Origin of the sequence: Streptomyces rectiviolaceus (assembly GCF_039533825.1) — a bacterium.
Taxonomy (GTDB): domain Bacteria; phylum Actinomycetota; class Actinomycetes; order Streptomycetales; family Streptomycetaceae; genus Streptomyces; species Streptomyces rectiviolaceus.
This window is the reverse complement of sequence record NZ_BAAAUG010000087.1, coordinates 1-43,638: the sequence shown is the minus strand read 5'-3', so window position 1 is coordinate 43,638 and position 43,638 is coordinate 1. Positions and strand designations below refer to the sequence as shown.

Sequence of the window (43,638 nt, the reverse complement as noted above, 5' to 3'; positions counted from 1 at the left end):
GCGGTCGCCTGCCGCGCGGGCGGTGCCGCGGGCCGGGCGGGCCGGGGCCGCGGGGAGTTGGCCCTTCAGGGGGCCCCATTCGTTCGGGTCGGGTACACCGGGAGGCAGCATCTGGCGGCGCTTGGGCCCGCCGTGCTCCGACTCCCCCGGCTCCTTCGCGCCGGGCCACGCCTTCGCGACCCGGGCCGCCAGGACGAAGTCCTTGCGCAGGGGGTGGCCTTCGAAGGTGTCCGGCAGGAGCAGCGGCACCAGGTGCGGGTGGCCTGCGAAGTCGACGCCGAACATCTCGTGCGTCTCGCGCTCGTGCCACGCCGCGCCCGCGTAGACGTCGACCGCGGTCGGCAGGACCGGGGCGTCGTGCGGGACGGTCGTACGGATGAGGAGGCGACGTACCGGAGAGAGGGCGACGACGTGGGCCGAGACGAAAAAGCCCGTGCCCGGCTCGTCGACAGCGCTCAGCCAGTCGAAGTAGGTGCAGGTCAGGGTCGTGCGCGCGGTTTCGAGCGCCGCGATCCAGGAGCTCGGCGGGACGTCGACCGTCAACAGGTCGTACGACTCGTCGGCCGTGGCCTCCGCGCCGAAGAGCTCCTCGACAGGGCTCGGCAGCCAGCCGGTCATGCCTTCCCCTCCCCCGGCGTCGAGGCACCCGGCACCACCGGCGGCTTCACGAGTCCGCTCTGGAGAGCCGCCGTCGAAGGCCGGTTGCCACCGCCGGCCCCACCGCCGTTGCCCTTGCCATAGCCGTACCGCTCGCCCAGCGACTCCGCCGCGATCTTCTCCTGGAGCTTGAGGATGCCCTGGAGGAGCGCTTCGGGACGGGGCGGGCAGCCGGGTACGTACACATCGACCGGAATGATCTGGTCGACGCCCTTGGTCACCGCGTACGAATCCCAGTACGGGCCGCCGCAGTTGGAGCAGGCGCCGAAGGAGATGACGTACTTCGGCTCGGGCATCTGCTCGTACAGGCGCTTCACGGCAGGGGCCATCTTGTCCGTCACCGTGCCCGACACCACCATCAGGTCGGCCTGGCGCGGGCCGGGCGCGAACGGGATCACGCCGAGCCTGATGAAGTCGTGCCGGGCCATGGAGGCGGCGATGAACTCGATGGCGCAACAGGCGAGGCCGAAGTTGAAGACCCACAACGAGTACCGGCGGCCCCAGTTGAGGACCACCTTCATCGGCTCGGGTGCCAGGCGCGAGAGCACGCCAAGCTTCTGCGGCTCGGGCGTGGGGAGCAGTGTCGGCTCGGGCAGGAGCACGGGCTCCGGGGTCACGTCCATGTCGGGCTCCGGGGTCACGTCCATGTGAGGACGCCCTTCTTGTATGCGTACAGCAGGCCCACGGTCAGGAAACCGAGGAAGATGAACATCTCCACCAGCGTCGTCGCACCGTAGCCGGGCGCGGCGAAAACCGTCGCCCATGGAAAGAGGAAGATCGAGTCGACGGCGAAGATGACGTAGAGGAACGCGTAGACGTAGTAGCGGACCTGGGTGTGGGCCCAGCCCTCGCCGACCGGGTCGACGCCGCACTCGTACGTCAGGAGCTTCTCGGGTGTCGGCACTACGGGGCGCAGCAGCCGCCCCGCGCCGAAGGCGACAGCGACGAACAGCACGCCGACCACGGCGAGCAGTCCGACGACGGAGTACGACTGGTAGTAGCTCGCCGCGACGTTCGTCACGTGCACGTCAGCCCCTCACTCCCTGATACTTCCTGACCGCCCTCTGGCACAGACACGGATCACTGGTCACCGATCACTGGCCACTGATCACTGTTCGACGATCTGTACGCACGGGAGTCTAGGGCCTGCTAAAGGCGAGGTAAGCAGAGCGTCACGCATCGGCAAGGACTGATCGCTCGTGATGTGGCACCGCCGGGGACAGGACGGGTGGGGTTATCCCCCGGGTGTCCGGGCGGTCCTCCTCATGGCATCGCGGCGTCGAGCCGTGCACCCTAGCGCTTATGACCGCACGCGCCATGTCCTCGTCCACGTCCCCGCCGCCGCCCGCGCGCTTCGCCGCGTACGACCGGCAGACCTGGAAGGAGATCGCGCACCTCCTCGCCAACCTCCCGCTCGGCGTGGCCGGTTTCGTCTACGTGGTCGTGACCCTCGCGGCCGGCGGCGGCCTCGCCGTGACGGTCATCGGCCTGCCGCTGCTCGCCGGCGCGCTGCTCGGCGCGCGGCTGATCGGCAAGTCGGAGCGGGCCCGGGCACGGAAGCTGCTCGGGTTGCGGATCGACGAGCCGAGTCCGATGCCGAAGCAGCGCGGGCACGGCTTCTTCAGCTGGCTGTGGTCGAGCCTGAAGGATCCGGTCGGCTGGCGCACGATGCTGTACTCGTTCATGCGGCTGCCCTGGGGCGTGGTGACGTTCACCGTCAGCCTGGTCGGGCTCTTCGTGCTGTGGCCCGTGCTCCCCTACATCGTGCGCGGACTGACCAACGCCGACCGCGCGATGGTGCGCGGGCTGCTCTCGCCCTCCGACGAACTGGAGCGGCGCATCGTCGAGTTGGAGTCGGACCGCGGTGTCGTCGTCGACACGGCTGCGGCCGACCTGCGCCGCATCGAGCGCGACCTGCACGACGGGGCACAGGCCCGCCTGGTCGCGCTCGCCATGGGGCTCGGTCTGGCCAAGGAGAAGCTCCTGGAGGGCCAGGCCGACGACACGGTGGCGGCGATGGTCGACGAGGCGCACGGCGAGGTGAAGCTCGCCCTCCAGGAGCTGCGCGACCTCGCCCGTGGCATCCACCCGGCGGTCCTCACCGACCGCGGTCTGGACGCGGCGCTTTCCTCGCTCGCCGCCCGGTGCACGGTCCCGGTGAAGGTGACCGCCGATCTGCCGTCGCGCCCGGCCGCGGCGATCGAGGGCAGCGCGTACTTCACCGTCTCCGAGCTGCTGCAGAACGTCAGCAAGCACAGCGGGGCGCGTACGGCGTCCGTGGAGGTGTGGCGCACCGACCAGCGGCTGCTCATCCAGGTCTGGGACGACGGCAGGGGCGGCGCGAGCCTGGACGGGGGCACGGGCATGGCGGGGCTCGCGGACCGGCTCGGCGCGGTCGACGGTCTGTTCGTGATCGATTCCCCGGAGGGCGGGCCCACGACGATCACCGCGGAGCTGCCGTGGCGGGACCGGGACCGCGATGCCCGCGGGTGATGCCCGCGCCGCGCAGGGACGACGCCCGGGGTCGGGACAGCCCTCGGGGTAGGGAAAACCCCCGGTCCAAGACACCTACGCACCACATGGTCCCGATCACGCCCGGCCAGCAGTCTTGAGGTACGACGCCGAACCCACACGGCAGGTACGACGCCGAACCCGCACGGCGGGTACGACGCCGACGCAGCCCACGACCGGGCGGACCGAGCAGAAACGGACGACACCGATGGCCACGGAGTACGGACAGGAGTACGGGCGCATGAACCGTTCGGAGTTCCGGGGATCCGACCTCGATGAGCGGCGGCCTCGTATCCCCGCCGGGCTGCGCGCGCCGATCGAGGCCCGCGCCTGGAAGGAATTCGGCTATGTGCTGCTGAGCCTGCCGATCAGCATCGTCACGTTCGTGTTCGCCGTCACGATGCTGTCGCTCGGCGCCGGCCTGCTGATCACGTTCATCGGCATCCCGGTGCTCGCCGCCGGGCTCGCCGCCTGCCGTGGCTTCGGCTCCCTGGAGCGGGTGCGGGCACGCGCGCTGCTCGGCGTGGACGTCGCGAACCCGGAGCCGCTGCGGCCCAAGAACGGCGGCGGCGCGATGGCGTGGATGGGCGCCGTGATCAAGAGCGGTGTCTCCTGGCGGCACGTCCTCTACTCCATCCTCCACATGCCGTGGGCGGTCTTCTCCTTCACCGTGTCGGTGGCCTTCTGGACCTACGGCTGGATGATGCTCACGTACCCGCTGTGGCAGTGGCTCTTCCCGATGTACGGGGGCCAGGGCGGCATCCAGCTCTACGGCGACGACAACCACCGCATCTACCTGGACAACCCCTTCGAGATCGGCGCCACCGCCCTCACCGGCCTGCTGATCACCCTCGCCACCCCCTGGATCATCCGGGCCCTGACCACCGTCGACCGCGTCATGGTCGTCGGCCTGCTCGGCCCGTCGAGCCTGGCGACCCGCGTCGTCGAGCTGGAGTCGGACCGCGGTGTCGTCGTCGACACGGCGGCGGCCGACCTGCGCCGCATCGAGCGCGACCTGCACGACGGGGCACAGGCCCGCCTGGTCGCGCTCGCCATGGACCTGGGCCTGGCCAAGGAGAAGCTGACGGAGGACCCCGAGGCCGCGGCGCGCATGGTGGGCGAGGCGCACGGCGAGGTGAAGGTCGCCCTCCAGGAGCTGCGCGACCTGGCCCGCGGCATCCACCCGGCGGTCCTCACCGACCGCGGCCTGGACGCGGCGCTTTCCTCGCTCGCCGCCCGGTGCACGGTCCCTGTCCAGGTCGATGTGGACCTGCCCGCGCGTCCCGCCGCCGCGATCGAGGGCATCGCGTACTTCACCGTCTCCGAGCTCCTGCAGAACATCAGCAAGCACGCGCGGGCGACCCGTGGCTCGGTCGACGTCTGGCAGGTCGAGGACCGGCTGATGCTGCAGGTCTCCGACGACGGGGCGGGGGGCGCGGATGTGACCAGTGGCTCCGGTCTCGCGGGGCTCGCCGAGCGGCTCGACGCGGTCGACGGGATCCTGGTCGTGGATTCGCCCGTGGGCGGGCCCACGACCGTGACGGCGGAGCTGCCCTGGCGGGCGTAGCCGCGGAACTTGTTCCGCTCACCCACCCGATCGTTGCCCTCACCCACCCGATCGCCCGCAGCACGGGCGGTCGGGTGGGTTCTGCCGTGCCCCGCCATGAGCGAACACGGGCAAGCGGTTGTCCGTGAACGCCGTAACGCCCCTTCGTAGGCGCGATACTGAGGTGCCGGGGGACAGACCAGAACCGAATATGCCGGGGGGCCGTGGACGTGGAGGACAAAGTGCGGGTCGTCATCGCCGAGGATTCAGTGCTGCTGAGGGAGGGCCTGACCCGGTTGCTGACCGACCGCGGGCACGACGTCGTCGCGGGGGTGGGCGACGCGGACGCGCTGATCAAGACGGTCAACGAACTCTCCTCGACGGGCGCGCTGCCCGACGTGGTCGTCGCCGACGTGCGGATGCCGCCGACGCACACCGACGAGGGGGTGCGGGCCGCGGTCCATCTGCGCCACCAGTTCCCGGGCCTCGGGGTGCTCGTCCTCTCCCAGTACGTCGAGGAGCAGTACGCGACCGAGCTGCTCGCCGGATCCAGCCGTGGCGTCGGCTATCTGCTCAAGGACCGCGTCGCCGAGGTGCGCGAGTTCGTGGACGCGGTGGTGCGCGTCGCGCAGGGCGGCACCGCGCTCGACCCGGAGGTCGTGGCGCAGCTGCTCGGCCGCAGCCGCAAGCAGGATGTCCTCGCGGGGCTTACACCGCGCGAGCGCGAGGTACTCGGTCTGATGGCCGAGGGGCGGACGAACTCCGCGGTCGCCCGGCAGCTGGTGGTGAGCGACGGCGCGGTCGAGAAGCACGTCAGCAACATCTTCCTGAAGCTGGGGCTCTCCCAGAGTGACGGGGATCACCGGCGTGTGCTGGCGGTCCTCACCTATCTCAACTCCTAGCAATCTGACACCCTGTCAGGTATTTGGCACCCGCAGGAGCAACGGCAACAGCATGAGCGCGGAGAACAGTCCTAGAACCAAAGGATGAGTGGGGGCGTCTTCCATGACGGGCCGGGGGGCGAGGCAGACCATGACAAAACAGGGCATTGAAGCGTCTCAAAAGCGTGTCCGTCATGCGATCTACCCCAGGAAGGCGACCCTTACAGACGTAGGGTGGGCCTTGGGGAGGCCGGTCGCCCAGCCCTTCCCGCTCAGCCGCCCGAGGGAGGTCCAGTTCAGTGACCAGCCAGGTCAGTAGCCCAGCCGAGCAGGCCGATGGGACAGTCGTCGGAGAGCAGCGCAAGCCTGCTGGTGAGAAGGATGTACGCCGTCTGGACCGGGTGATCATCCGCTTCGCGGGTGACTCCGGTGACGGTATGCAGCTCACCGGTGACCGGTTCACTTCGGAGACGGCGTCCTTCGGGAACGACCTCTCGACACTCCCGAACTTTCCCGCCGAGATCCGTGCTCCTGCCGGGACCCTGCCGGGCGTCTCCTCCTTTCAGCTGCATTTCGCCGACCACGACATCCTCACGCCGGGTGACGCGCCGAACGTGCTGGTGGCGATGAACCCGGCGGCGTTGAAGGCGAACATCGCCGATGTGCCGCGGGGCGCGGAGATCATCGTCAACACGGACGAGTTCTCCAAACGGGCGATGGCCAAGGTCGGCTACGAGGTGTCGCCGCTGGAGGACGGCTCGATGGACGGCTACAGCGTGCATCCGGTGCCGTTGACGACGCTGACGGTCGAGGCGTTGAAGTCGCACGGCCTGTCGCGCAAGGACGCGGGGCGCAGCAAGAACATGTTCGCGCTGGGTCTGCTGTCGTGGATGTATCACCGGCCGACCGAGGGGACGGAGAAGTTCCTGCGGGCGAAGTTCGCGAAGAAGCCGGAGATCGCCGAGGCGAACATCACGGCCTTCCACGCGGGCTGGAATTTCGGGGAGACGACGGAGGACTTCGCGGTCTCCTACGAGGTCGCTCCCGCCTCCCACGCCTTCCCGACCGGCACCTACCGCAACATCTCGGGAAACCTGGCCCTCTCCTACGGCCTGATCGCCGCAGGTCAGCAAGCGGATCTGCCGCTCTACCTGGGTTCGTACCCGATCACTCCGGCCTCCGACATCCTGCACGAACTGTCCAGGCACAAGAACTTCGGGGTGCGCACCTTCCAGGCCGAGGACGAGATCGCGGGCATCGGCGCCGCCCTGGGCGCGGCCTTCGGCGGCTCCCTCGCGGTGACCACGACCTCCGGCCCCGGCGTGGCGCTGAAGTCGGAGACCATCGGGCTTGCGGTCTCGCTGGAACTGCCGCTGCTGGTGGTGGACATCCAGCGCGGCGGGCCCTCCACCGGACTTCCGACCAAGACCGAGCAGGCGGATCTGCTGCAGGCCATGTTCGGGCGCAACGGCGAGGCACCGGTGCCGATCGTGGCACCCAAGACACCGGCCGACTGCTTCGACGCCGCGATCGAGGCGGCCCGGATCGCGGTCACCTACCGCACTCCGGTGTTCCTGCTCTCCGACGGTTATCTGGCCAATGGCTCGGAGCCGTGGCGGATCCCCGACACCGATGAACTCCCGGACCTGCGCGTGCAGTTCGCCTCGGGCACCAACCACACCGAGGACGACGGCACCGAGGTGTTCTGGCCCTACAAGCGCGACCCGCAGACGCTGGCGCGTCCGTGGGCGATCCCCGGCACGCCCGGCCTCGAACACCGCATCGGCGGCATCGAGAAGCAGGACGGCACCGGCAACATCTCCTACGACCCCGCCAACCACGACTTCATGGTCCGCACCCGCCAGGCCAAGATCGACGGCATCCAAGTCCCCGACCTGGACGTCGACGACCCGGACGGCGACGCCAAGTTGCTCGTCCTGGGCTGGGGATCGACCTATGGCCCCATCACCGCTGCGGTACGCCGCCTGCGCGCGGCCGGCGAGAGCGTCGCGCAGGCTCATCTGCGCCACCTCAACCCCTTCCCCCGGAATCTGGGCGAGGCCCTGAAGCGTTACGACAAGGTGGTGATTCCCGAGATGAACCTCGGGCAGCTCGCCACACTGCTCCGCGCCAAGTACCTCGTGGACGCGGTCTCGTACAACCAGGTCAATGGAATGCCGTTCAAGGCCGAGCAGCTCGCCACGGCTCTCAAGGAGGCCATCAATGGCTGACACGAAGACCGAAGGCACCGGGAGCACGATCGAAGCGCTTTCTCTGGTGCCCAAGGCCGAGGCCAAGCAGTCCATGAAGGACTTCAAGTCCGATCAGGAGGTGCGTTGGTGCCCCGGCTGCGGTGACTACGCCGTCCTGGCGGCCGTGCAGGGCTTCATGCCCGAACTCGGCCTGGCCAAGGAGAACATCGTCTTCGTCTCGGGCATCGGCTGCAGCTCCCGCTTCCCGTACTACATGAACACCTACGGCATGCACTCCATCCACGGCCGCGCCCCCGCCATCGCCACCGGACTCGCCTCCAGCCGACGGGACTTGAGCGTCTGGGTCGTCACCGGCGACGGCGACGCCCTGTCCATCGGCGGCAACCACCTCATCCACGCCCTGCGCCGCAACGTCAACCTCAAGATCCTGCTGTTCAACAACCGGATCTACGGCCTCACCAAGGGCCAGTACAGCCCGACTTCGGAAGTCGGCAAGATCACTAAGTCGACGCCGATGGGCTCGCTGGACGCGCCCTTCAACCCGGTGTCGCTGGCGATCGGCGCCGAGGCCTCCTTCGTGGCCCGGACCGTCGACTCCGACCGCAAGCACCTCACCTCGGTGCTGCGCGAAGCCGCTGAGCACCCCGGCACCGCGCTGGTGGAGATCTACCAGAACTGCAACATCTTCAACGACGGCGCCTTCGAGGTGTTGAAGGACAAGCAGCAGGCCGAAGAAGCCGTCATCCGCCTGGAGCACGGACAGCCCATCCGCTTCGGAGCCGACGGCGCCAAGGGCGTCGTCCGCGACCCGCAGACCGGCGATCTCAAGGTTGTCCCGGTCACGCCGGAGACCGAGTCCCAGATCCTGGTCCACGACGCGCACTCGACGTCCCCGACGCTGGCCTTCGCGCTGTCCAGGCTGGCCGATCCCGACACGCTGCACCACACCCCCATCGGCGTCTTCCGCAACGTCGAACGCCCGGTCTACGACACGTTGATGTCCGACCAGCTCGACACCGCCATCGAGCAGAACGGCAAGGGCGACCTGGCCGCGCTGCTCGCGGGCGGCGACACCTGGACCGTCGTCGGCTAGCTCAACCCGCTTGTCCCGAGGCCCGGTTCTGATCCTTCAGGACCGGGCCTCGTCGTACACCTGACGCGCCTTCTGTACGTCCCCCAGGCGCCGCTCGGTCCACTCGGCGAGCGCCCGGACCTGCGCGCCGACCTCGCGCCCGAGATCGGTGAGTGAGTAGTCGACGCGCGGCGGAATGACCGGCTTGGCGTCGCGGTGCACGAGGCCGTCACGCTCCAGGGTCTGCAGGGTCTGCGTCAGCATCTTCTCGCTGACCCGGCCAAGAGCCCGGCGCAGCTCGCTGAAGCGGTACGAGCGCTCGTCCAGGGCGATCAGGACGAGCACGCCCCAGCGGCTCGTGACGTGTTCCAGGACGAGGCGCTGCGGGCACATCCCCTCGTCTCCGAGGTTCCAGTTACTTACTGCCATGCCCGTACCTTACTTCAAAGTGGGTACTTTCCAATAGTTAGCGCTAGACGTAGGCTCATCGTCAGAACCTCACCAAAGGGAGATCTCAGACATGAGCATCGTCGTCACCGGAGCCACCGGACACCTCGGCCGTCTCGTCATCGACGGGCTGCTCGACGCGCGGGTGCCCGCCGGGCAGATAGCCGCCGTCGTCCGCGACAAGGAGAAGGCCGCCGATCTGGCCGCGCGCGGCGTCGAGCTGCGGATCGCGGACTACAGCGCGCCCGAGACCCTCGCCGGCGTCTTCGCCGCGGGCGACAGGGTCCTGCTGATCTCCGGCAGCGAGGTCGGGCAGCGCGTGCCGCAGCACGCGGCGGTGATCGACGCCGCGCGTGCGGCGGGCGTCGCACTGCTCGCGTACACCGGCGTCCTCGGCGGACCCGACGCCGACTTCAGCCTCGCGGCCGAGCACAAGGAGACCGAGCGGCTCATCCTCGAATCCGGCCTGCCGCACACGTTCCTGCGCAACGGCTGGTACCACGAGAACTACACGGCCAACCTCGCGCCCGTCCTGGAGCACGGCGCCGTCGTCGCCTCCGCGGGCGAGGGCCGGATCGCCTCCGCCGCACGCGGCGACTACGCGGCTGCCGCGGTCGCCGTACTGACCGGCGACGGCCACGAGGGCAAGGCGTACGAGCTGAGCGGTGACGTCGCGTGGAGCCTCGCCGAGTACGCCGCCGAGATCGCCCGGCAGACCGGCAAGGACATCTCGTACGCGAACGTCCCCGCCGAGCAGAACCACGCGATCCTGACCGGCGCCGGTCTTCCCGAGCAGTTCGCCACGATCCTGGTCGACGTGGACTCGGCGATCGAGCGGGGTCTGCTCGCCGGTACGAGCGGTGATCTGGCCCGGCTCATCGGGCGGCCGACGACGCCTGTCGCCGACGCGATCTCGGCCGCGCTCAAGGGCTGACGCGGGCGAGACGGAGGTCATGACCGTTTTCGTGAGACGGGCATGACAGAGGGACGTCCGTGCCGATACCTTCTTGAGGGCAGCGTGGGGCTGCCGTGCACCAAGGAGGGGCCGTGGACGCTGCCGCAGCTGCAGCTGAGCAGTCGAAGGGCGAACAGCGCATAGGACTCCTGAACGGCTTCGCGGCCTACGGAATGTGGGGCCTCGTGCCCCTCTTCTGGCCCCTGCTCAAGCCGTCCGGGGCGGGCGAGATCCTCGCGCACCGCATGGCGTGGTCGCTCGTCGTGGTCGGCGTCGCGCTGCTTGCCGTGCGGCGCTGGGCCTGGGCGGGCGAGCTGATCCGGCAGCCGCGCAAGCTGGGTCTCGTGACGATCGCCTCGGCGGTCATCACGATCAACTGGGGCGTCTACATCTGGGCCGTGAACTCCGGCCACGTCGTGGAGGCCTCCCTCGGCTACTTCATCAACCCCCTGGTCACCATCGCGATGGGCGTCCTGCTCCTCGGCGAACGGCTGCGCCCCGTGCAGTGGGCGGCCGTCGCCGTCGGCCTCGCGGCGGTCCTCGTACTCGCCTTCGGGTACGGGCAGCCGCCGTGGATCTCGCTCTGCCTCGCCTTCTCCTTCGCCACGTACGGCCTGGTGAAGAAGAAGGTGGGCCTCAGCGGCCTGGAGTCGCTGGCCGCCGAGACCGCTATCCAGTTCCTGCCCGCGGTCGGGTTCCTGGTGTGGCTGAGTGCGCGGGGCGACGCCACGTTCGGCTCGGAGGGCGTCGGACACGCGGCTCTCCTTGCGGCGACCGGTGTGGTCACCGCCATTCCGCTGGTCTGCTTCGGCGCTGCCGCGATCCGGGTGCCGCTTTCCACCTTGGGGTTGCTGCAGTACCTCGCGCCCGTCTTCCAGTTCGTGCTCGGCATCCTGTACTTCCATGAGGCGATGCCGCCCGAGCGGTGGGCCGGGTTCGGGCTCGTGTGGCTGGCGTTGACGTTGCTGACCTGGGATGCGGTGCGCGGCGCGCGGCGTCATGCGGGTCGGCTAGCCGCTGCGCGGGAGGCTGCGGCGGCGTCGTCCTCCTCCTCCGCCGCGGGGCGGGAGACTGAGCCCGCGGCTTGACGCTGCCGCCTCTGCCGCTCTCGACTGCGGGTACTTCGTGGCTGGTCGCGCCGTTCCCCGCGCCCCTAACGGGGCGCCCTGTTTGCTTGCTTCTGCGGGTGCTTTGTGGCTGGGCGCGCCGTTCCTCGCGCCCCTTACGGGGCGCCCTGTTCGCTTGCTTCAGCGGGTGCCTTGTGGCTGGGCGCGCCGTTCCCCGCGCCCCTTACGGGGCGCCCCCGGTAGGGCACTCAGGCCCAGGCCCCCGCCGACGCCGCTGTCTTCGCGTATGTGCTGAAGTCACGCGGCTCCCGGCCCAGGACATCCCGTACGCCCGTCACCGGCGTCGCGTTGTGGCCTTCGGCCAGCCAGGCGAGGACGTTCGCGAGGGCCCGGGCCGTGTCGGCGGGGACGTCGGCTGCCGTCAGCTCGGCCACGTACGCGTCCGGCGTGATGTCCTCGAACCTCATCGGGCGCCCCGAACGCTCCGCAAGCTCCGCGACCGCGTCGGCGAAGGTCAGCGCGCGCGGCCCGGAGAGTTCGTAGACCCGGCCCGTGTGACCGTCCTCGGTGAGCAGCGCGGCGGCCACGTCCGCGATGTCGTCCACGTCGATGAACGGCTCCGGCACGTCGCCGACGGGCAGCGCGAGGCGGCCTTCGAGGAGGGGCGCGGCGAAGATGTCCTCGTCGAAGTTCTGCGAGAAGTTGTTGGGGCGGATGACCGTCCAGTCCACGCCCGCCTCGCGCACCACGCGCTCCGCCTCCGCCATGGACGGCTCGAAGGAGTCGCCGAACACCTCGACGCCCCGCCCTGACAGGACCACGAAGCGGCGTACGCCCGCCGCCGCGGCTTGGTCAACGAAGTCGGCGATCGGCTCCGGGTCGGGCGGGCCGACCAGGTAGAGGGCCGACACGCCCTCCAGGACCGGGCCCCAGGTGGCGCGGTCGGTCCAGTCGAAGCGGGTCTCGCCGGAGCGGGACGCCGCGCGCACGGTCCGGCCCTGGTCCCGCAGCCGGGCGACCACGCGGCGGCCCGTCTTGCCGGTCGCGCCGAGCACGAGGATGGTCGAATTCACTGTCTGCGCTGCCTGTGCCTTGTTTTCGGTCATGGGCACAGCCAATCGCGTGCGGAGCGAGGGAGACATGGGCGTTCGTCTCGCGCGGATGGGAGTCCGTCTACGGTGGCCACATGGACGCACTGGGGGATCTGCTGCGCGGCGTACGCGCGGACGGCGCGCTGTTCAACCGCGCGGTGCTGAGCGGGCCTTGGGAGTCGGAGCACAGCGAGGGGGCCGCGCTGACGCTGATCGCGGTGGTGGGCGGTGCGGCGCGGATCGCTGCCGGGTCGGGTGAGCCGCGCACCCTGCGGGAGGGGGACGCGGCCGTGGTCTGCACGACGGCCCCGTTCACGCTCCGCGCCACGGGGGGCGGCTCCGACGCGTGCGAACTCGTCACCGGCGCCTACCAGTTGGACAGTGCCGTGGGCCGGCGCCTGGTCAGCATGTTGCCGCCGCTCCTGGTCGTCCCCGCGGGCGAGGACTGCATGCCCATCCTGGAGTTGATCGCCGGGGAGGTGGCCGCGGACCGGCCGGGGCGCCAGTACGTGATGGACCGGATGCTCGACTGGATGCTGGCCTGCACCCTGCGTGAGTGGTTCGACCTGCCGGACGCCTGCCCGCCCGCCTGGTACCGCGCGCTCGGCGACGAGGTGGTCGGCCCTGCCCTGCACGCCATGCACGACGAACCGTCGCGGCCGTGGACGGTGGCATCGCTCGCCGCACGCGCCCAGGTGTCGCGCGCGGCGTTCGCCCGCAACTTCGCCGAGCTGGTCGGCAGGCCCCCGATGGCGTACCTCACCGAGTGGCGGATGACGCTCGCCGCCGAGCTGCTCGCGGAGCCGGGCGCGACGGTGGCGTCCGTGGCCGGGCAGGTCGGATACGCGGACGGGTTCAGCTTCAGCGACGCCTTCAAACGAATCCGAGGCATCGCCCCAACCGGCTACCGCGCCTCACTGACCACCGGTCGACCACCCTCCGCCTCACTCCGGGCGACGGGCTGACCGCCGTGGGACACGTCGGCCCCACCTCCTGCGGTTTCGGCGCAATCATCGCTACCTTCACCCAGAAGCGATCAGATATGCCCGAAAGTGACATGTCGAGCGATATGACGAGCGACATGACCTGACCGAATCCGGCAGGAGGTCGAGACCCCCCGTGGCCGTGACGACGCGTTTGAGTGGCCGCCTCCCGAGCCGTCTCTCCGGCCGCCTTTCCGGCCGTCTCCCGAGCCGTCTCTCCGCCCGCGACGACCTCCCCCTCCTCGCCGCCTGCGCCGCCTTCGCCCTCCTCTCCCTCACTCTCGTCCCGCTCACCCTCACCCTCGGCTGGGACGAGATCGTCTACGCGAGCCGCTTCCCGCCGTACGCGCCCGCCACCCCCTTCAGCGCTCCCCGCACCCGTGGCGTCCCGCTGCTCATCTCTCCGGTCGCGGCCTGGAGCGACTCGACCGTCCTGCTCAGGGTGTGGCTGACGCTGCTCTCGACCGCCGCCCTCTACCTCGGCTTCCGCCCCTGGCTGCGTGTCCTCGCGCACCGTCCCGCCGCCGTCGGCGTGGCCGCCGGGCTCTACGGAAGCCTCTGGTTCGCGCTGTTCTACGCGAACGCCGCGATGCCGAACCACTACACCGCCATGGGAATCACGGCCGCGGTCGGCCTCTTCCTCTCGGCGAGCCCCGGGCGCCTCGCCCACGCGGGGATCGCGGCGGGGCTCGCCGTCGCCGCCCTCATGCGCCCCAATGACGGTGCCGCCGTCGCCCTCCCGCTGCTCGTCGCCGCCCTGCTCGTGCCCGCCTGGCGGACGTGGGGGCGCGTCCTGGCCGTGGTCGGCGGCGTCGTGGCCGGGCTGCTGCCGTGGGTCGTCGAGGCGTACGTCCGTTTCGGCGGCGTACGCGAACGGCTCACCGCCGCGAGCGACGTGCAGGGTGGGCTGCGTCCCCTCGCCGCCATCGAGGCCCAGTTCACCGCGCTGGACGGCCCGTTGCTCTGCCGCCCGTGCGGCGCCGACCAGCTCAGGATCGTGGCCGCCGAGTGGTGGATCCTGCTGCCGCTGCTCGTGGCCGCCGGGCTGTGGGCCACGGGGAGGGCGAGCGGCGCCACAGGGCGGACCGAGCAGACCGAGCAGACCGAGCAGATGAAGCGGACCGAGGACGGGTTGGCCGACACCGCCCGGGAGGTGGCGACCCGCCGCGCGCTCTGGCTCGCCGTGGCCGTCGCGTCGGCCGCCGCCCTCCCCTATCTCCTCCTCGTCCCCTACGGCGCCCCCCGCTTCCTGCTCCCCACCCACGCCCTCCTCGCGATCCCCGCGGCCCTCGGTCTCCTCGCCCTCGCCGACCGGGCGAAGCGCGCCGTCACCGTCGCCATCGCCGCCCTCCTCGTCGCCCACCTGGCGGTCCAGCTCCCGCTCGCCTTCGGCAACGCCCATATCCAGGCGGGCGCCCGCGGCGACTGGGCCCGCATCACCGATGTCCTGTACGAGCACGGGGTCCGCGCCCCGTGTCTCCTGGAGGGCAACGCTTCGGTGATCCCCATCGCGTACGTCTCCGGATGCTCGGCCGCCCACCAGGGTGACCGGCGGCAGCCCGCCGCCCTGGTCCTGCGCGGGAAGGAACCCCCGCGCTGGGCCCGCGACTGGCGGCGCCACCCCGTGCCGGACACCTACGCCCCCGGCTGGACGGTGCTCGTACCGCCGACGACCGCCCTGCGGAACACGTCGACCGATATGCGCTCTTGACGCACGGTCAAGCTCACCCGCACCATCAGGCACGCCAATTCCGTTCGAGGTTCACGGAATTGGCGTACCCCCACGGTACGAACGACCCAAGAGAACGATCCAACAGAACACGGAGCCCCCCACATGAAGCTCTCCGTTCCCGGACGTGCCACGGCAGCCGCCGTCATAGCCGTCGCCAGACTCCTCACCACCAGCGCGATATCCTCCGCGGCCCCCTCCCCCACGGCGGCCGCCCCCGACATCCCCGTGGCCAACGTCCAGGCCCACCTCTCGCAGCTCCAGTCCATCGCCTCGTCCAACGGCGGCAACCGCGCCCACGGCAGCGCGGGCTACAAGGCCTCCGTCGACTACATGAAGGGCAAGCTGGACGAGGCCGGATTCACCACATCGCTCCAGGAGTTCACCTCCAACGGCAAGACCGGCTACAACCTGATCGCCGACTGGCCCGGCGGCGACGCCGACCAGGTCGTCATGGCGGGCTCGCACCTCGACAGCGTCGATTCGGGCCCCGGCATCAACGACAACGGCTCCGGTTCGGCCGCGATCCTGGAGACCGCGCTCACCGTGGCGCGCGAGCAGTACAAGCCCACCAAGCACCTGCGGTTCGCCTGGTGGGGCGCCGAGGAGCTGGGGCTCGTCGGCTCCTCGCACTACGTCGACAAGCTGCCCGCCGACGAGCGCTCGAAGATCAAGGACTACCTGAACTTCGACATGATCGGCTCCCCGAACCCGGGCTACTTCGTCTACGACGACGACCCCACGATCGAGAAGACCTTCAAGGACTTCTACGGCGGCCTCGACCTCGCCACGGAGCCCGACGAGGAGGGCGACGGCCGCTCGGACCACGCCCCGTTCAAGGACGCGGGCATTCCGGTCGGCGGACTGTTCAGCGGCGCCGACTACGAGAAGACCGCCGAGCAGGCCCAGAACTGGGGCGGCACGGCCGGTGAGCCGTTCGACAAGTGCTACCACTCCGCCTGCGACACGGAGTCGAACATCGACGGGGCCGCGCTCAACCACAACAGCGACGCCGTGGCGTACGCGGTGTGGGGGCTCTCCGCCTAGGGCTCGGCTCCAGTAACCCCTGGACGCGATTACCTGCGCGTGCATATAGTGCACACGCAGGTAATCAGCAGCCGCCTTGTGTATCCGGACTTATGTATCCGGCCTTATGTGTCCAGGGGGACCCCATGACCCGCAAGTTCCTTTTCGTGCTCGGCAGCGCCCGCCCCGAGGGCAACACGGAGATCCTGGCCCGCCGGGCCGCCGAACAGCTCCCGTCGGACGTCGAGCAGCGCTGGCTGAACCTCGCCGACCACCCGCTGCCCGACTTCGAGGACCTCCGCCACGACAGCGACTACGTCCGCCCGTCCGGCGACAGCGCCGCGACGCTGCTCGACGCGACCGTCGAGGCGACCGATATCGTGATCGCGTCGCCCCTGTACTGGTACTCGGTCTCGGCCACCACCAAGCGCTACCTCGACTACTGGTCGGGCTGGCTGCGCATTCCCGGCGTCGACTTCAAGGGCACGATGGCCGGGCGCACCCTGTGGGGCGTGACGGCACTGGCCGACGACGAGCCGGCCGTCGCCGATCCGCTCGTCGGCTCTCTGCGCAACTCCGCCGCGTACCTCGGGATGCGCTTCGGCGGCGTACTGCTCGGCAACGGCAGCAAGCCCGGCGACGTACTGAAGGACGAGCCGGCGCTCACCGAGGCCAAGACGTTCTTCGCACAGGAGCCGCAGATGGCGCGCTTCCCCTACGAGAGCTGAGGGAGCTGAGGGAGCTGAGGCCCGTTACGCCGTGATGTCCTTCGCCCCGAACCGCGCCCACGCCGCCGAGCCGAACAGGGCCGCGTACAGGCCCTGCAGGCCGAGGTTCTTGACCAGCTCGTCCCAGTAGACGGGCTCACGCATCAGGTCCGCGAAGGACAGCCAGTAGTGCGAGAAGAAGTACGGCTGGATGGCGTGCAGTTGGGGGATCTGGTCGAGGATCTGGATCGTGATGAGCAGACCGACGGTCGTCGCCATCGCCGCGATGCCGCTGCTGGTCAGCGTCGACACGAAGAGACCGAGCGCCGCCACACCGATCAGTGACGCGGCGACCACGAGGGCGATGAGCAGGGCGCGCAGCAGTCCTTCGCCGAAACCGATCCGGGTGCCGGAGATCGTGGTGACCTCGCCGAACGGGAAGAGCAACGCCCCGACGGCGAGCGCCGAGACGGCCACGACGAGCGTCGCGACCAGGCAGAACGTCATCGTCGTCGCGTACTTGGCGAGCAGCAGGCGCGTCCGTCCCGCCGGGGCGACCAGGAGATAGCGCAGCGTCCCCGCGCTCGACTCGCCCGCGATGGAGTCGCCCGCGACGACGCCGACCGCCATGGGCAGGAAGAAGGGGAGGGTCGCGGCGAGCGCGGTGAAGACCAGGAACAGGCCGTTGTTGGTGATCTGCGCGATGAACGCAGGGCCCCCCGCCTCGCCGCCCCCGCCCACCGTCGAGCCGTCGCTGGTCTCGATCTTGACGGCGACGCCCACGAGGATCGGCACGGCGGCCAGCACACCGAGCAGGGCGAGAGTGCGCCAGCGGCGGAAGGTGATGCCGAGCTCGCTGCGGAAGAGCCCGAAGGTCCAGATCCGCCGCACTTCGCGTACGTCGCCACTCTCTCGTACGTCGCTGACTTCCGTCACGTCGACGACCTCAGCCCGCGACATCGAACCCCTCCCCCGTCAGCGCCACGAACGCGTCCTCGAGCGAGGCCCGTTCAACGCCGAAGCCCCGTACGCGTACGCCCGCCCCGACCAGGGCGGCATTCAGTTCCGCGAGGTCCATGCCGGTCTCCGCGCCCGGTGGCTCGCCCGTCACGCGGTCCTCCGTCACGACGAGATCCGTCACGCCGAGCTCCTTCAGGACGCGGGCCGCGTCCCCCGTGTCCGGGGTCGTCACGACAAGGCGCCCCCGCGCGCCGGCGGCCAGTTCGGCGACCGGGCCCTGGGTGATCAGGCGGCCCTGGGCCATCACCGCGGCATGCGTGCAGACCTGCTCGATCTCGTCCAGGAGGTGCGAGGAGAGGAAGACGGTCGTGCCTTCCGATGCCAACTCCCTTATCAGAGCCCGGATTTCGCGCATTCCTTGCGGATCGAGGCCGTTGGTCGGCTCGTCGAGCACGAGGAGCCTGCGCGGCTGGAGCAGCGCGGCCGCCAGGCCGAGGCGCTGCTTCATGCCGAGCGAGTACGCCTTCGCCTTCTTGCCCGCGGCGGCCGTCAACCCCACGCGGTCCAGGGCCGATTCGGCGCGGGCACGGCGGGTGCGCGGGTCGGCGGTCGGGTCGGCGGCGTCGTACCGCAGGAGGTTGTCACGGCCGGAGAGGAAGCCGTAGAGGGCGGGGCCCTCGATGAGCGCGCCCACGTGCGGAAGCACGGAGCGCGTGTCGCGCGGCATGGGGCGGCCCAGGACCCTGGCCCGGCCGGACGTTGGCTCGATCAGGCCCATCAGCATCCGGATGGTGGTCGTCTTGCCCGAGCCGTTCGGCCCGAGGAACCCGAAGACGCTGCCCGCGGGGACGGTGAGGCTCAGCTGGTCCACGGCGAGCTGTTTGCCGTAGCGCTTGGTGAGCGTGTCGGTCTCGATCACACTCTCCGTCGCCATACCGCCGGTGCTGATGCTGGTGCTCGGCACCTTGCCCTCCCCGCTCGAAGTCGTGACGGCGGGTCCGAGGTACCTGCCCGGCACCTCGGACCCGCCGCTCAATCGTCCAGCCGCACCGCGCTAGTTGGCCGCGTTCGCCGCCTTCACCAGGGCGTCCTTGGTGACCGCGCCGGCATAGACCTTGCCGTCCTCGGTGATGAGGGCGTTGATCAGGCGTGTCTTGAAGACCGTGCCCGAGCCGAACTCGCCCGACACCTTGTCACCCAGCGAGTCGAGGAGCCGCTGCGCGTCACCGGAGCCGCCCGTCGGGAGGCCCTGGCCGCCCGGCATCTTCAGCTCGGCGATGGAGGTCCAGCCCTTGCCGATGACGTTCAGACCGTTCAGGTCCTCCTCGCCCTTGAACTCCTTGCCCTTGAACTCCTTGCCCTTGAACTCCTTGCCGCCGAACTCCTTGCCGCCGTCCTTGAAGCCGTGCTTCTCGGCCTTGGCGTCATCGCCCTGCGTGACCTTCGCGCCCTTGGGCGGCGTGAAGTCGAAGGTCGACGCGGCCGGCTTGCCGAAGTCGACCTTGGTGAAGCCCGCGTCGACGACCGCGCTGCCGCCGCCCGACGGAGTGAGCGTGAACTTCAGCGGCGTACCGGTCTTGGAGTCCACCGCGACCGTGATCTGGCCGACCGTCGAGCCGGACTGCTTGGGCTTGATGACCAGGCGGTAGGCGTCGCGGCCCGCGACCTGCGCGGTGCCGTCCACCTTCACCGACGTCGTGTCGTCGGCCGCCTTCAGTGCTTCCTCGGCCAGCTCCTTGGGCGTGGACGGGACGCCCTTGGGGAGGTCCTTGTCTCCGGAGTCCTCACCGGTGGCCTTGCCCGCGGACTTGGAGTGGTACGCCTCGTTCGACTTGCTGTCGTACGCCCACACGTCGTCGCCGTTGTGGATCAGGCTGTACTCGGCGGCGTCGTCAAGGACGGACAGCTTCTGCTTGTCGGGGCCGTCCGCGGCGACGCGCAGCGTGTGCGTGCCGGACGCCAGCTCCATCAGCTTGGACTGCGGGTCCGCGGCCGAGCCCTCGCCGTCCCCGCCCTTGCCCCCGCCGCCCGAGCCGCTGCCCGGAGCGAAGCCGCCGGCCAGGTCGCCGCCGAGGGACGGAAGGCCGAGGTCGGTGCTGATCTTCACGGTGCCCGAGAGCTGCTCCGTGTCCGACGCGGCGATCTTCTCGATGAGTTCCTGTGCGGTGACATCGGGCAGCTTGGGGTCGCCCGACGTCGCGAGCGCCGGGACGAGCCCGATGGTCGCCGCCGCCACCCCCGCCACCGCGACGGGGACTACATAGCGCGCCGCTTTGCGGCGGCCTGCGCGCAGTTCCCCGGTCTCACTGGTGTTCTGCTCCGGTTCGTACGGTGCCATTGTGTGCCCTACCTCCGTGGTCGGCGGCGGCCTTCCCAGTACGTGCGTGCGTCCACCCCGCGCCGCCATTCTCACCCGAATAGGTCAGGAGTGGTTGTTCTTGCTGCACCTTGCTGTTGTCTATACGACCAAATCGGCCAGCCAGAAGCGTCAGACCCCGGGAGCAACTCCACGTACTGCTGTGGGATGACACAGAGCGGCGGCGCCTCCCCCAACCAGTAGGGGAGACGCCGCCCAGTACTCAGGGGTCAGCGCTGCACGAACACGTAGTCCGCCTTGTACGGCACGCTCTTGATGGCACCGGGCTCACAGGAACCCGCTGGTGCGACCCCGCCCTCCGTGTTCAGGCGCAGGATCTCGGCGGTGCCGGCGAGCAGACCCCGAGGCTTGCCGGTCTGGGTTGCCGCCAGGTCGAGTTCGGGGATGTTCTTGTCGCCGTTCGGGGTCCTTGAGATCAGCTTGCCGGTGACCTGGCTGCGGTCGGGGGCGGTCCAGCGCGGGGTGCCCGAGTTGGGGGCGACGAAGTCGTGCGCGATGCGGGCACCGAGCCGGGCGCGCACGTCACGCTGGGCGAAGGCGAACTTGCCGGAGCCGTCATCGGCCTTCTTGCACTCGTAGATCTGCTTGCCCTTGATCACGGACGCCTGGAAGTTGGCCGCCGCGTTGCTGAAGTCGAAGTCCGTGGTCACCTTGTGGAGCTGGCCGCGGACGGCGCCGCCGGGGAACTCGGCGGTGTGCAGGTTGGCGTAGAAGCTGTTGGGGTTCGCCTTCAACTGCTCGAGCAGCGCCGCGTCGTCGACCTTGACCGTGCCGGTGACGCGCTTGCCCTTGCTCTTCCCCTCGGCCTTGCCCTTGCCCTTGTCCTTGCCCAGCAGCTTGGTGAAGTCGACCTTGACGCCGCCGTTGGTGCCCCTGGCGCCCTGGTGGATGTGGAGGGCGGTCGGCTTGCCGGTGCCGCGCCACTTGACGGTGACCGACACCTTGTCGCCCTTGACCTCGACGAACTCGAGCGCCCGGCCGTCCTTGTCGCCGACCGCGGGCCCGCCCTGCACCGGCACCTCGTTCGCGCCGTTCATGCTCGCCGCGAAGATGGCTCCGCCGCTGCTGCTACTGCCACTACCGCTACTACTGCGACTGCTGCCGCTGTCCGCGACGGCGGGCGGCGCCACCACCGCCAGGCCGCCCGCGGCGGCGACGGCCACACCCGCGGCGAGCAGGGCCCGGCGGCGGTTCGCGAAAGTGCCTGAGGTACCAAAAGTGCCCATGATCCGAAAGCTCCCCGTATCCGAACTGACGCCCCCTGCGTCAGCTTCTGGGCATGCATACGGAGAGAATCCGAGTCTGGACTCAATCCAATCCCATCCAGATGATGTGACCTGCATCACATCGGCATAGGATCGAGTGAAAGGGGACCCGGCACAGCCAAGAGAGAGCAAGAAAAAAGGGGGTCGTCATGCTCGCGACCCGATCAAGCAAACCCAGGCGCACCCGACGGGTCAGCGGTTACGTCGCGGCGGCAGCCGCCGTCCTCGCTCTCACCGCGTCCGGCTGCGGCGACAGCGGCGGTGACGACGGCGGAGACAGCGGCAAGACCGGCGGCGACACCAAGACCTCCGCGACGCTCACCGCCACCAAGGTCGACGAGGTCGGCACGGTCGTCACCGACAGCAAGGGGTACGTCCTCTACCGCTTCGACGAGGACACCGCGAAGCCGCCCAAGTCCACCTGCAACGACACCTGCGCCAAGGTCTGGCCGGCCACACCCGACCCCGGCAAGGTCACCGTCGAGGGCATCGACAAGAGCCTCGTCGGCACGGTCACCCGCGACGACGGCTCCAAGCAGCTCACCCTCGACGGCTGGCCGCTCTACACCTACGTCAAGGACGACGAGCCGCGGGAGGCGCAGGGCCAGGGCGTGGACGGCACTTGGTACGCCGTCACGCCGACCGGCGCGAAGGCGCAGAGCGCCACGGACCAGCCGGATGACGAGGACTCCGGAGGCACGGGGGGTTACGGCTACTGACAGCCGCAGCCGTCGGCTCTACTGACGCCTCGGGCCCGCTGACAGCCGCCCCGAGGCCGGTTCGGGCGCTCAGCCCGCCCGGTGCACCACCAGATCGCAGAGCTCGACGAGCGACATCTTCGCGTCGCAGTCACGCAGCGGCGCGAGCGTGTCCCGGGCCTCCTCCGCGAACCGCACGGTGTCCTTGCGGGCCTGCTCCAGGGCCGGGTGGACCCGCAGCCGCGCCAGCGCCTCGGCGTGCCGGGCATCGTCCGTCAGGTCCGAGTCGAGCAGCTCGCACAGGGCGATGTCGTCGGCGAGCCCGAGCTTCTCCACCCGCTCGCGCAGGCGCAGGACCGGAAGGGTGGGGATGCCTTCACGGAGGTCCGTGCCCGGCGTCTTGCCCGACTCGTGCGAGTCGGACGCGATGTCCAGTACGTCGTCGGCAAGCTGGAAGGCGACGCCGAGCCGCTCGCCGTACTGGGTCAGGACGTCCACGACGGTCTCGTCGGCGCCCGACATCATGGCGCCGAAACGACACGCCACGGCGACGAGCGAGCCGGTCTTGCCGCCGAGCACGTCGAGGTAGTGGTCGATCGGGTCGCGGCCCTCGGTCGGTCCCGCCGTCTCCAGGATCTGGCCGGTGACCAGGCGTTCGAACGCCTCCGCCTGGATGCGGACGGCGTCCGGGCCGAGGTCGGCCAGGATGTACGAGGCGCGGGCGAAGAGGAAGTCACCCGTGAGGACGGCGACGGAGTTGCCCCAGCGCTGGTTGGCGCTCTCCACTCCGCGGCGCACGTCGGCCTCGTCCATCACGTCGTCGTGGTAGAGGGTCGCGAGGTGCGTGAGCTCGACGACGACGGCGGAGGGTACGACGCCCGGCGCGTACGGATCGCCGAACTGCGAGGCGAGCATCACGAGGAGCGGCCTGAACCGCTTGCCGCCCGCGCGCACCAGATGCTGCGCGGCCTCCGTGATGAAGGGGACCCCGCTTTTGGTGGCGTCGAGCAGACCTTCCTCGACGGCCGCCAATCCGGCCTGGACATCGGCTTCGAGAGCCTGGTCCCGCACGCTGAGGCCGAAGGGCCCGACGACGGTCACGAGGGGTTCTCCTGTCTGCTGACGATCACAAGTCGGTCACTCGGTCGATCATCACTCGGTTCGATCTTTGCGTGATGATCGCGTCGATGACACGGTTTGTCGATGTGTCGCTGCCATCACTCAAGTCAGCGTATCCGGTCGCCTTTCGATCACAGTGGGCACCCGCCTGTGCAATGCCGCCCAGGCGGCGTGCGATCACCACCGGTATGTTCTTGATCAGCTGATACGACCCAGAAGGCCGCCTTGCCCCGCAGGCAACGAAAGCCCCATAAGCAACGGAACTACCGGGAGCACAACCTTTGTCCCGCACTGAGGCCGACACCGACCCGCCCGCGGAGCCGCCGACGGAGCCGCTGCCCGGCGACGACCACGCCTTCTTCGGGCAGCCGCGCGGGCTGCTCACCCTGTCGGGCCTCGAGGTCTGGGAGCGCTTCTCGTTCCTCGGCATGCAGGCCATCCTCGTCCTCTACTTCGCGGACTCCGTCGCCAACGACGGAATGGGCATGGATTCCGGAACCGCCGCCTCGGTGTCGGCGGCGTACGGAACGCTCGTCTATCTCGTCTCGGTGGCGGGCGGCTGGCTCGCCGACCGGATCCTCGGCTCGTACCGCGCGGTCCTGTGGGGCGGCATCCTCATCGCCTGCGGCCACTACTCGATGGCGGTCCCGACGGCCACGATGACCTGGGTCGGTCTCGGCCTGATCAGCGCGGGCACCGGCCTGCTCAAGCCGAACGTCGCCTCGATGGTCGGCAAGCTCTACCGCACCGACGACGACCGGCGCGACGCGGGCTTCGCGCTGTACTACATGGGCATCAACATCGGCGCCTTCGCGGGCCCGCTGATCACCGGCTGGCTCGGCGACCACAAGGGCTGGCACTGGGGCTTCTCGGCGGCCGCGATCGGCATGACCTTCGGCCTCATCCAGTACGTCCTGGGCCGTCGTCACCTCGCCGGACGCAAGGCGGCGGCCGAATACGCGCTGCCCAAGGACGCGATGCGCCGCGCGGTCGTCCTGATCGTCGTGGGCGTACTCGTGTTCGCCGCACTCGCGGGTCTGCTCGCCGGCATCGGCTGGCTGACGATGGACCGCTTCGTCGACCTGCTCACCCTGATCTCGGTGATCGCGCCGATCGTCTACTTCGTGGTGATGTTCCGCAGTCCGCGCGTGAGCAGCGAGGAACGCGGACGCCTGAAGCCGTACGTGGTCCTCTTCCTGGCCTCGGTGGTCTTCAACTTCATCCTCTTCCAGGCCTACTCGACGATGATCCTGCTGGCGTCGACGAACGCCGAGACCGCGATCTTCGGCTTCACCTTCCCCGCCAGCTGGTACGCCTCCGCGCTCGGCGCCTTCGAGGTCGCGCTCGCCCCCGTCGTCGCCGCGGTCTGGGCCCGGATGGGCCACAGCCAGCCGCACGCCTCCAACAAGATCGCCTTCGGCGTGATCCTGGGCGGCCTTTCGTTCCTGCTGATGGTCCTGCCGACCTCGGGGCACTCCGACGACACGTACAAGATGGCGGTCTGGTGGATCGTCGGCTCCTACCTGCTGCTCGGCCTCGGCGACATCCTCGTGGAGACCTCGGGCATGTCGGCCACGACGAAACTCGCCCCGAAGGCCTTCGCCAGCCAGACCATGGCCCTCTGGTTCCTCTCGCTCGCCCTGGCCAACGGCATCCAGGCGCAGATCGTGAAGCTGTACGGAGAAGTCTCCAACCCGGCGTACTTCGGCGTGAACGGCGCGATCGCGGTGGCCGCCGGTGTAGCCGTCGTCCTGCTCGCCCCGTGGCTCCGCCGCACCATGCACCCCGTCCACTGAGGACACTGAGGTTCCCGCCATGCAGATTCCCTCATCCTTCCCGTACGAGACCACCCGCGAGGACGTCCAAGTACCCCTCCCGGACGGGACCAAGCTCTACGCGCGCATCTGGCGCCCGGTGACGGACGAACCCGTCCCCGCGCTCCTGGAGTACCTCCCCTACCGTCTGAGCGACTGGACGGCGCCGCGCGACTTCCAGCGCCACCCCTGGTACGCGGGCCACGGCTATGCCTCCGTGCGCGTGGACGTGCGGGGCCACGGCAACTCGGAGGGCATGCCGGGCGACGAGTACTCCCCGGTCGAGCTGGCCGACGGGGTGGAGGTCGTCAACTGGCTCGCCGAGCAGCCCTGGTGCTCCGGCAAGGTCGGCATGTTCGGCATCTCCTGGGGCGGCTTCAACTCCCTCCAGATCGCGGCCCTGGCGCCCGAGCCGCTCAAGGCGATCATCACGGTCTGCTCCGCGGACGACCGTTATGACAACGACGTGCACTACATGGGTGGTTCCGTCCTGGCGGTGGACATGCACGCGTGGGCGGCGACGATGCTGGCCTTCGTGTCGCGCCCGCCGGACCCGCTGTTCGTCGGCGACCGCTGGCGGGAGATGTGGCTGAGACGCCTCGAAGCGGTCGACCCCTTCATCCACACCTGGCTCGACCACCAGACCCGTGACGCCTACTGGCGGCACGGCAGCGTCTGCGAGGACTACTCGGCGATCAACGCGGCGGTGCTCGCGGTGGGCGGCTTCCACGACCCGTACCGGGACACGGTCCTGCGCCTGGTGGAGAATCTGCCGGGCGATGTACGGGGGTTGATCGGCCCGTGGTCGCACCAGTACCCGGACCGGGGTCTGCCGCCGGGCCCGGCGATCGGCTTCCTCCAGGAGACGCTGAGGTGGTGGGACCACCACCTGAAGGGGGTGGAGACCGGCATCATGTCCGAGCCGAAGCTCCGCTCCTGGATCAGCGATTCCCACCCGCCGGCGACGGTGTACGCCGAGCTGCCGGGCGGCTGGGTCGGGGACCCGTCCTGGCCGTCCCCGAACGTCACGCCGACTTCCTACGCCCTCCAAGGCACGCCCATGGTGGTCAACTCCCCCCAGCACACGGGCCTGGACGCGGGCCGCTACTTCCCCTTCGGCAACGACGCGGACCTGCCGCCCGACCAGCGGGACGAGGACGCGAAGTCGGCATGCTTCGAGTTCGAGGTGCCATCGGCCGTACGCATCCTGGGCCGCCCCAAGGTGACGCTGCGCCTGAAGACGGACGTCCCGTCCGGTCAGGCGATCGCGCGGGTGTGCGACGTGGCCCCGGACGGCTCGTCGACCCTGGTGACCCGTGGCGTGCTGAACCTCTCCGCCCGCAACGGCCGGGACCGGGTGGATCCGTGGCCGGTCGGCGAGACGGAGGACGTGACGTTCGAACTGAACGCGATCGGCCACACCTTCCCCCCGGGCCACCGGATCCGGCTGGCGGTGTCGTCGGCGTACTGGCCGTGGATCTGGCCGCAGGCGGATTCGGCGGGCTTCGTGCTCGACCCGGCGGGCAGCGCGCTCGAACTCCCGGTGCGGGAGGGCGAGCTCGACCCGTCGATCACCTTCGACGCTCCCGAGCAGTCGGAGCCGCTGGGGGTGGTGTACCCGGCGACGCTCGACGAGCTGCGTCCCGAGCGCCTGGTCGTACGCGATGTGGCCAAGGGCGAGTGGCGCCTGGAGGTGGACCCGCGCTACGGCGGTACGCGGGTCTACCCGGACGGCCTCGAATTCACCGAGGACGCGGTGGAGACGTACACGATCAACGAGTCCGACCCCCTCAGCGCCCGCACCCGCTCCGACTGGACGATCCGCCTGCACCGCCCCGAGCTGGCGTGGGACGTGTCGATCACGTCCCGCTCCGAGATCACGTGCGACGCAGCGGACTTCATCACGTCGAACGAGGTCATCTGCAAGGACGGCGACGAGGTGGTGTTCCACCGGACGTGGGAGAAGCGCATCCCGCGAACGGCGGGCTAGCGGGCCTCACCCGCCCGACGTGAGCAATCGCTCGAGCACGACGGCCACCCCGTCATCCTCATTGGACGAAGTCACCTCATCGGAGGCCGACTTGAGGTCGGGGTGGGCGTTGGCCATGGCGACGCCGCGGGCCGCCCACACGAACATCGGCACGTCATTGGGCATGTCCCCAAAGGCAATGGTGTCTTCCGCCGCCATCCCTAGCCGCTCGGCGGCGAGGGCGAGCCCGGTCGCCTTGGTCACCCCGCGCGGCTGGAGCTCGACGGTGCCGGGCCCGGACATGGTGACGGTGGCGAGGGGCCCGACGGCATCACGGGCGACGGCGGCCAACTCGTCATCGGTGAGCTCGGGATGGCGCAGGAGCACCTTGCTGATGGGCTCGGACCAGAGCGCGTCACGCCCCCGCACGCGCACGGCGGGCAGGGTGGGGTGCGGCATCAGATATCCGGGCTCGATGAGGGTGAGCCCATCCACCCCGTCCTGGTCCACGGCGGCGTATACCTGCCCCACCTCCGCCTCGATCTTCCCGAGCGCGGCCTCGGCGAGCTCGCGGTCGAGCGTCACGGACCAGACCATGCGGTCGGCCCCGGAGTCGTACAACTGCGCCCCCTGCCCACAGACGGCGAGCCCCCCACCCCCCAGATCGTCGAGGAGCGGCTTCACCCGCGGCGCGGGCCGCCCGGTCACCACCAGGTGACGCGCCCCCGCCACGGCCGTCGCCGCCAGCACGGCCAACGACCGGTCGGAGATGGTGTCGTCGCCGCGCAGCAGCGTCCCGTCCAGGTCAGTGGCGATGAGTGAATATGCGAGGGGTGCAGCCATGATCCAGAGAATACGGATCCCCGGCGATGCCGAAAGCAACGTCACAGGAGCTGTGACGAGCGCAGTGCGCTGGTCGCACAACCGGCGCTCGCGGGATTCACTTGGACGTGTCTCCGCGAACCGGCCCGAAGGCAGTACTCGGCGCAGCAGGTCGGGCGCCCCTGGAGCGTTGGGCGCCCGGCCTCAAGAGCAGCCGTACGTCACCTCAGCCGTGCCCCCGAGCCAAGTGCGCCGCCAACCGCGGCGAAGCGAACTCCGTGCCGCATACGAAGCGCATCACCGGGCCGTACGACGCCGCTGCCGGGAGGCCCGTGAAGTACAGGCCCGGGATCGATGAGACGTAGCCCGCGCCCAGCTTTGGTGTTCCTCGGCTCACTGCCAGGCGGGCGCGGAGGGCGGGGCCGAGGAAGTCCATCGATGCGATGTCCACGCGGTAGCCCGTCGCCGCTATGACGTGGTCGGCGGAGAGTTCGCGGACGCGGCCGCCCAGGGTCTCGAGGCGCAGAACGGGGCTGCCGTCCTGGATGTCCGCCGAGATGACGCGGCGGACCTCGCGGGTCTCGACCTTGCCCTCGAAGCGCTCGCGCAGCCACCACGCGCCCAGCGGGCCCAGGATGCGGCGGACCAGGAAGTGGCGGGCCTGCGGGGGCAGATAGCGGTAGGGGTGGGGGTAGTAGCTGATCGCGTGGAGCGACCAGGCGCGGCCGAACGGCGAATCGGGGCGGAGTTTCGGCTGCTTCCACGGGGGCTCCCCGAAGGCCACCGATCCCTTGCCGCGTGCCACCACCCGCACGTTCGCGCCCGCTTCGGCGGCGAGCGCGGCTGTCTCAAGGGCCGACTGCCCAGCGCCGACCACGATCAGCTCACGCCCCGCGAACCGCGACAGGTCACTGTGCTGTGAGCTGTGTGAGACGGGCCCTGTGGGGGTCGGCCCGTCCGGTGCCGCCGCGGCGAGCGCGGGCGGCAGCTGCGCGAGGCCCGAGAGGCCGCTGGCGACCACGACCGCGCGGGCCGTGAACTGCTCGCCGGAGTCCAGCTTCAGGTCGAAGCCCGCCGTGCCCTTGCGGTCTATCGACACCACCCGCACCTGCTCCAGGTCGGGGACGAGCTTCTCCTTGAACCACTCTCCGTAGTTCACGAAGGTCTCGATCGGGATGATGTCCTCGTCGGTGATGAGGCGCGGGATGCCCGCCGCGTCGCAGTAGTCGACGAGGTTGTGCCCGCGCTGCGGCGCGTCGATGTTCGAGGCCACGGGGGTCGATTTCAGGAGCATGCCCGCGGGCATGTGGGCGCGCCAGCTCACCATCGGGTCACCGAAGACCCGCACGGGGACACCTCGGGCCCGCAAATGGGCCGCCGTCGAGAGGCCGTACGGGCCGGCCCCGATCACTGCTACCGGATGAATCACGAAGTCCCTCCCCAGGACGTCACTTACTGCGTGTGCCTACTTCGTGCGGTGCTGGCTTCAGTGGGAGTGTCGACCCGCCTACTGGTCAACTCGTCGTGCTGCCGCGCCTGTTGGTCCGCCAGAGCTGATACAGGTGCTTCGCTCCCGGCCGTACGAACCGCGCGAGCATCGTGAAGAACGGCTTCATGTCGTCCGCCGCGAGCCACGCCAGCTCCGTGCCGCTCGCACGCGGGGGCGCGTGTGGCGTCGTGTAGCCGCTGCGGCGGTAGGCGAGGAGGGCGGGCAGGTCGATGTTCTCCACTACGTACCGATGACCGGCGCGCTGTTCCCCCTCCGGAACCGGGCGCCCCGTCATGTGCAGGTGCATCGCGCGGACGACGTCGATCCCGGACTCGTTCTCGAAGAGCCGGAACTGTGCGCCCATGCGGGGGTTGAAGTCGAGCAGTTTGTACTGACCGTCGCGCCGGTCGAAGCGCAGGTCCAGGTCGATGACGCCGGTGAAGCCGATCTGTTTGATGAAACGTGCGGCGAGGTCCGCGAGTTCCGGATTGTCGACGACGTACGCATTCGCCGTCATCCCCGCGTGAGGCGGCCAGGAGCGCACCTTGACGCCCGTGAACATCGCGCGCGGCGCCGAGTCCGCGTCGAAGTAGGCGTGCACGATCCAGTCCTCGGCCTGCTCCCGCGGCAGATACTCCTGGAGTATCACCCCGGGCCGCTCGCCCCAGTCACGGGCGAGGCCGAGCAGGCCCTCCGGGGTCTCTATGCGCGTCGTGCCGTTCACCGCGGGCCGGGAGCGGCGCGTGAACGCCTCGCGGTTCTTGGCGACCACGGGGAAGAGTGCCGTGGCGGCGAACTCCTTGATGTCCCCGTAGCTTTCGGGGAACGACGCGGCGGGCGAGGCGATGCCGTGCTCCACGCACAGCTCGTGCAGGCCCTGCTTGCTGGCGAGGCGGCGGGGTAACTCCGTCTCCACGCGCGGGAAGAGGAACCCCGCACCGCTCAGCGGCTCCTGGTGCTCGGCGATGAGGACGGCCGCTTCCTCGTCGGTCGGGATCAGGACCGTGGGTCTGCCGATCCGGCGCGCGATGCGCAGCATCCCCTCGACGAGCCGCTCCGGATCCTCCGCCCCGGTGGTCGGCCAGGGAAAGGCGCCGGTGAGATGGCGGGAGGCCGCGGCCGGTGTGTACCGGTCCTCCGTGATCGCGTACATGGGCACGCCGAGCCGCCCGAGGCTGCGGATCGCGCCCACGCCGCCATGGTGCAGCGGATAGCTGCCGAACTTCACGATCAAGCCGGGCACCTCACGGTCCACCGCGAAGGGCACGCTGTCGTTCCTCATGGCCACGGGTCCCCCCACGTGTCCCTCCGTATGACCCGGACCCACCCCGTCCGCGTCCCCCAAAGGACGCTAAGCCGGAACTGACCACTCCAGCAAGGTTTATCCGGACATTGCGAACTCTTTAGACACTGCCCCAACCGAGGGCTTCCACGTAACGTGTGGCACACCCATATGGAAGCGAGGCAGGTACGCATGTCCGAGCACACCCCGCTCGATCCGGCCGGGAGCGACCCTTCCGTCCGCTCCGCAGCCGACCCCTTCGCTCTCGCGGAGGGCGATCCCTTCGGGCCGCACAATCTCCCGTACGGCGTGTTCTCCCTGGCCGGGGACGCGACCGGGGCCGCGGCCGCGGAGCGCCGGGTCGGCGTACGACTCGGTGATCACGTCCTGGACGCGGGCGCCGCGGCGGCCGCGCTCGGCTCGCCCTATGTCTCGCTGCTCGCCAGGCCCACGCTCAACCCGCTGCTCGCCGCGGGCCGCACGGCCTGGTCCGACGTGCGGCGCGCGCTCACCGCGTGGGTGACGATCCCGGCCCACCGCGAGGTCGTACGCCCCCTCTTGTACCCGCTGTCCGACGTCACGCTGCACCTCCCCTTCGAGGTCGCGGACTATGTGGACTTCTACGCCTCCGAGCACCACGCGACACACCTGGGGCAGATGTTCCGTCCGGACTCGCCGACCCCGCTGACCCCCAACTGGAAGCACTTGCCCATCGGTTACCACGGCCGGTCCGGCACTGTTGTGGTCTCCGGGACTGAAGTGGTACGCCCGACAGGTCAGCGCAAGGCTCCCGCGGAGACGGCACCGGTCTTCGGACCCTCCGTCCGCCTCGACATCGAGGCCGAGGTCGGCTTCGTCGTGGGTACGCCGTCCGAGCTGGGCACCCCGGTGCCGCTCGCGGACTTCCGGGAGCACGTCTTCGGTCTCAGCCTCCTCAACGACTGGTCGGCGCGCGACATCCAGGCCTGGGAGTACGTGCCGCTCGGCCCGTTCCTCGGCAAGTCCTTCTGCACCTCGGTCTCGGCGTGGATCACCCCCCTCGAGGCCCTGGACGCGGCGCGGGTCGCCCCTCCGGCGCGTACGCACGAGCTCCTCCCCTACCTGGACGACTCGGCGGAGTCCGTCGCGGACGAGCCCGGCGGCTACGACCTGCGCATCACCGTGGCCCTGAACGGCCACGTCATCTCCGAGCCCCCCTTCTCCACCGTGTACTGGACGGCGGCCCAGCAGCTGGCCCACATGACGGCGAACGGCGCTTCCCTGCGCACGGGCGACCTCTACGGCTCGGGCACGGTGAGCGGCCCCTCCGAGGGGCAGTACGGCTCCCTGATCGAGATCACCTGGAACGGCCGCGACGCTCTTGTCCTCCCGGACGGGAAGCGGACGTTCCTTGAGGACGGGGATGAGGTGACCCTCTCGGCGTGGGCCCCCGGCCCGGACGGCACCCGGGTCGGCCTCGGCGAAGTTTCTGGCAGGGTCGCCTCGGCGCGGTGAGGTTGCCGGCCGGGGGTGGGGTCACCCCCGGTTCCTCGCGCACCGGGTTCGCCTGCGGCGTCGTCGTGGCTGGGCGCGCAGTTCCCCGCGCCCCTTCGGGGCCCGGTTTCAGAAGTCCTCCGGGGGCTCCGGCCACTCCTCCTCAGGGGGCGCCGGAGCCTCGGTCGGCGCCGGAGCAGCCGTGCCGCCCAGCTCTGCAAGGACCTCAAGCACGCCCTCCCCGTACGTCGCCAGCTTCTTCTCGCCCAGCCCGCCGACGCCGCCGAGCTCCGCCAGGGACGAGGGACGCAGCGTGGCGATCTCCCGGAGCGTGGCGTCGTGGAAGATCACGTACGCCGGCAGGCCAAGCTCCTTGGCCTGCGCACCCCGCCACGCCCGCAGCGCCTCGAACACCGGCACCGCTTCCTGAGGCAGCTCGGCGACGGCCGCCGCCGCCTTCGCCTTCCGCTCCCCCTTCGCGGCCTTCGCCGCGGCGGGCCGCTTCGGCTCCTTGCGCAACCGCACCTCCCGCTCCCGGCCGAGGACTGTGCCGCTCTCCTCGGTCAGGACCAGCGTGCCGTACTCCCCCTCGACCGCGAGCAGCCCCTGCGCCAGCAACTGCCGGACCACGCCGCGCCATTCGGCCTCCGCGAGCTCCTCGCCGATGCCGAAGACCGAGAGCTGGTCGTGGTCGAACTGGATGACCTTGGCGGTCTTCTTGCCGAGCAGGATGTCGATGATCTGGCCCGCGCCGAACTTCTGCCCGCGCTCGCGCTGGAGACGGACGATCGTGGAGAGGACCTTCTGGGCCGGGACCGTGCCGTCCCAGGTCTCCGGCGGGGTGAGACAGGTGTCGCAGTTCCCGCAGGACTCCCTGGCCGCGTCCTGGCCGAAGTACGTGAGGAGCTGGGCCCTGCGGCACTGGGCCGTCTCGCACAGCGCCAGCATCGAGTCCAGGTGCGAGGCCGCCCGGCGGCGGAACGCCTCGTCCCCCTCGCTGCCCTGGATCATCTTGCGCTGCTGGACGACGTCCTGCAGGCCGTACGCCATCCAGGCCGTGGAGGGCAGTCCGTCACGTCCTGCGCGGCCCGTCTCCTGGTAGTACCCCTCGACCGACTTCGGCAGGTCGAGGTGGGCGACGAAGCGGACGTCCGGCTTGTCGATGCCCATGCCGAAGGCGATCGTGGCGCAGACGACCAGGCCCTCCTCCCGGAGGAAGCGGGACTGGTGGGTGGCGCGCGTCCCGCCGTCAAGGCCCGCGTGGTACGGCACGGCCTCGATGCCGTTCTTGCACAGGAACTCGGCGGTCTTCTCGACCGAGTTGCGCGAGAGGCAGTAGACGATGCCCGCGTCGCCCGCGTGCTCCTCCTTGAGGAAGGCCAGGAGCTGCTTCTTCGGCTCGGCCTTCGGCACGACGCGGTACTGGATGTTGGGCCGGTCGAAGCTCGCCACGAAGTGCTTGGCGTCCGGCATGCCGAGCCGCTCGGTGATCTCGCGGTGCGTGGCGTGCGTCGCCGTCGCCGTCAGGGCGATCCGGGGCACGTCGGGCCAGCGCTCGCCGAGCAGGGAGAGCGCCAGGTAGTCCGGACGGAAGTCGTGGCCCCACTGGGCCACGCAGTGCGCCTCGTCGATCGCGAAGACGGAGATCTTGGCGCGCGAGAGCAGATCGAGCGTCCCCTCAAGACGCAGCCGCTCCGGCGCCAGATACAGCACGTCGAGCTCCCCCGCGAGGAACTCGGCCTCCATCACACGCCGCTCGTCGAAGTCCTGCGTGGAGTTGATGAACCCGGCCCGCACGCCGAGCGCCCGCAGCGCGTCCACCTGGTCCTGCATGAGCGCGATGAGGGGGGAGACCACCACGCCCGTGCCGGGCCTGACCAGGGCGGGGATCTGATAGCAGAGGGATTTGCCGCCACCGGTGGGCATCAGGACGACGGAGTCACCGCCCGCGACCACATGCTCGATGATCGCTTCCTGCTCACCGCGGAACGCGTCATACCCGAAGACGCGGTGCAGCGTCCGCAGGGCGTCACTCTCCGCCACCGCGACCGGTGCGGTCACCTCGCTCATGCCATCGTTCCCATCCATCGCCCTGCCCCCGTACGTCGCGCTTCGACCACTGCCTCCACGATAGGGCTCCGCACCGACACCTCTGTCAGTTATCCACAGGCCGCCGCCCGGCACCCCTGTCGGACGGGGTGCCGGGCGGCGGCGAGTAGAACAGGTGGACTACCGGAATAGCTGGGCTACCGGAATAGCTGGACTACCGGACGAAGACCCCCGCCTGGTTCGCCAGATCCAGGAAGTACTGCGGGGCCACGCCCAGGACCAGCGTCACCGCCACGCCCACGCCGATCGCCGTCATCGTCAGCGGCGAGGGCACGGCGACGGTCGGGCCGTCCGCCTTCGGCTCACTGAAGAACATGAGCACGATCACGCGGATGTAGAAGAACGCCGCGATCGCGGACGAGATCACACCGACCACGACAAGCGCACCGGCCCCGCCCTCGGCCGCCGCCTTGAACACCGCGAACTTTCCGGAGAACCCGGAGGTCAGCGGAATGCCGGCGAAGGCGAGCAGGAACACCGCGAAGACGGCGGCGACCAGCGGCGAGCGCCTGCCCAGCCCTGCCCACTTCGACAGATGCGTGGCCTCGCCGCCCGCGTCCCGCACCAGCGTGACCACAGCGAACGCGCCGATCGTCACGAAGGAGTAGGCCGCCAGATAGAAGAGGACCGACGAGATGCCGTCCGGCGTCATGGCGATGACACCGGCGAGGATGAAGCCCGCGTGCGCGATCGAGGAGTACGCGAGAAGCCGCTTGATGTCGGTCTGGGTGATCGCGACGATCGCGCCGGCCAGCATCGTGAGGATCACGACGCCCCACATCACGGGGCGCCAGTCCCAGCGCAGCCCCGGCAGGACCACGTACAGGAGCCGGAGCAGGGCGCCGAAGGCGGCGACCTTCGTCGCCGCGGCCATGAAGCCGGTGACCGGGGTGGGCGCACCCTCGTACACGTCCGGGGTCCACATGTGGAACGGCACCGCGCCGACCTTGAAGAGCAGGCCCATGACGATCATCGCGGCGCCGATCAGGAGCAGCGCGTCGTTGCCCATGGTGTCGGCGAGCGCCGGGTTGACCGTCTGGACGCTGCCGTCGATGACCTTCGCGATCGTGCCGTACGACACCGAGCCCGCGTACCCGTACAGCAGGGCGATCCCGAAGAGCAGGAACGCCGAGGAGAACGAGCCGAGCAGGAAGTACTTGACGGCGGCTTCCTGCGACATGAGGCGCTTGCGGCGGGCGAGCGCGCAGAGCAGGTAGAGCGGCAGCGAGAAGACCTCGAGGGCGATGAAGAGCGTCAGGAGGTCGTTCGCCGACGGGAAGACGAGCATCCCGCCGATCGCGAAGAGCGCGAGCGGGAACACCTCGGTGGTGGTGAACCCGGCCTTCGTGGCCGCCTTTTCGCCCTCGCTGCCCGGCGTCGATCCGGCCTGCGCGGCGAACGAGTCGACGCGATTGCCGTGCGTCACCGGGTCGAGTCGCCGCTCCGCGAAGGTGAAGATCGCGACGAGTCCCGCGAGGAGGATCGTGCCCTGCAGGAAGAGCGCGGGCCCGTCGACCGCGATCGCTCCCATGGCGGCGATGTGCGCCTTCGTCGTGCCGTACCCGGTGGTCGCGAGGCCGACGACCGCGGCGAAGGCCGCGGTGAGGGCGACGACGGCCACGAACACCTGTGCGTAGTAACGGGACTTACGCGGCACGAAGGCCTCGATGAGGATCCCGATGACCGCCGCGCCGATGACGATCAACGTCGGTGACAGCTGCGCATACTCGATGGTGGGAGTGTCGATCTTGTCGATCTGATCTTGGGGCGCCGCGGCCGACGCCATTGTCCACAGGCTGTGGACGGCTGATGCGCTCACTTGGCCGCCTCCACGTCGGGCTTCGGGTCCTTCTGCTGTACGTCGGACATGGTGTGCTTGACCGCCGGGTTCACCAGATCGGTGAGCGGCTTCGGGTAGACACCGAGGCCGATCAGGAGCGCGATCAGCGGTGCGACGACCACGAGTTCACGTACCCGCAGGTCCGGCATGGCCGAGACCTCCGGCTTCACCGGGCCCGTCATCGTCCGCTGGTAGAGGACGAGGGTGTAGAGCGCGGCGAGCACGATGCCGATGGTGGCGATGATCCCGACCACCGGATAGCGCGCGAACGCGCCGACCAGGACCAGGAATTCACTGACGAACGGCGCGAGCCCCGGCAGCGAGAGCGTCGCGAGACCGCCGATCAGGAAGGTGCCCGCGAGCACGGGTGCGACCTTCTGCACTCCTCCGTAATCCGCGATGAGCCGCGAACCGCGCCGCGAGATCAGGAAGCCCGCCACCAGCATCAGCGCGGCCGTCGAGATCCCGTGGTTGACCATGTAGAGCGTCGCGCCGGACTGCCCCTGCGAGGTCATCGCGAAGATGCCGAGAATGATGAACCCGAAGTGCGAGATCGACGCGTACGCCACCAGGCGCTTGATGTCGCGCTGGCCGACCGCGAGCAGTGCGCCGTAGATGATGCTGATCAGCGCGAGCACGAGGACGACGGGTGTCGCCCACTTGCTCGCCTCGGGGAAAAGCCCGAGGCAGAACCGCAGCATCGCGAAGGTGCCGACCTTGTCGACGACCGCCGTGATCAGCACGGCGACCGGGGCCGTGGCCTCGCCCATCGCGTTCGGCAGCCAGGTGTGCAGCGGCCACAGCGGCGCCTTCACCGCGAAGGCGAAGAAGAAGCCGAGGAAGAGCCACCGCTCGGTGCTTGTCGCCATGTCGAGCGTGCCGTTGGCCCGCGCCTCGGCGATCTCCTGGAGCGAGAAGTTCCCCGCCACTACGTAGAGCCCGATCACGGCGGCCAGCATGATGAGGCCGCCGACCAGGTTGTAGAGGAGGAACTTCACGGCCGCGTACGAGCGTTGCGCCGATGCCTTCTCGTCGCTGCCCGCGTGGGCGCGGTCTCCGAAGCCGCCGATGAGGAAGTACATCGGGATGAGCATGGCTTCGAAGAAGATGTAGAAGAGGAATACGTCGGTGGCCGCGAAGGAGATGATCACCATCGCCTCGACGGCGAGGATCAGGGCGAAGAAGCCCTGAGTCGGCCGCCAGCGCGAGGACTTCGTCTCCAAGGGATCGGCGTCGTGCCAGCCCGCCAGGATGATGAAGGGGATCAGGAGCGCGGTGAGCGCGATGAGGGCGACACCGATGCCGTCCACCCCGAGTTCGTACCGCACACCGAAGTCCGCGATCCAGGCCCGGGATTCGGTCAGTTGATAGCGGTCGCCACCTGGGTCGAACCGCACGAGCACGATCGCGGCGAGCGCGAGCGTGGCGAGCGACACGAGCAGCGCGAGCCACTTGGCCGCGGTCCGCCGGGCGGCCGGGACGGCTGCCGTGGCGATCGCGCCGAGCGCGGGCAGGGCCGCCGTCGCTGTCAGCAGAGGAAAGGACATCGGTATCAGACCGCCCTCATCAGCAGGGTCGCGGCGATGAGTACCGCAACGCCGCCGAACATCGAGACCGCGTAGGAGCGGGCATAGCCGTTCTGCAACTTGCGCAGCCGCCCGGAGAACCCGCCGACCGAGGCCGCCGTGCCGTTGACGACTCCGTCGACCAGGGTGTGGTCGACGTAGACCAGCGAGCGGGTGAGGTGCTCTCCGCCGCGGACCAGGACGACGTGGTTGAAGTCGTCCTGGAGGAGATCGCGCCGGGCCGCCCGGGTGAGCACCGAACCGCGCGGGGCGGTGACCGGGACGGGACGGCGGCCGTACTGGACGTAGGCGAGAGCCACACCGATGAGCAGGACCACCATGGTGGCGCCCGTGACCGTGGTGGCGCTCAGCGGCGAGTCACCGTGGTCGTGGTGGGTGACCGGCTCCAGCCAGTGCATGAAGCGGTCGCCGATGCTGAAGAAGCCACCGGCGAACACCGATCCGAAGGCGAGCACGATCATCGGGATCGTCATGGACCTGGGCGACTCGTGCGGGTGCGGCTCGTTGCCGTCGGCGTCCGGCTGCCAGCGCTTCTCACCGAAGAAGGTCATGATCATTACGCGCGTCATGTAGAACGCGGTGATCGCGGCGCCGAGCAGCGCGACCGAGCCGAGGATCCAGCCCTCCGTGCCGCCCTTGGCGAACGCCGCCTCGATGATCTTGTCCTTGGAGAAGAAGCCGGACAGACCGGGGAAGCCGATGATCGCCAGGTAGCCGAGCCCGAAGGTCACGAAGGTGACCGGCATGTACTTCCTGAGGCCGCCGTACTTCCTCATGTCGACCTCGTCGTTCATGCCGTGCATGACCGAACCGGCCCCGAGGAAGAGCCCGGCCTTGAAGAAGCCGTGCGTCACGAGGTGCATGATCGCGAAGACGTAGCCGATGGGACCGAGGCCCGCGGCCAGGATCATGTACCCGATCTGGGACATCGTCGAGCCGGCGAGGGCCTTCTTGATGTCGTCCTTCGCGCAACCGACGATCGCACCGAAGAGGAGCGTGACCGCGCCCACGACGGTGACGACCAGTTGGGCATCCGGCGCGCCGTTGAAGATCGCGCCGGAGCGGACGATCAAGTACACGCCCGCGGTCACCATCGTCGCCGCGTGGATCAGGGCCGAGACCGGGGTCGGGCCCTCCATCGCGTCGCCGAGCCAGGACTGCAGCGGCACCTGGGCCGACTTGCCGCAGGCCGCGAGCAGCAGCATCAGGCCGATGGCCGTCAGCTTGCCCTCCGACGTCTCACCGGTGGCCTCCAGGACCGGCCCGAAGGCGAAGGTCCCGAAGGTGGTGAACATCAGCATGATCGCGATCGAAAGGCCCATGTCGCCGACCCTGTTGACCAGGAAGGCCTTCTTCGCGGCGGTGGCCGCGCTGGGCTTGTGCTGCCAGAAGCCGATCAGGAGGTACGAGGCGAGGCCGACGCCCTCCCATCCGACGTACAGGAGGAGGTAGTTGTCGGCGAGGACGAGGATGAGCATCGCCGCGAGGAACAGGTTCAGATAGCCGAAGAAGCGGCGGCGCCGCTCGTCGTGCTCCATGTACCCGATGGAGTAGATGTGGATCAGGGTGCCCACACCGGTGATCAGCAGGACGAACGTCATCGACAGCTGGTCGAGCTGGAAGGCGACGTCCGCCTGGAAACCCTCCACGGGGATCCAGCTGAACAAGTGCTGCGACAGGGAGCGCTCCTCGGCGCCCTTGCCCAGCATGTCGGCGAAGAGCACCACGCCGACGACGAAGGAAGCAGCCGCGAGCAGCGTGCCGAGCCAGTGGCCCACACGGTCCAACCGCCGCCCGCCGCACAGCAGTACGGCCGCTCCGAGCAGAGGCGCCGCTACGAGCAGCGCGATCAGGTTCTCCACTTTTCAGCGACCCCTTACAGCTTCATCAGGCTGGCGTCGTCGACCGAGGCCGAGTGACGGGAGCGGAACAGCGACACGATGATCGCGAGGCCGACCACGACTTCCGCCGCGGCGACGACCATCGTGAAGAACGCGATGATCTGGCCGTCGAGATTGCCGTGCAGCCGGGAGAAGGCGACAAAGGCGAGGTTGCACGCGTTGAGCATCAGCTCGATACACATGAAGACCACGATCGCGTTCCGCCTGATCAGCACGCCGGTGGCGCCGATCGAGAACAACAGCGCCGCGAGATACAGGTAGTTGACCGGATTCACTTCGACGCCTCCTCGGACTTGAGCGAGCGCTCCAGACGCTCCTCGGAGCGCTGTTCGAGGGCCCGCAGATCGTCCAGTGCCTCGTCCGACACATCGCGGATCTGTCCGCGCTCACGCAGCGTCTTGTTGACCGTGAGCTCCGACGGGGTGCCGTCGGGGAGCAGGCCCGCGACGTCCACGGCGTTGTGCCGGGCGTAGACACCGGGGGCGGGCAGCGGCGGCAGGTGCTTGGACCGCACGCGCTCCTCGGACATCTCACGCTGCGTCTTGGCGCGCTCCGTGCGCTCGCGGTGGGTGAGGACCATCGCGCCAACCGTGGCGGTGATGAGCAGTGCGCCGGTGATCTCGAAGGCGAAGACGTACTTCGTGAAGATGGCCTCGGCGAGGCCCTCCACATTGCCGCCCGCGTTCGCCTTGGCGAGTCCGGCGAACTCGTTCACCGAGGCGTTCCCGATCCCCGCGAAGAGCAGGATGGCGAAGCCGAAGCCGCAGAGTCCTGCCAGCCAGCGCTGCCCCTTGATGGTCTCCTTCAAGGAGTCGGCGGCGGTGACGCCGACGAGCATGACCACGAAGAGGAAGAGCATCATGATCGCGCCGGTGTAGACGACGACCTGGACGATGCCCAGGAAGTACGCCCCGTTGGCGAGGTAGAAGATCGCCAGGATGATCATGGTCCCGGCGAGACAGAGCGCGCTGTGCACGGCCCTCTTCATAAGGATGGTGCACAGGGCGCCGATCACGGCGACCGTGCCGAGCACCCAGAACTGGACGGCCTCACCGGTGGATGTGGTGTAGGCGGCGAGCTGCGTCATCGGATCACCTTCTCCGACGCGGGCTCGGAGTCCCCGAAGGTGGAAGCCGCCTCCTGGGGCGTCTCCCCCTTGGAGAGGGCGACTTGGGGAACCGTGCCGGGGGCCGCCTCCGTCACCAGACCGCGGTAGTAGTCCTGCTCGTCCGTGCCCGGGAAGATCGAGTGCGGTGACTCGACCATGCCTTCCTCCAGGCCGGCGAGCAGCTGCTCCTTGGTGAAGATGAGCTTCTCGCGGCTGCTGTCGGCCAGCTCGAACTCGTTCGTCATCGTCAACGCGCGCGTGGGGCACGCCTCGATGCACAGGCCGCACAGGATGCAGCGGGCGTAGTTGATCTGGTAGACGCGGCCGTACCGCTCGCCCGGGGAGTAGCGCTCCTCCTCGGTGTTGTCCGCGCCCTCCACATAGATCGCGTCCGCCGGGCAGGCCCAGGCGCAGAGCTCACAGCCGATGCACTTCTCCAGGCCGTCCGGATGGCGATTGAGCTGGTGCCTGCCGTGGAAGCGGGGAGCGGTGGTCTTCTCCTGCTCCGGATACTGCTCGGTCAGCCGCTTCTTGAACATGGCCTTGAAGGTCACGCCGAAGCCCGCGACGGGGTTCTGGAACCCCTGCTTCGATTGGTTCGACTCGTGGTGGGGCTCGTGGTGCGGCTCTTTCTTCGACTCAGCCATCGGACGCCTCCTTTCCGTCACTTCGAGTTCCGTCACTTTGAGTATCCGGTCCACCACTGACAATCAACTCCCGCTCCTGACGCGAGCGTCGGCGCGGTACGGGTGGCAGGCTCTGTCCGGGCAGCGGCGGGACCGGGAATCCGCCCGCCATCGGGTCGAAGGCGACCGGCTCCTCGCTCTCGGATCGTGCCGTCGCTTCCTTCTCGCGCTTGTCCCGGAAGATGTCGACGACGACGGAGAGCAACAGGAGCGCGATGACTCCGCCGCCCACATAGAGCGCGATCGAGGTGAAGTCGTACTCCTCGTTCCGCATCGCCCTGACCGTCGCGACGAGCATCAGCCAGACGACCGAGACCGGGATCAGGACCTTCCAGCCGAGCTTCATCAGCTGGTCGTAGCGGACGCGTGGCAGCGTGCCGCGCAGCCAGATGAAGAAGAACAGCAGCAGCTGGACCTTGATCACGAACCAGAGCATCGGCCACCAGCCGTGGTTCGCGCCCTCCCAGAAGGTGCTGATGGGATACGGGGCCCGCCAGCCGCCCAGGAAGAGGGTGACCGAGACCGCCGAGACTGTGACCATGTTGACGTACTCGGCGAGCATGAACAGCGCGAACTTGATCGACGAGTACTCGGTGTTGAAGCCGCCGACGAGGTCGCCCTCGGACTCCGGCATGTCGAACGGCGCGCGGTTGGTCTCACCGATCATCGTCACGATGTAGATCAGGAACGAGACCGGAAGCAGCAGGATGTACCAGCGGTCCGCCTGCGCCTCCACGATCGCCGAGGTCGACATCGACCCGGAGTAGAGGAACACCGAGGCGAACGCGGCGCCCATCGCGATCTCGTACGAGATCATCTGCGCGCAGGAGCGCAGGCCTCCGAGGAGCGGATAGGTGGATCCAGAACTCCAACCCGCGAGGACGATGCCGTAGATGCCGACCGAGGCGACCGCGAGGATGTAGAGCATCGCGATCGGCAGGTCGGTGAGCTGCATCGTCGTGCGCTGGCCGAAGATCGAGACTTCGTTGCCCGCGGGACCGAAGGGGATCACCGCGATCGCCATGAAGGCCGGGATGGCCGCGATGATCGGCGCGAGGACGTACACCACCTTGTCCGCGCGCTTAACGATCACGTCTTCCTTGAGCATCAGCTTGATGCCGTCCGCGAGGGACTGCAGCATGCCCCAGGGGCCGTGCCGGTTGGGGCCGATGCGCAGCTGCATCCAGGCGACGACCTTGCGCTCCCACACGATGGAGAAGAGCACCGTCACCATCAGGAACGCGAAGCAGAAGACCGCCTTGACGGCGACCAGCCACCACGGGTCACGGCCGAACATGGACAGGTCTTCCGCCGCAAGCGGCACCACGGTGTGCATCACGACGTCACCTCCGGGGCCTCAGAGGGCTCCGGCAGGAGCGCCGGGCCGATGCGGACGAGGTCGCCGGGGCGCGCGCCGGTGTCGGAAGTGACGCCTCCCCCGGTCGAGTTCAGCGGCAGCCACACCACGCGGTCGGGCATCTCGGTGACCTGGAGCGGCAGTTCGGTCGCCCCGGCGGAGCCGGTGACGGCCAGGACGTCGCCGTCCTTCACGCCCGCCTCGGCCGCGATGGCGTCCATGAGCCGGGCGACCGCGGCGTGCCGCGTGCCGGCAAGCGCCTCGTCGCCCTGCTGGAGGCGGCCCTGGTCGAGCAGCAGCCGGTGCCCCGCGAGAACAGCCTCTCCGGAGGCGGGCCTCGGCGGCTGGGCGGCCGTCTCCAGGGGCTCCGTGGCATGCGGGCCGTCCCAGGCTCCGAGCCCGTCCAGCTCGCGCCGGGCGGTCGCCAGGTCGGGAAGACCCAGGTGTACGTCCCCGGCGTCGGCCAGCATGTGCAGCACACGCGCGTCCGTCGGGGCCAGCGCGCGGGTCATGTGGTCGGGCTTCAGCGCGGCGTCGAACATCCGCGCCCTGCCCTCCCAGTTGAGGAAGGTGCCGGACTTCTCCGCGACCGCGGCCACGGGGAGTACGACGTCGGCGTGCTCGGTGACCTCACTGGGCCGCAGCTCCAGGGAGACCAGGAACCCGACCTCGGAGAGTGCTTCACGCGCGCGTGCCGGGTCGGGAAGGTCGGCGACCTCCACGCCCGCCACCAGGAGCGCACCCAGTTCGCCGGTCGCGGCGGCCTCGATGATCTGGCCGGTGTCGCGGCCGTAGCGGTGCGGGAGTTCGGCGACGCGCCAGGCGGTCGCGACCTCGTCCCGCGCGCGCGGGTCGGTGGACGGGCGCCCGCCGGGAAGCAGCGAGGGCGTCACCAAGG

General features: G+C 69.5%; 37 protein-coding genes. 15 read left to right on the top strand and 22 right to left on the bottom strand.

Going from position 1 to position 43,638, the window contains the following annotated elements; all coding sequences use genetic code 11:
- The 3 genes from ABD378_RS24765 to ABD378_RS24755 all read right to left on the bottom strand — a co-directional run.
- Positions 1 to 618, bottom strand: a 618-nt coding sequence (locus ABD378_RS24765) for an NADH-quinone oxidoreductase subunit C (RefSeq protein ID WP_344523856.1), incomplete at its 3' end; no start/stop codon positions are given.
- The gene (locus ABD378_RS24760; RefSeq protein WP_344523854.1) at positions 615 to 1,304 is read right to left on the bottom strand and encodes an NADH-quinone oxidoreductase subunit B; all 690 of its coding nucleotides are present in this window, start codon (positions 1,302 to 1,304) and stop codon (positions 615 to 617) included. The genes ABD378_RS24765 and ABD378_RS24760, both read right to left, overlap by 4 nt.
- Positions 1,295 to 1,684, bottom strand: a complete 390-nt coding sequence (locus ABD378_RS24755) for an NADH-quinone oxidoreductase subunit A (RefSeq protein ID WP_266863289.1) — start codon at positions 1,682 to 1,684, stop codon at positions 1,295 to 1,297. The genes ABD378_RS24760 and ABD378_RS24755 overlap by 10 nt, the downstream gene beginning before the upstream one ends.
- A 275-nt stretch (positions 1,685 to 1,959) precedes the next feature.
- On the opposite strand from ABD378_RS24755, the gene ABD378_RS24750 reads away from it, so the two are divergent.
- The 5 genes from ABD378_RS24750 (at position 1,960) to ABD378_RS24730 (ending at position 8,901) form a co-directional block, all read left to right on the top strand.
- On the top strand, positions 1,960 to 3,150 hold the full coding sequence (locus ABD378_RS24750; protein ID WP_344523851.1) for a sensor histidine kinase: 1,191 nt from the start codon (positions 1,960 to 1,962) through the stop codon (positions 3,148 to 3,150).
- 226 nt (positions 3,151 to 3,376) lie between these two features.
- Positions 3,377 to 4,735 carry a sensor histidine kinase gene (locus tag ABD378_RS24745; protein ID WP_344523849.1) on the top strand — a complete coding sequence of 453 codons (1,359 nt, stop codon included), beginning with the start codon at positions 3,377 to 3,379 and terminating at the stop codon, positions 4,733 to 4,735.
- A gap of 221 nt (positions 4,736 to 4,956) precedes the next feature.
- A complete protein-coding gene (locus tag ABD378_RS24740) occupies positions 4,957 to 5,616 on the top strand; it encodes a LuxR C-terminal-related transcriptional regulator (protein ID WP_344523862.1) in 660 nt (219 codons plus the stop codon).
- Between the two features lie 278 nt (positions 5,617 to 5,894).
- Positions 5,895 to 7,826 (top strand): 2-oxoacid:acceptor oxidoreductase subunit alpha, encoded by a 1,932-nt coding sequence (locus ABD378_RS24735; protein WP_344523847.1) that lies wholly within the window; start codon positions 5,895 to 5,897, stop codon positions 7,824 to 7,826.
- Positions 7,819 to 8,901: a 2-oxoacid:ferredoxin oxidoreductase subunit beta gene (locus ABD378_RS24730; protein ID WP_344523845.1), complete on the top strand. Its 1,083-nt coding sequence runs from the start codon at positions 7,819 to 7,821 to the stop codon at positions 8,899 to 8,901. The genes ABD378_RS24735 and ABD378_RS24730 overlap by 8 nt, the downstream gene beginning before the upstream one ends.
- Positions 8,902 to 8,937: 36 nt before the next feature.
- Here ABD378_RS24730 and ABD378_RS24725 read toward each other — a convergent pair whose 3' ends face one another.
- Entirely contained in the window at positions 8,938 to 9,309 is a 372-nt protein-coding gene (locus tag ABD378_RS24725) for a winged helix-turn-helix transcriptional regulator (protein ID WP_344523843.1), read from the bottom strand.
- Between the two features lie 91 nt (positions 9,310 to 9,400).
- Between ABD378_RS24725 and ABD378_RS24720 the strand changes: the two genes are divergently transcribed.
- Both ABD378_RS24720 and rarD read left to right on the top strand, forming a co-directional pair.
- On the top strand, positions 9,401 to 10,261 hold the full coding sequence (locus ABD378_RS24720) for an SDR family oxidoreductase (RefSeq protein ID WP_344523841.1): 861 nt from the start codon (positions 9,401 to 9,403) through the stop codon (positions 10,259 to 10,261).
- Positions 10,262 to 10,374: 113 nt separating this feature from the next.
- On the top strand, positions 10,375 to 11,370 hold the full coding sequence (rarD, locus tag ABD378_RS24715) for an EamA family transporter RarD (protein WP_344523839.1): 996 nt from the start codon (positions 10,375 to 10,377) through the stop codon (positions 11,368 to 11,370).
- 227 nt (positions 11,371 to 11,597) lie between these two features.
- On the opposite strand, the gene ABD378_RS24710 is transcribed toward rarD, so the two are convergent.
- Positions 11,598 to 12,455, bottom strand: coding sequence for an NAD(P)H-binding protein (locus tag ABD378_RS24710; protein ID WP_344523837.1), 858 nt, complete (start codon positions 12,453 to 12,455; stop codon positions 11,598 to 11,600).
- Positions 12,456 to 12,535: 80 nt separating this feature from the next.
- On the opposite strand from ABD378_RS24710, the gene ABD378_RS24705 reads away from it, so the two are divergent.
- The 4 genes from ABD378_RS24705 (at position 12,536) to ABD378_RS24690 (ending at position 16,906) form a co-directional block, all read left to right on the top strand.
- Positions 12,536 to 13,405 (top strand): AraC family transcriptional regulator, encoded by an 870-nt coding sequence (locus tag ABD378_RS24705; RefSeq protein WP_344523835.1) that lies wholly within the window; start codon positions 12,536 to 12,538, stop codon positions 13,403 to 13,405.
- A 160-nt stretch (positions 13,406 to 13,565) separates the two neighbouring features.
- Positions 13,566 to 15,134, top strand: a complete 1,569-nt coding sequence (locus ABD378_RS24700; RefSeq protein ID WP_344523833.1) for a hypothetical protein — start codon at positions 13,566 to 13,568, stop codon at positions 15,132 to 15,134.
- A gap of 123 nt (positions 15,135 to 15,257) precedes the next feature.
- The gene (locus ABD378_RS24695; RefSeq protein WP_344523831.1) at positions 15,258 to 16,199 is read left to right on the top strand and encodes a M28 family metallopeptidase; all 942 of its coding nucleotides are present in this window, start codon (positions 15,258 to 15,260) and stop codon (positions 16,197 to 16,199) included.
- 125 nt (positions 16,200 to 16,324) lie between these two features.
- Complete coding sequence (locus ABD378_RS24690; protein ID WP_344523829.1) at positions 16,325 to 16,906, top strand: flavodoxin family protein; 582 nt, start codon at positions 16,325 to 16,327, stop codon at positions 16,904 to 16,906.
- Positions 16,907 to 16,930: 24 nt separating this feature from the next.
- On the opposite strand, the gene ABD378_RS24685 is transcribed toward ABD378_RS24690, so the two are convergent.
- From ABD378_RS24685 to ABD378_RS24670, 4 genes are all read right to left on the bottom strand, one after another.
- On the bottom strand, positions 16,931 to 17,845 hold the full coding sequence (locus tag ABD378_RS24685) for an ABC transporter permease (RefSeq protein WP_344523827.1): 915 nt from the start codon (positions 17,843 to 17,845) through the stop codon (positions 16,931 to 16,933).
- On the bottom strand, positions 17,832 to 18,779 hold the full coding sequence (locus ABD378_RS24680; RefSeq protein ID WP_344523860.1) for an ABC transporter ATP-binding protein: 948 nt from the start codon (positions 18,777 to 18,779) through the stop codon (positions 17,832 to 17,834). Before ABD378_RS24680 ends, ABD378_RS24685 begins: the two co-directional genes overlap by 14 nt.
- A gap of 120 nt (positions 18,780 to 18,899) precedes the next feature.
- Complete coding sequence (locus ABD378_RS24675; RefSeq protein ID WP_344523825.1) at positions 18,900 to 20,183, bottom strand: LolA family protein; 1,284 nt, start codon at positions 20,181 to 20,183, stop codon at positions 18,900 to 18,902.
- 248 nt (positions 20,184 to 20,431) lie between these two features.
- Positions 20,432 to 21,448 (bottom strand): CHRD domain-containing protein, encoded by a 1,017-nt coding sequence (locus tag ABD378_RS24670; RefSeq protein WP_344523823.1) that lies wholly within the window; start codon positions 21,446 to 21,448, stop codon positions 20,432 to 20,434.
- A 188-nt stretch (positions 21,449 to 21,636) separates the two neighbouring features.
- On the opposite strand from ABD378_RS24670, the gene ABD378_RS24665 reads away from it, so the two are divergent.
- Positions 21,637 to 22,206: a hypothetical protein gene (locus ABD378_RS24665; RefSeq protein ID WP_344523821.1), complete on the top strand. Its 570-nt coding sequence runs from the start codon at positions 21,637 to 21,639 to the stop codon at positions 22,204 to 22,206.
- A gap of 69 nt (positions 22,207 to 22,275) precedes the next feature.
- On the opposite strand, the gene ABD378_RS24660 is transcribed toward ABD378_RS24665, so the two are convergent.
- Complete coding sequence (locus ABD378_RS24660; RefSeq protein WP_344523819.1) at positions 22,276 to 23,286, bottom strand: polyprenyl synthetase family protein; 1,011 nt, start codon at positions 23,284 to 23,286, stop codon at positions 22,276 to 22,278.
- A 299-nt stretch (positions 23,287 to 23,585) separates the two neighbouring features.
- Here ABD378_RS24660 and ABD378_RS24655 point away from each other — a divergent pair, with 299 nt between their 5' ends.
- Entirely contained in the window at positions 23,586 to 25,100 is a 1,515-nt protein-coding gene (locus ABD378_RS24655; protein ID WP_344523817.1) for a peptide MFS transporter, read from the top strand.
- Between the two features lie 19 nt (positions 25,101 to 25,119).
- Positions 25,120 to 27,108: a CocE/NonD family hydrolase gene (locus ABD378_RS24650; RefSeq protein WP_344523815.1), complete on the top strand. Its 1,989-nt coding sequence runs from the start codon at positions 25,120 to 25,122 to the stop codon at positions 27,106 to 27,108.
- A gap of 6 nt (positions 27,109 to 27,114) precedes the next feature.
- On the opposite strand, the gene ABD378_RS24645 is transcribed toward ABD378_RS24650, so the two are convergent.
- The 3 genes from ABD378_RS24645 to ABD378_RS24635 form a co-directional block, all read right to left on the bottom strand.
- Positions 27,115 to 27,930 (bottom strand): HAD family hydrolase, encoded by an 816-nt coding sequence (locus ABD378_RS24645; RefSeq protein WP_344523813.1) that lies wholly within the window; start codon positions 27,928 to 27,930, stop codon positions 27,115 to 27,117.
- Between the two features lie 205 nt (positions 27,931 to 28,135).
- On the bottom strand, positions 28,136 to 29,338 hold the full coding sequence (locus ABD378_RS24640) for an FAD-dependent oxidoreductase (protein ID WP_344523811.1): 1,203 nt from the start codon (positions 29,336 to 29,338) through the stop codon (positions 28,136 to 28,138).
- A gap of 85 nt (positions 29,339 to 29,423) precedes the next feature.
- Positions 29,424 to 30,680 (bottom strand): carboxylate--amine ligase, encoded by a 1,257-nt coding sequence (locus ABD378_RS24635; protein ID WP_344523810.1) that lies wholly within the window; start codon positions 30,678 to 30,680, stop codon positions 29,424 to 29,426.
- A 192-nt stretch (positions 30,681 to 30,872) separates the two neighbouring features.
- On the opposite strand from ABD378_RS24635, the gene fahA reads away from it, so the two are divergent.
- Complete coding sequence (fahA, locus tag ABD378_RS24630) at positions 30,873 to 32,174, top strand: fumarylacetoacetase (RefSeq protein WP_344523809.1); 1,302 nt, start codon at positions 30,873 to 30,875, stop codon at positions 32,172 to 32,174.
- A gap of 108 nt (positions 32,175 to 32,282) precedes the next feature.
- Here fahA and recQ read toward each other — a convergent pair whose 3' ends face one another.
- From recQ to ABD378_RS24585, 9 genes are all read right to left on the bottom strand, one after another.
- Complete coding sequence (recQ, locus tag ABD378_RS24625) at positions 32,283 to 34,223, bottom strand: DNA helicase RecQ (protein ID WP_344523807.1); 1,941 nt, start codon at positions 34,221 to 34,223, stop codon at positions 32,283 to 32,285.
- Between the two features lie 193 nt (positions 34,224 to 34,416).
- The gene (gene nuoN / locus ABD378_RS24620) at positions 34,417 to 36,081 is read right to left on the bottom strand and encodes an NADH-quinone oxidoreductase subunit NuoN (protein WP_344523805.1); all 1,665 of its coding nucleotides are present in this window, start codon (positions 36,079 to 36,081) and stop codon (positions 34,417 to 34,419) included.
- Positions 36,078 to 37,649, bottom strand: a complete 1,572-nt coding sequence (locus ABD378_RS24615; protein WP_344523803.1) for an NADH-quinone oxidoreductase subunit M — start codon at positions 37,647 to 37,649, stop codon at positions 36,078 to 36,080. The genes nuoN and ABD378_RS24615 overlap by 4 nt, the downstream gene beginning before the upstream one ends.
- Positions 37,650 to 37,654: 5 nt before the next feature.
- Positions 37,655 to 39,550 (bottom strand): NADH-quinone oxidoreductase subunit L, encoded by a 1,896-nt coding sequence (nuoL, locus tag ABD378_RS24610; protein WP_344523801.1) that lies wholly within the window; start codon positions 39,548 to 39,550, stop codon positions 37,655 to 37,657.
- Between the two features lie 14 nt (positions 39,551 to 39,564).
- Positions 39,565 to 39,864 carry an NADH-quinone oxidoreductase subunit NuoK gene (nuoK, locus tag ABD378_RS24605; protein WP_249588397.1) on the bottom strand — a complete coding sequence of 100 codons (300 nt, stop codon included), beginning with the start codon at positions 39,862 to 39,864 and terminating at the stop codon, positions 39,565 to 39,567.
- Positions 39,861 to 40,676 (bottom strand): NADH-quinone oxidoreductase subunit J, encoded by an 816-nt coding sequence (locus ABD378_RS24600; RefSeq protein ID WP_344523799.1) that lies wholly within the window; start codon positions 40,674 to 40,676, stop codon positions 39,861 to 39,863. Before ABD378_RS24600 ends, nuoK begins: the two co-directional genes overlap by 4 nt.
- Positions 40,673 to 41,344: an NADH-quinone oxidoreductase subunit NuoI gene (gene nuoI, locus ABD378_RS24595; RefSeq protein ID WP_344523797.1), complete on the bottom strand. Its 672-nt coding sequence runs from the start codon at positions 41,342 to 41,344 to the stop codon at positions 40,673 to 40,675. The genes ABD378_RS24600 and nuoI overlap by 4 nt, the downstream gene beginning before the upstream one ends.
- Positions 41,337 to 42,719, bottom strand: coding sequence for an NADH-quinone oxidoreductase subunit NuoH (gene nuoH / locus ABD378_RS24590; protein WP_344523858.1), 1,383 nt, complete (start codon positions 42,717 to 42,719; stop codon positions 41,337 to 41,339). Before nuoH ends, nuoI begins: the two co-directional genes overlap by 8 nt.
- A partial coding sequence (locus ABD378_RS24585) for a molybdopterin-dependent oxidoreductase (RefSeq protein ID WP_344523795.1) occupies positions 42,719 to 43,638 on the bottom strand: 920 nt, incomplete at its 5' end. The genes nuoH and ABD378_RS24585, both read right to left, overlap by 1 nt.

Coding starts and splice junctions, on each gene's coding strand:
- nuoI (WP_344523797.1), bottom strand. CDS start 41,344: ATGGCTGAGTCGAAGAAAGAGCCGCACCACGAGCCCCACCACGAGTCG.
- ABD378_RS24685 (WP_344523827.1), bottom strand. CDS start 17,845: ATGTCGCGGGCTGAGGTCGTCGACGTGACGGAAGTCAGCGACGTACGA.
- ABD378_RS24675 (WP_344523825.1), bottom strand. CDS start 20,183: ATGGCACCGTACGAACCGGAGCAGAACACCAGTGAGACCGGGGAACTG.
- ABD378_RS24635 (WP_344523810.1), bottom strand. CDS start 30,680: ATGAGGAACGACAGCGTGCCCTTCGCGGTGGACCGTGAGGTGCCCGGC.
- ABD378_RS24750 (WP_344523851.1), top strand. CDS start 1,960: ATGACCGCACGCGCCATGTCCTCGTCCACGTCCCCGCCGCCGCCCGCG.
- ABD378_RS24695 (WP_344523831.1), top strand. CDS start 15,258: ATGAAGCTCTCCGTTCCCGGACGTGCCACGGCAGCCGCCGTCATAGCC.
- ABD378_RS24665 (WP_344523821.1), top strand. CDS start 21,637: ATGCTCGCGACCCGATCAAGCAAACCCAGGCGCACCCGACGGGTCAGC.
- ABD378_RS24680 (WP_344523860.1), bottom strand. CDS start 18,779: ATGGCGACGGAGAGTGTGATCGAGACCGACACGCTCACCAAGCGCTAC.
- ABD378_RS24720 (WP_344523841.1), top strand. CDS start 9,401: ATGAGCATCGTCGTCACCGGAGCCACCGGACACCTCGGCCGTCTCGTC.
- ABD378_RS24745 (WP_344523849.1), top strand. CDS start 3,377: ATGGCCACGGAGTACGGACAGGAGTACGGGCGCATGAACCGTTCGGAG.
- recQ (WP_344523807.1), bottom strand. CDS start 34,223: ATGAGCGAGGTGACCGCACCGGTCGCGGTGGCGGAGAGTGACGCCCTG.
- ABD378_RS24650 (WP_344523815.1), top strand. CDS start 25,120: ATGCAGATTCCCTCATCCTTCCCGTACGAGACCACCCGCGAGGACGTC.
- ABD378_RS24690 (WP_344523829.1), top strand. CDS start 16,325: ATGACCCGCAAGTTCCTTTTCGTGCTCGGCAGCGCCCGCCCCGAGGGC.
- ABD378_RS24670 (WP_344523823.1), bottom strand. CDS start 21,448: ATGGGCACTTTTGGTACCTCAGGCACTTTCGCGAACCGCCGCCGGGCC.
- nuoH (WP_344523858.1), bottom strand. CDS start 42,719: ATGCACACCGTGGTGCCGCTTGCGGCGGAAGACCTGTCCATGTTCGGC.
- ABD378_RS24730 (WP_344523845.1), top strand. CDS start 7,819: ATGGCTGACACGAAGACCGAAGGCACCGGGAGCACGATCGAAGCGCTT.
- ABD378_RS24615 (WP_344523803.1), bottom strand. CDS start 37,649: ATGTCCTTTCCTCTGCTGACAGCGACGGCGGCCCTGCCCGCGCTCGGC.
- ABD378_RS24760 (WP_344523854.1), bottom strand. CDS start 1,304: ATGGACGTGACCCCGGAGCCCGACATGGACGTGACCCCGGAGCCCGTG.
- ABD378_RS24600 (WP_344523799.1), bottom strand. CDS start 40,676: ATGACGCAGCTCGCCGCCTACACCACATCCACCGGTGAGGCCGTCCAG.
- ABD378_RS24705 (WP_344523835.1), top strand. CDS start 12,536: ATGGACGCACTGGGGGATCTGCTGCGCGGCGTACGCGCGGACGGCGCG.
- ABD378_RS24710 (WP_344523837.1), bottom strand. CDS start 12,455: ATGACCGAAAACAAGGCACAGGCAGCGCAGACAGTGAATTCGACCATC.
- ABD378_RS24725 (WP_344523843.1), bottom strand. CDS start 9,309: ATGGCAGTAAGTAACTGGAACCTCGGAGACGAGGGGATGTGCCCGCAG.
- fahA (WP_344523809.1), top strand. CDS start 30,873: ATGTCCGAGCACACCCCGCTCGATCCGGCCGGGAGCGACCCTTCCGTC.
- ABD378_RS24645 (WP_344523813.1), bottom strand. CDS start 27,930: ATGGCTGCACCCCTCGCATATTCACTCATCGCCACTGACCTGGACGGG.